At 66.6% G+C, this 57,671-nt stretch carries 50 protein-coding genes and 1 pseudogene; 33 read left to right on the forward strand and 18 right to left on the reverse strand.

Annotated features, from left to right (window positions below; genetic code table 11):
• From CSC78_RS14840 to CSC78_RS14865, 6 genes are all read left to right on the forward strand, one after another.
• On the forward strand, positions 1-678 hold a 678-nt coding region (locus tag CSC78_RS14840; RefSeq protein WP_162338643.1), incomplete at its 5' end, for a TetR/AcrR family transcriptional regulator.
• Positions 675-1,856, forward strand: coding sequence for an efflux RND transporter periplasmic adaptor subunit (locus CSC78_RS14845; RefSeq protein ID WP_162338644.1), 1,182 nt, complete (start codon positions 675-677; stop codon positions 1,854-1,856). The genes CSC78_RS14840 and CSC78_RS14845, both read left to right, overlap by 4 nt.
• Before the next feature lie 15 nt (positions 1,857-1,871).
• Positions 1,872-5,039 carry an efflux RND transporter permease subunit gene (locus CSC78_RS14850; protein WP_162338645.1) on the forward strand — a complete coding sequence of 1,056 codons (3,168 nt, stop codon included), beginning with the start codon at positions 1,872-1,874 and terminating at the stop codon, positions 5,037-5,039.
• 339 nt (positions 5,040-5,378) lie between these two features.
• Positions 5,379-6,524, forward strand: a complete 1,146-nt coding sequence (locus tag CSC78_RS14855; RefSeq protein WP_202924186.1) for an efflux RND transporter periplasmic adaptor subunit — start codon at positions 5,379-5,381, stop codon at positions 6,522-6,524.
• A gap of 12 nt (positions 6,525-6,536) precedes the next feature.
• Positions 6,537-9,719 (forward strand): efflux RND transporter permease subunit, encoded by a 3,183-nt coding sequence (locus CSC78_RS14860; protein WP_162338647.1) that lies wholly within the window; start codon positions 6,537-6,539, stop codon positions 9,717-9,719.
• Positions 9,720-9,849: 130 nt separating this feature from the next.
• A complete protein-coding gene (locus CSC78_RS14865; protein WP_162338648.1) occupies positions 9,850-10,383 on the forward strand; it encodes a hypothetical protein in 534 nt (177 codons plus the stop codon).
• Positions 10,384-10,406: 23 nt separating this feature from the next.
• Here CSC78_RS14865 and CSC78_RS14870 read toward each other — a convergent pair whose 3' ends face one another.
• Positions 10,407-10,790, reverse strand: a complete 384-nt coding sequence (locus CSC78_RS14870) for a winged helix-turn-helix transcriptional regulator (RefSeq protein ID WP_162338649.1) — start codon at positions 10,788-10,790, stop codon at positions 10,407-10,409.
• Between the two features lie 128 nt (positions 10,791-10,918).
• On the opposite strand from CSC78_RS14870, the gene CSC78_RS14875 reads away from it, so the two are divergent.
• Entirely contained in the window at positions 10,919-11,821 is a 903-nt protein-coding gene (locus CSC78_RS14875) for an SDR family oxidoreductase (RefSeq protein WP_162338650.1), read from the forward strand.
• A 58-nt stretch (positions 11,822-11,879) separates the two neighbouring features.
• On the opposite strand, the gene CSC78_RS14880 is transcribed toward CSC78_RS14875, so the two are convergent.
• Positions 11,880-13,754 (reverse strand): DUF885 domain-containing protein, encoded by a 1,875-nt coding sequence (locus tag CSC78_RS14880; protein WP_162338651.1) that lies wholly within the window; start codon positions 13,752-13,754, stop codon positions 11,880-11,882.
• A 167-nt stretch (positions 13,755-13,921) separates the two neighbouring features.
• On the reverse strand, positions 13,922-15,100 hold the full coding sequence (locus CSC78_RS14885; RefSeq protein WP_379609131.1) for an acyl-CoA dehydrogenase family protein: 1,179 nt from the start codon (positions 15,098-15,100) through the stop codon (positions 13,922-13,924).
• Between the two features lie 95 nt (positions 15,101-15,195).
• Between CSC78_RS14885 and CSC78_RS14890 the strand changes: the two genes are divergently transcribed.
• The 4 genes from CSC78_RS14890 to CSC78_RS14905 all read left to right on the forward strand — a co-directional run bounded on the left by CSC78_RS14890 (position 15,196) and on the right by CSC78_RS14905 (position 21,933).
• The gene (locus CSC78_RS14890; protein WP_162338653.1) at positions 15,196-16,125 is read left to right on the forward strand and encodes an ArsR/SmtB family transcription factor; all 930 of its coding nucleotides are present in this window, start codon (positions 15,196-15,198) and stop codon (positions 16,123-16,125) included.
• A complete protein-coding gene (locus CSC78_RS14895) occupies positions 16,122-17,207 on the forward strand; it encodes a homocysteine S-methyltransferase family protein (protein ID WP_162338654.1) in 1,086 nt (361 codons plus the stop codon). Before CSC78_RS14890 ends, CSC78_RS14895 begins: the two co-directional genes overlap by 4 nt.
• Entirely contained in the window at positions 17,204-19,894 is a 2,691-nt protein-coding gene (metH, locus tag CSC78_RS14900; RefSeq protein ID WP_162338655.1) for a methionine synthase, read from the forward strand. Before CSC78_RS14895 ends, metH begins: the two co-directional genes overlap by 4 nt.
• Before the next feature lie 854 nt (positions 19,895-20,748).
• Positions 20,749-21,933, forward strand: a complete 1,185-nt coding sequence (locus CSC78_RS14905; protein WP_162338656.1) for an MFS transporter — start codon at positions 20,749-20,751, stop codon at positions 21,931-21,933.
• On the opposite strand, the gene CSC78_RS14910 is transcribed toward CSC78_RS14905, so the two are convergent.
• From CSC78_RS14910 to CSC78_RS14935, 6 genes are all read right to left on the reverse strand, one after another.
• Positions 21,930-22,565, reverse strand: a complete 636-nt coding sequence (locus CSC78_RS14910) for an alpha/beta fold hydrolase (protein WP_238391300.1) — start codon at positions 22,563-22,565, stop codon at positions 21,930-21,932. The genes CSC78_RS14905 and CSC78_RS14910 overlap by 4 nt on opposite strands.
• 80 nt (positions 22,566-22,645) lie before the next feature.
• Complete coding sequence (locus tag CSC78_RS14915; RefSeq protein ID WP_162338658.1) at positions 22,646-23,269, reverse strand: DUF2058 domain-containing protein; 624 nt, start codon at positions 23,267-23,269, stop codon at positions 22,646-22,648.
• 35 nt (positions 23,270-23,304) lie between these two features.
• Positions 23,305-23,541, reverse strand: a complete 237-nt coding sequence (locus CSC78_RS14920; protein ID WP_274379368.1) for a SlyX family protein — start codon at positions 23,539-23,541, stop codon at positions 23,305-23,307.
• On the reverse strand, positions 23,531-24,883 hold the full coding sequence (locus CSC78_RS14925; protein ID WP_162338659.1) for a UDP-glucose dehydrogenase family protein: 1,353 nt from the start codon (positions 24,881-24,883) through the stop codon (positions 23,531-23,533). Before CSC78_RS14925 ends, CSC78_RS14920 begins: the two co-directional genes overlap by 11 nt.
• Positions 24,884-24,930: 47 nt before the next feature.
• Positions 24,931-25,866, reverse strand: coding sequence for an FKBP-type peptidyl-prolyl cis-trans isomerase (locus CSC78_RS14930; RefSeq protein ID WP_162338660.1), 936 nt, complete (start codon positions 25,864-25,866; stop codon positions 24,931-24,933).
• An 82-nt stretch (positions 25,867-25,948) separates the two neighbouring features.
• Entirely contained in the window at positions 25,949-26,512 is a 564-nt protein-coding gene (locus CSC78_RS14935) for a glutathione peroxidase (RefSeq protein WP_162338661.1), read from the reverse strand.
• A 135-nt stretch (positions 26,513-26,647) separates the two neighbouring features.
• On the opposite strand from CSC78_RS14935, the gene CSC78_RS14940 reads away from it, so the two are divergent.
• From CSC78_RS14940 to CSC78_RS14975, 8 genes are all read left to right on the forward strand, one after another.
• A complete protein-coding gene (locus tag CSC78_RS14940) occupies positions 26,648-26,908 on the forward strand; it encodes a hypothetical protein (RefSeq protein WP_162338662.1) in 261 nt (86 codons plus the stop codon).
• A gap of 3 nt (positions 26,909-26,911) precedes the next feature.
• Positions 26,912-27,274, forward strand: a complete 363-nt coding sequence (locus tag CSC78_RS14945) for a GntR family transcriptional regulator (RefSeq protein WP_062356164.1) — start codon at positions 26,912-26,914, stop codon at positions 27,272-27,274.
• Positions 27,274-28,149 carry an ABC transporter ATP-binding protein gene (locus tag CSC78_RS14950; protein WP_162338663.1) on the forward strand — a complete coding sequence of 292 codons (876 nt, stop codon included), beginning with the start codon at positions 27,274-27,276 and terminating at the stop codon, positions 28,147-28,149. Before CSC78_RS14945 ends, CSC78_RS14950 begins: the two co-directional genes overlap by 1 nt.
• Entirely contained in the window at positions 28,146-29,144 is a 999-nt protein-coding gene (locus CSC78_RS14955) for an ABC transporter permease (RefSeq protein ID WP_162338664.1), read from the forward strand. Before CSC78_RS14950 ends, CSC78_RS14955 begins: the two co-directional genes overlap by 4 nt.
• 74 nt (positions 29,145-29,218) lie before the next feature.
• Positions 29,219-29,860 (forward strand): YggN family protein, encoded by a 642-nt coding sequence (locus CSC78_RS14960; RefSeq protein ID WP_162338665.1) that lies wholly within the window; start codon positions 29,219-29,221, stop codon positions 29,858-29,860.
• A 77-nt stretch (positions 29,861-29,937) separates the two neighbouring features.
• Positions 29,938-30,612, forward strand: coding sequence for a YggN family protein (locus CSC78_RS14965; protein WP_162338666.1), 675 nt, complete (start codon positions 29,938-29,940; stop codon positions 30,610-30,612).
• A 48-nt stretch (positions 30,613-30,660) separates the two neighbouring features.
• Positions 30,661-31,497, forward strand: coding sequence for a hypothetical protein (locus tag CSC78_RS14970; RefSeq protein WP_162338667.1), 837 nt, complete (start codon positions 30,661-30,663; stop codon positions 31,495-31,497).
• A gap of 16 nt (positions 31,498-31,513) precedes the next feature.
• A complete protein-coding gene (locus tag CSC78_RS14975; RefSeq protein ID WP_162338668.1) occupies positions 31,514-32,170 on the forward strand; it encodes a DUF2884 family protein in 657 nt (218 codons plus the stop codon).
• A gap of 36 nt (positions 32,171-32,206) precedes the next feature.
• Here the strand turns inward: CSC78_RS14975 and CSC78_RS14980 are convergent, their stop codons facing one another.
• The gene (locus CSC78_RS14980; RefSeq protein ID WP_162338669.1) at positions 32,207-33,643 is read right to left on the reverse strand and encodes a class II fumarate hydratase; all 1,437 of its coding nucleotides are present in this window, start codon (positions 33,641-33,643) and stop codon (positions 32,207-32,209) included.
• A gap of 138 nt (positions 33,644-33,781) precedes the next feature.
• On the opposite strand from CSC78_RS14980, the gene purB reads away from it, so the two are divergent.
• From purB to pilH, 12 genes and pseudogenes are all read left to right on the forward strand, one after another.
• Positions 33,782-35,149 carry an adenylosuccinate lyase gene (gene purB, locus CSC78_RS14985; RefSeq protein ID WP_162338670.1) on the forward strand — a complete coding sequence of 456 codons (1,368 nt, stop codon included), beginning with the start codon at positions 33,782-33,784 and terminating at the stop codon, positions 35,147-35,149.
• Between the two features lie 24 nt (positions 35,150-35,173).
• On the forward strand, positions 35,174-35,572 hold the full coding sequence (locus CSC78_RS14990) for a VOC family protein (RefSeq protein WP_162338671.1): 399 nt from the start codon (positions 35,174-35,176) through the stop codon (positions 35,570-35,572).
• Positions 35,569-36,474 carry a subclass B3 metallo-beta-lactamase PJM-2 gene (locus tag CSC78_RS14995; protein ID WP_162338672.1) on the forward strand — a complete coding sequence of 302 codons (906 nt, stop codon included), beginning with the start codon at positions 35,569-35,571 and terminating at the stop codon, positions 36,472-36,474. The genes CSC78_RS14990 and CSC78_RS14995 overlap by 4 nt, the downstream gene beginning before the upstream one ends.
• Before the next feature lie 71 nt (positions 36,475-36,545).
• A pseudogene (locus CSC78_RS15000) lies at positions 36,546-37,790 on the forward strand (ribosomal protein uL16 3-hydroxylase); the annotation flags it as partial.
• A gap of 2 nt (positions 37,791-37,792) precedes the next feature.
• Positions 37,793-38,704: a GNAT family N-acetyltransferase gene (locus CSC78_RS15005; RefSeq protein ID WP_162338674.1), complete on the forward strand. Its 912-nt coding sequence runs from the start codon at positions 37,793-37,795 to the stop codon at positions 38,702-38,704.
• A gap of 181 nt (positions 38,705-38,885) precedes the next feature.
• Positions 38,886-41,711, forward strand: coding sequence for a 2-oxoglutarate dehydrogenase E1 component (locus CSC78_RS15010; protein WP_162338675.1), 2,826 nt, complete (start codon positions 38,886-38,888; stop codon positions 41,709-41,711).
• Between the two features lie 45 nt (positions 41,712-41,756).
• Positions 41,757-42,980, forward strand: coding sequence for a dihydrolipoyllysine-residue succinyltransferase (sucB, locus tag CSC78_RS15015; RefSeq protein ID WP_162338676.1), 1,224 nt, complete (start codon positions 41,757-41,759; stop codon positions 42,978-42,980).
• A 241-nt stretch (positions 42,981-43,221) separates the two neighbouring features.
• A complete protein-coding gene (lpdA, locus tag CSC78_RS15020) occupies positions 43,222-44,658 on the forward strand; it encodes a dihydrolipoyl dehydrogenase (protein WP_162338677.1) in 1,437 nt (478 codons plus the stop codon).
• Between the two features lie 97 nt (positions 44,659-44,755).
• Positions 44,756-45,349: an LOG family protein gene (locus tag CSC78_RS15025; RefSeq protein WP_162338678.1), complete on the forward strand. Its 594-nt coding sequence runs from the start codon at positions 44,756-44,758 to the stop codon at positions 45,347-45,349.
• A 680-nt stretch (positions 45,350-46,029) separates the two neighbouring features.
• Positions 46,030-46,326 carry a GIY-YIG nuclease family protein gene (locus CSC78_RS15030; RefSeq protein ID WP_162338679.1) on the forward strand — a complete coding sequence of 99 codons (297 nt, stop codon included), beginning with the start codon at positions 46,030-46,032 and terminating at the stop codon, positions 46,324-46,326.
• A gap of 20 nt (positions 46,327-46,346) precedes the next feature.
• Complete coding sequence (locus CSC78_RS15035) at positions 46,347-47,342, forward strand: YhdH/YhfP family quinone oxidoreductase (RefSeq protein ID WP_162338680.1); 996 nt, start codon at positions 46,347-46,349, stop codon at positions 47,340-47,342.
• 102 nt (positions 47,343-47,444) lie between these two features.
• Complete coding sequence (gene pilH / locus CSC78_RS15040; protein WP_055942820.1) at positions 47,445-47,837, forward strand: twitching motility response regulator PilH; 393 nt, start codon at positions 47,445-47,447, stop codon at positions 47,835-47,837.
• A gap of 63 nt (positions 47,838-47,900) precedes the next feature.
• Here pilH and cfa read toward each other — a convergent pair whose 3' ends face one another.
• The 3 genes from cfa to CSC78_RS15055 form a co-directional block, all read right to left on the reverse strand.
• Complete coding sequence (gene cfa, locus CSC78_RS15045; protein ID WP_162338681.1) at positions 47,901-49,019, reverse strand: cyclopropane fatty acyl phospholipid synthase; 1,119 nt, start codon at positions 49,017-49,019, stop codon at positions 47,901-47,903.
• A gap of 5 nt (positions 49,020-49,024) precedes the next feature.
• Positions 49,025-49,741, reverse strand: coding sequence for a DUF3298 and DUF4163 domain-containing protein (locus tag CSC78_RS15050; protein WP_238391302.1), 717 nt, complete (start codon positions 49,739-49,741; stop codon positions 49,025-49,027).
• Positions 49,742-49,939: 198 nt separating this feature from the next.
• Positions 49,940-50,233 carry a GNAT family N-acetyltransferase gene (locus tag CSC78_RS15055; RefSeq protein WP_162338682.1) on the reverse strand — a complete coding sequence of 98 codons (294 nt, stop codon included), beginning with the start codon at positions 50,231-50,233 and terminating at the stop codon, positions 49,940-49,942.
• Positions 50,234-50,432: 199 nt separating this feature from the next.
• Here CSC78_RS15055 and CSC78_RS15060 point away from each other — a divergent pair, with 199 nt between their 5' ends.
• Positions 50,433-50,636 (forward strand): hypothetical protein, encoded by a 204-nt coding sequence (locus tag CSC78_RS15060; RefSeq protein ID WP_162338683.1) that lies wholly within the window; start codon positions 50,433-50,435, stop codon positions 50,634-50,636.
• Between the two features lie 146 nt (positions 50,637-50,782).
• Here the strand turns inward: CSC78_RS15060 and CSC78_RS18900 are convergent, their stop codons facing one another.
• From CSC78_RS18900 to CSC78_RS15075, 3 genes are all read right to left on the reverse strand, one after another.
• A complete protein-coding gene (locus CSC78_RS18900) occupies positions 50,783-51,487 on the reverse strand; it encodes a hypothetical protein (RefSeq protein ID WP_202924188.1) in 705 nt (234 codons plus the stop codon).
• 80 nt (positions 51,488-51,567) lie between these two features.
• Complete coding sequence (locus CSC78_RS15070; RefSeq protein WP_162338684.1) at positions 51,568-52,185, reverse strand: rhomboid family intramembrane serine protease; 618 nt, start codon at positions 52,183-52,185, stop codon at positions 51,568-51,570.
• Between the two features lie 9 nt (positions 52,186-52,194).
• On the reverse strand, positions 52,195-53,811 hold the full coding sequence (locus CSC78_RS15075; RefSeq protein WP_162338685.1) for a POT-type proton-dependent oligopeptide transporter: 1,617 nt from the start codon (positions 53,809-53,811) through the stop codon (positions 52,195-52,197).
• A 138-nt stretch (positions 53,812-53,949) separates the two neighbouring features.
• On the opposite strand from CSC78_RS15075, the gene CSC78_RS15080 reads away from it, so the two are divergent.
• Entirely contained in the window at positions 53,950-55,704 is a 1,755-nt protein-coding gene (locus CSC78_RS15080; protein WP_162338686.1) for a M14 family metallopeptidase, read from the forward strand.
• A gap of 127 nt (positions 55,705-55,831) precedes the next feature.
• Here the strand turns inward: CSC78_RS15080 and CSC78_RS15085 are convergent, their stop codons facing one another.
• Complete coding sequence (locus tag CSC78_RS15085) at positions 55,832-56,584, reverse strand: glutathione S-transferase family protein (protein WP_162338687.1); 753 nt, start codon at positions 56,582-56,584, stop codon at positions 55,832-55,834.
• A gap of 51 nt (positions 56,585-56,635) precedes the next feature.
• Positions 56,636-57,517 carry a ZIP family metal transporter gene (locus CSC78_RS15090; protein ID WP_162338688.1) on the reverse strand — a complete coding sequence of 294 codons (882 nt, stop codon included), beginning with the start codon at positions 57,515-57,517 and terminating at the stop codon, positions 56,636-56,638.
• Between the last annotated feature and the right edge of the window lie 154 nt (positions 57,518-57,671).

Here is a 57,671-nt window from a genome sequence, read left to right on the forward strand (position 1 = left end):
GATCAGCGTCGCGCCCGCGTCCACCAGGCCGTGCGCGAGCTCATGTCCGAGCAGGGGTTCCGCATGAGCATGGACACGGTCGCCGCGCGCGCCGGTTGCTCCAAGCAGACGCTCTATGCGCATTTCGGCAGCAAGCAGGAGCTGTTGCGCAGCGTGATCGCCGAACACCAGGACCTTGCCACGGTGCCGTTGTCCCCCGTCGTGGAGGACCCCCGCGAAGCGTTGCTGGCCTTTGCGCTGGAGCACCTCCGGCACCTCAACGATCCCACCATCGTCTCGACCAGTCGCCTGCTGGCCGCAGAAGCGCACCAATTTCCCGACGAAGCGCGCGACCTCTACCAGCAGGCCTGCGATACTCTCGTCCAGCGCCTCGCCACCTGGCTGCAGCACGCGATGGACCAGGGCCGGCTGAGGCATGACGATCCGCACTACGCCGCGGAGCTGCTGCTCAGCATGATCGTGGGAATGGACTTCGAACGGCAGCGTTTCGGCGTGGTCCACCGCGCAGGCGACCGTGCGCGCCACCGCTGGGCCGAATTCTCGATCGATACCTTCCTGCGGGCCTTCGCGCCCCCGACCGACGACGGCGCGCCGCCTTCCGCGTCTGCCGGCCGCCGTATCCGCTCACCGCTTTCCTCTCCCACGTCTCCAAGAAAAAGAAACGGAGCTTCCCCATGACGTCCCCCATCCGTTCCCTCGCCCTGGCCAGCGCCCTGCTGGCGGTCCTCGCGGCCTGCAGCAAGCCCGAGCAGCAGCAGATGCCGCCCCCCGAAGTGGTGGTGATGGCCGCCTCGCCGCAGGATGTGCCGCTGCAGCGCGACCTGGTGGGGCGCCTGTCGCCCATCCGCAGTTCCGACGTCCGCGCCCGCGTGCCGGGCGTGGTGCAGAAGCGGGTGTACCAGGAAGGCAGCGACGTCAGGGAGGGACAGGTGTTGTTCCTGATCGATCCCGCCCCGCTGCAGGCCTCGCTGAGCGCGGCGCAGGCCACGCTGGCCTCGGCGCAGGCCACCTACGCGAACGCGAAGGTTGCGGCGGATCGCGCGCGCCAGCTGGCGCCGCAGAAGTTCGTCTCCCGGTCCGACCTGGACAACGCCGAAGCCGCCGAACGCAGCGCCGCCGCCGCCGTGCAGCAGGCCCGCGCGAATGTCGAGAGCGCCCGCATCAACCTGGGCTATGCCTCAGTCACCGCGCCGATTTCCGGCCGGGCCGGCAAGCAGCAGGTCACCGAAGGCGCGCTGGTCGGCCAGGGCGATGCGACGCTGCTCACCACCATCGACCAGATCGATTCGCTCTACGCGAACTTCTCGATGAGCTCGAGCGAGCTGCAGACCCTGCGCCAAGCCCAGGGCGACGGCAAGGTGCAACTCGCTGGTGAGGGCCAGCGCACGGTGCAGGTGATACTGCCCAACGGCCAGACCATCGACCAGACAGGCACGCTGGACTTCTCCGACACCGTCGTCGATCCGGCGACCGGCAGCGTCTCGCTGCGCGCCACCGTGCCGAACGCCGACCGCACGCTGCTGCCGGGCACCTTCGTCACCCTGCGCGCCACGCTGGGCGAGCAGAAGGGCGCGTTCCTGATCCCGCAGGGCGCCATCCAGCGCGACACGGTCAGCGCCTACGCCATGGTGATCGGCAAGGACGGCAACGTCATGCGCAAGAACGTCACCACCCAACAGGCCGTCGGCCCCAACTGGCTGGTCACCGACGGCCTGGCCGCCGGCGACCAGGTGATCGTCGAAGGCCTGCAGAAGGTGAAGGAAGGCGCGCCGGCCAAGGGCGTGACCGCCGAGCAGGCGGCCGCCGCGAAGGCGGCGCAGGCCAAGCCCGCGCAGGCCGCAGGCAAGGCCGAGTAAGAAGGACCCTCCCCCATGCCCAAGTTCTTCATCAACCACCCGATCTTCGCCTGGGTCGTGTCGATCCTGATCTCGCTGGCGGGCGTGATCTCGATCCTCAACCTCGGCGTCGAATCCTATCCTTCCATCGCGCCGCCGCAGGTCACCGTCAGCGCCACCTATCCCGGTGCCAGCGCGGAGACCACCGAGCGATCGGTCACCCAGGTCATCGAGCAGCAACTCACCGGCATCGACAACCTGCTGTACTTCAGTTCCAGCTCCAGTTCGGCCGGCCAGGCATCCATCACCCTGACCTTCCAGACCGGCACCGACGCCGACATCGCCCAGGTGCAGGTGCAGAACAAGGTGTCGCTGGCGACGCCGCGCCTGCCCAGCGAAGTCACCGCGCAGGGCGTGGTGGTGGCCAAGGCCAACGCGGGCTTCCTGATGGTGGTGGGCCTGCAGTCCGACAACGCGAGCATCGACCGCAACCGCCTGAACGACATCGTCGCCTCGCGTGTGCTGGACCAGATCGCGCGCGTGCCCGGCGTGGGCAGCACCCAGCACTTCGGCTCCGAGTACGCCATGAACCTGTGGCTGGACCCGGGCAAGCTGCAGGGGTTCAACCTGTCCGCCACCGACGTGCTGACGGCCGTGCGCGCGCAGAACGTGCAGTTCGCCGCCGGCTCGGTCGGCTCCGATCCTGCGCCTGAAGGCCAGGCATTCACCGCCACCGTGTCCGCGGAAGGCCGCTTCACGTCACCCGAGCAGTTCGAGCAGATCATCCTGCGCGCCAACAACGACGGCTCCACGGTGCGCCTGAAGGACGTGGCACGCGTCGAATTCGGCGCGCAGAACTTCGGCTTCGATACGCAGTTCAACGGCAAGCCGGTCGGCGCCTTCGCCATCCAGCTGCTGCCGGGTGCGAACGCGTTGAACGTGGCGGAGGCCGTGCGCGCGAAGATGGACGAACTGGCCCCCAGCTTCCCGCCTGGCGTCAGCTGGTTCTCGCCGTACGACACCACCACCTTCGTGAAGATCTCGATCGAGGAAGTGGTCAAGACCCTGATCGAGGCGGTGATCCTGGTGTTCCTGGTGATGCTGGTGTTCCTGCAGAACTTCCGCGCCACCATCATCCCCACGCTGGTCATCCCGGTCGCGCTGCTGGGCACGTTCTGGGGCCTGAGCGTAATCGGCTTCACCATCAACCAGTTGACGATGTTCGCGCTGGTGCTGGCTATCGGCATCGTGGTCGACGACGCCATCGTGGTGATCGAGAACGTCGAGCGCATCATGGCGGAAGAGAAACTGCCGCCGCGCGAAGCGACGATCAAGGCGATGGGCCAGATCACCGGCGCCGTCATCGCGATCACCGTGGTGCTGGCGGCGGTGTTCATCCCGTCGGCGTTGCAGGGTGGTGCCTCGGGCGAGATCTACAAGCAGTTCGCGCTGACCATCGCCATCTCGATGGCCTTCTCGGCGTTCCTGGCGCTGGGCTTCACGCCGGCGTTGTGCGCGACGTTCCTCAAGCAGCACGAGCACGACAGCCACGAGAAGAAGAACATCGTCTTCCGTACCTTCGAGAAGTACTACGGCAGGATCGAGAAAACCTACGTGGGCCACATCGGCTCGGCCATCAAGCATGCGCCGCGCTGGATGATCGTGTTCGCCCTGCTCACCGTGCTGGCGGGCTTCCTGTTCACCCGCCTGCCCAGCAGCTTCGTGCCGGAGGAAGACCAGGGCTACGCGCTGGCCATCGTGCAGCTGCCGCCGGGCAACTCGCTGCAGAAGACCAAGCAGGTGTTCAACCAGGTGCGTGGCACGCTGCAGCAGATGGACGGCTTCGACGGCGTGATGGAAGTGGCGGGCTTCAGCTTCCTGGGCCGCGGCGAGAACGTCGGCATGGCCTTCATCCGGCTCAAGCCGTGGGACGAGCGCGACATCACCGTGCCGGAGTTCATCCAGCAGGCCAACCAGCGCTTCTACGGCATCAAGGGCGCGCAGATCTTCGTGGTGAACCTGCCGACCATCCAGGGCCTGGGCCAGTTCGGCGGCTTCGACATGTGGCTGCAGGACCGCGCCGGCCTGGGTGAGGAAGCCCTGATGGCGGCACGCAACCAGTTACTGGGCGCCGCCGCGCAGGACAAGAGCCTGATGGCGGTGCGTCCCAACACGCTGGAGAACGCCCCGCAGCTGCAGCTTCACGTGGACCGCGTGCAGGCGCAGTCGATGGGCATGTCGTTGAGCGACATCTACAACGGCATCCAGCTGATGCTGGCGCCGGTGTACGTCAACGACTTTTTCTACGAGGGCCGCATCAAGCGCGTGAACATGCGTGCCGACGCGCCGTACCGCACGGGCGCCGAGTCGCTGGCGAACATCTACTCGCCCAGCAGCCGGCAGACCGACGCCAACGGCGGCCGCGCGATGATCCCGCTGTCCAACGTGGTGCAATCGTCGTGGGCGTCGGTCCCGCCGTCGCTGTCGCGCTACAACGGCTACTCCGCGGTGAACATCAACGGCTCCGCCGCGCCCGGCAGTTCGTCCGGCCAGGCGATGACGACGATGGAGAACATCGTCACCGGGCAGTTGCCGCAGGGCTTCGGCTACGACTGGAGCGGCATGTCCTACCAGGAGATCCTGGCCGGCAACAGCGCCACGCTGCTGATGGTGCTGTCGATCGTGGTGGTGTTCCTCTGCCTGGCCGCGCTGTACGAGAGCTGGTCGATCCCGGTCGCGGTGCTGCTGGTGGTGCCGCTGGGTGCGCTGGGCGCGGTGCTGTTCACCATGCTGCGTCCGGGACTGTCGAACGACCTGTTCTTCAAGATCGGCCTGATCACCATCATCGGCCTGGCGGCGAAGAACGCCATCCTGATCGTCGAGTTCGCCGTGATGGAGCGCAAGCAGGGCAAGACCCTGCGCGATGCGGTCATCACGGCCTCGCACCTGCGCTTCCGCCCGATCCTGATGACCTCGTTCGCCTTCATCATGGGCGTGCTGCCGATGGCCATCTCGACCGGCGCGGGCGCCAACGCCCGCCACGCGATCGGCACCGGCGTCATCGGCGGCATGTTCTTCGCCACCTTCCTCGGCCTGCTGCTGATCCCGGTGTTCTTCGTGGCCGTGCGCCGCGTGCTGGGCGACCGGATGGACGAGCCATCGAAGGAGTACCTGCTGGAACAGGAGAACCCGGCGTCGCGCTGAGCCGGTCCGCGTTTCCGCATCGTCAACAGCCCCGACCCGTGTCGGGGCTGTTTTGTTTCGGGCTGCACGCGCCATCGCGGCCATTCCGGCGTAATGAGCGTTTCGCTGTAGCGCGCCCCGGGCGCGGCCGGACATCATGTTTGCTCACCGATTCCGTCGCCGCGCAAGGGCCTGATCGCACTACTGGCCCGCGTCTCAAACCGTGATAATCACGCGCGACATGCTGTCGAGCCAGCCCCTGCCCGCTCGTCGCTCTCCCGACTCCCCCGCATTGAAGACCTACCGACCATGACACGGAAAGATCCCCTCGCACGGAAAACGCCCTCCACCACCAAGCGCATGATCCTCATGCTGATTGCGGTCGTCGTGATCTTCGGCGGTGTGTTCGCCGTCAAGGCGATCATGAGCAAGGGCATGAACGACTTCTTCGACACCATGCCGCAGCCCGCCGCCGCCGTGACCGACTGGACGGCCAAGCAGGAGGAATGGATCGACGCGCAGCAGGCCGTCGGTACATTCGTGGCCATCAACGGCACCGATGTCACCACCGAGGCAGGCGGCGTGGTGCGCAGCCTCTCCATCGATGTCGGCAAGCCGGTGAAGGCCGGCACCGTACTGGCCCAGCTCAACAGCGCCAATGAACTGGCGGTACTGAAGTCGCTGGAAGCCTCGGCGAAGCTGGCGGCCGTGCAGCGCGACCGCTGGCAGGCGCTGGCGCGCGACAAGCTGGTGTCGCAGGCCGAGGCCGAGGAACGCGCCACCGTGGCGGCGACCTCGCTGGCGCAGGTCGAGGCGCAGCGCGCCCTGATCGCGCAGAAGACGATCCGCGCGCCGTTCGACGGCGTGCTGGGCATCCGCAAAGTCAACTTGGGCCAGTACCTCAACCCCGGCGACGCCATCGTCAGCCTGCAGGCGCTGGACCCGATCTACCTCGACTTCACACTGCCCGAGCAGCGCGTGGGCCAGGTGCTGCCGGGCGCGAAGATCCGCGCGACCGTCGATGCCCTGCCCGGCCAGGTGTTCGAAGGTGAAGTCACTGCGGTGGAACCGCAGGTCGACCCCGCCACGCGCAACTTCAAGGTGCAGGCGACGCTGGCCAATGGCGAGTACAACCTGCGACCCGGTGCGTTCGCCCACGTCGGCTTCGATACCGGCGACGCGCGCAAGGTCGTGGTGGTGCCGCAGACCGCGATCAGCTTCAACCCGTACGGCAACGCGGTCTACGTGATCCAGGAAGTGCAACGCGCCGCGGGCGAGAAGGACATGCAGGGCAACGATCTGACAGGCAAGAAGCTGGTCGTGCGCCAGCGCTTCGTGAAGACCGGCGCCACCCGCGGCGACCTGATCGCGGTGACCGAGGGACTGAAGCCCGGCGAGCGCGTGGCGACCACCGGCCTGCTGAAGCTGCGCAACGACGCCGAGGTGGTGGTGAACAACAAGGTGCAGCCAGTGACCGAGGCCCAGCCCAAGCCCGAAAACCGTTGACGGAGTGCCGGCATGAAATTCACCGATATCTTCGTCAACAAACCGGTGCTGGCGATCGTCGTCAGCCTCTTCATCCTGCTGTTCGGCTTGCGCTCGTTCACCGAATTGAACGTGCGCCAGTACCCCGAACTGCGCAACGCCGTGGTCAACATCAGCACCACGTACTACGGCGCCGACGCCGACCTGATCCAGGGCTTCATCACCACGCCGCTGGAACGTGAAGTCGCCAGCGCCGAGGGCATCGAGTACCTCAGTTCGACCAGCTCGGCCGGCGTCAGCATCATCCAGGCCTACATCAAGCTGGACCAGGACCCGAACGAGGCGCTCACCCAGATCGCCGCCAAGGTCAACAAGATGCGCGGCCAGCTGCCGCCGGAGTCGGAAGACCCGGTGATCGACCTGCAGCAGGGCCAGCAGATCGCGGCGATGTACGTGTCGTTCGCAAGCGAGACGCTCGACAACAACCAGATCACCGACTACCTGACCCGCGTGGTCCAGCCCAAGCTGGTCACCGTCGCCGGCGTCCAGCGCGCCGACATCCTCGGCGCCGGTACGTTCGCGATGCGCGTGTGGCTGAAGCCGGACCGCATGACCGCCCTGCAGGTCACGGCCAGCGACGTGTCGACGGCGCTGTCGTCCAACAACGTGCTGGCCGCGGTGGGCTCCACCAAGGGCCAGATGGTCGCGATCGACATGACGGCGCGCACCGACCTGCGCAGCGCCGACGAGTTCCGCCAGCTGATCATCCGCGAGCAGAACGGCGCCATCGTGCGGCTCGGCGACGTGGCGGACGTTCAACTGGGGTCGGAGAGTTACGGCACCTCGGTGCGCATCAACGGCGAGGCCGCCACGTTCATGGGCATCTTCGTGTCCCCGGACGCGAACTCGCTGGACGTCATCAAGAACGTGCGGGCGCTGTGGGACGGCGAGATCGTGCCGCAGCTGCCGGAAGGCATCAAGGCGACCATCCCCTACGACAGCACCGAGCAGATCCAGGACGCCATCGACGAAGTGGTCAGCACCATCGTCGAGGCCGTGATCATCGTGATCGTGGTGATCTTCCTGTTCCTCGGGTCGCTGCGCAGCGTGCTGATCCCGGCGGTGACGGTGCCGCTGTCGCTGGTGGGTGCGCTGTTCCTGATGCTGCTGATGGGCTTCACCATCAACCTGTTGACGCTGCTGGCGATGGTGCTGGCGATCGGCATCGTGGTCGATGACGCGATCATCGTGCTGGAGAACATCCACCGGCACATCGAAGAAGGCATGTCGCCCTACGAAGCGGCGATCAAGGGCGCACGCGAACTGGCCTGGCCGGTCGTCGCGATGACCACCACGCTGGTGGCGGTGTACCTGCCCATCGGTTTCCAGGGCGGCATGACCGGCGTGCTGTTCACCGAGTTCGCCTTCACCCTGGCCGGCTCGGTGCTGCTGTCGGGCGTCATCGCGCTGACGCTGACGCCGATGATGTGCGCCAAGATCCTCAAGCCGCACGGTGACGGCGGCAAGGGCAAGCTGGAGAAGTGGCTGGACCAGCGCTTCGACAAGCTCAATGCCGGTTACCAGCGGCGCCTGCACGGCACGATGGAAACCAAAGCGGTCGTCGGCGTGTTCGGCATCCTGGTGCTGGTCGCCTGCGCCTTCCTGTACATGACGGCGCCCAAGGAGCCGGCGCCGCTGGAGGACGAGGGCTTCATCTTCTCGGTCGCCAGCGCCGACCCCTACTCCACGCTGGACTATGTGGAGCGCTACACCGAGGAAGTCACGTCGATCGCCAAGGGCGTGCCGGAAGTGCAGGATTACTTCCTGTTCAACGGCGGTTTCGGCGGCAGCGGCGGTGGCGCCAGCCCAAGCGCGATGGCCGGTTTCGTGCTGAAGCCGTGGAGCGAGCGCGATCGTTCGACCAACGCGGTACTGCAGCAGGAACTGCAGCCGAAGATGAGCCAGGTCAGCGGCCTGAACATCTTCGCGCTGGTCCCGCCCTCGCTGCCCAGCGCGGGTGGCGATGGCGGCGGCGGCGAGTTCATCATCGGCGGCGTGGGCGAACTGAGCCAGTTGAACGAACTGGCCGAACAGATCGTCATGAAGGCCATGGAGAGCAAGCGCTTCATCTTCCTCGACAAGGACCTGAAGATCGACAAGCCGCGCATCGAGGTCAACATCGACCGCGAGAAGGCGGCCACGCTGGGCATCGACATGCGCACGCTGGCGGCCGACATGGCCGCGATGCTGTCGGGCGGCTACACCAACCGCTTCGCGATGCAGAACCGCTCGTACCTAGTGATTCCGCAGGTGCAGCGCAGCGACCGCCTCAACGCCAGCGACCTGGAGAACTACTACACCCGTACCCGCGACGGCGAGCTGATCCCGCTGTCGACGCTGGTGACGCTGAAGGAAACCGCGCAGCCGCAGTCGCTGAAACGGTTCCAGCAGCTCAATGCGGTTTCGATCATGTTTGCGCCGCGCCCCGGCGTGAGCAAGGGCGAAGCGCTCGCGATCCTCGACCAGGCCGCCAAGGAGGTCCTGCCGCAGGGCTATTCGGTGGACTACGCGGGCGAGTCGCGCCAGTTCAAGCAGGAAGGCGCCGCCATGCTGGTGACGCTGGCGCTGGCGCTGATCGTGATCTTCCTGGTGCTGTCGGCGCAGTTCGAGAGCTTCCGCGATGCGCTGATCATGCTGCTGACCGTCCCGATGGCGATCTGCGGGGCGCTGCTGACGGTCAACGTGCTGGCGATCCTCAGCGGCATCCTCGGCATGATGCAGATCGAAGCCTTCCCCGGCATGAGCATCAACATCTACACGCAGGTCGGCCTGGTGACGCTGGTCGGCGTGATCTCCAAGCACGGCATCCTGATCGTGGAGTTCGCCAACAAGCTGCAGTCGGAACAGGGCTTGTCCAAGCGTGAGGCGATCGAACAGGCCGCCGCGATCCGCCTGCGCCCGGTGCTGATGACGACCGCCGCGCTGGTGTTCGCGATGATCCCGCTGTTGATCGCCAGCGGCCCGGGTGCGGCCTCGCGCTTCTCGATGGGCGTGGTGATCGCCTCGGGCATGACCATCGGTACGCTGTTCACGCTGTTCGTGCTGCCGGCGTTCTACCTGTACCTGGCCCGCGATCATGCGCATGATCGCGACCGCGAGCATGCGCCGCAGAATGACGGCGATGGACTGCCCCCGGAGCCGGCGACCGGTCACTGACCCGTACGAGACCCACAAGACTGAAAACCCCGGCATCGCCGGGGTTTTCTTTTTTGGCGCGCGTTGGCGTTTACAGGCGGACCTTCCGCGCGTATACGCTTCACCTATCCTTGATCGGCGAAGGATTGCCATGAAGAGATTGTCGACAGTGATGCTTGGACTGGCCGTCGCCGTACCCGGCACGGCGTCAGCATGCCTGCCCCCGCTGTCGGATGAATTCCCGACTTCACTTCGCGCCGCGGCGGCGAACCGGTTGCCACCTCCCGGCATATCGGCGCGCCTGCAGTTGATTCAGTTCCATGGCGGTAGTTGCGAAGGGGTCGAGTTCGTCGCCCTGGAAATCTCCGGCCTGTCCCGCAGGAACTACAAGCACTTCGGTTACTTCATCAGACCCGTTTCCGGATTCAACGAAGGCGGAATGGTGCCCGGGTCGCGTGCACTGGCGCCACTACAGTTCGAGAATGGGGTCGTGCATGTTACGTGGACAGAGGGCGACGTCGTGCCCGACGCCGACGGCCATGTTCGATGGCGGCTGGAAGTCACGCCGGTCTCACGCTCCGGCGCACGTGGCACGCCATTCGAGGTATGCGCGGCGACCGACGGTTCGTGCCCACCGTTGCTGCCTGTCTGCGACATGGCGTGTCCTGCAGAACGGTCGCCCTGATGCAAGCGTGACCACGCGGTGGATCAGAGTGGTGCGTTGGCTGCCGGCGCGACGTAGGCCTGGCGCGCCGCCCGTACTTCGTCGTGGTGGTCGGATGCCCACTGCGCGAGCATCTCGATGCGCTCGAAGAACGATGAGCCCAAGGCCGTCAACGCGTAGTCCACACGGGGCGGCACCGTCGGGAACACTTCGCGCCGCACCAGCCCATCCTGTTCCAGACGGCGCAGCGTCTGCGCCAGCATGCGTGGCGAGATATCCGCGATGCGCTTGCGCACTTCGGTGAAGCGCAGCGTGCCGCCGGCCAGTTCATGCAGGACCAGCACGGTCCAGCGGTCGCCCAAGCGGTCCAGCACGTCGCGGATCGGGCAGTTCTCGGTGAGGATCAGGGATTGGCGGTGCAGCGTCATGGCCGATGTCCGGTGCATGGTTACCGCGCGGTAACCGGGTTACTTCGCGCTCCCTGCTTGTGGGCGCGGAAGCCATTACTACCATAGCGTAACCAATGACCTTTCCGTTACCGGATACAGGAGTCACCATGAAGTCCCCCACCCCCACCCTGCTGGTCACCGGCGCGTCCGGAAAACTGGGGGGCGCCGTCGTCCGCCACCTGTTGGACACGCTGCAGGTTCCGGCCGAGCGCCTCATCGTCACCACGCGCAACCCGGACTCGCTGGCGGATTTCGCCGCCCGCGGCGTGACAGTCCGCAGCGCGGACTTCGATCAGCCCGACACGCTGGCGGCCGCCTTCACCGGCGCCGATCGACTGCTGCTGGTCAGCACCGATGCACTGATGGAACCCGGCAAGCGCCTGACCCAGCATCGTGCCGCCGTCCAGGCCGCGGCCGATGCCGGCGTGAAGCACGTCGTCTACACCTCGCTGCCGTCCGCCGACACGTCGCATGTGTCCTTCGCACCGGATCACTGGGGAACGGAGCAGGCGCTTTCGGCCTCTCCGCTGGGCTGGACGATCCTGCGCAATGCCTGGTACTTCGAAAACCTCGCCTACTCCCTGCCTGGCGCACTGGGCTCCGGCGAATGGGCTTCGGCTGCCGGAGACGGCCGCATCGCCTACATCGCGCGTGACGATCTGGCGCGCGCCGCGGCGGCGGCACTGGCCTCTGTCAGCACCGAGGACCAGGTCCTCACGCTGACGGGCGAACAGGCATGGTCCGCACGCGATGTCGCCATCCGCGTATCCGCCCTGACCGGCAAGCCACTCGCGGTGGTCGACATCACCTCCGCGCAACTGGTCGAGGGGCTGAAGGCGCACGGCTTCCCGCCGGTGCTGGCCGACGTGTTCGCCTCGTTCGATGCCGCGACCGCGGCAGGCGATCTCGGCGCGATCACCGACGACTACGCGCGCCTCACCGGCCAGTCGCCGACCACACTGGACACCTGGCTGCCGGCGAACATCGCGCTGCTGACCCAGCCGCACTGAGGCCGGAAACAAGAACCCCGGCGCAAGGCCGGGGTTCTCGGTATCACCTCGTCGAGGGTCAGGCCTGCTTGGCCTTTTCCTTCGCGATCCACTGGTCCACGCGACGCTCCAGCAGGTTCAGCGGCAACGCGCCGCCGCCCAGCACGGTGTCGTGGAAGCCCTTGATGTCGAACTTGTCGCCCAGTTCGGTTTCGGCCTTCCTGCGCAGGTCCTGGATCTTGATCATGCCGATCTTGTAGGCCGTGGCCTGGCCCGGCATGATCAGGTAGCGCTTGATCTCGGATTCGATCGCCGCACGCGGCACCGCGCTGTTGGCGTCGAAGTACTCGACCGCCTGCTGCTCGGTCCAGCCCTTGGCATGCAGGCCGGTGTCGACCACCAGGCGGATCGCACGCCACATCTCCGAACTCAGGCGGCCGTACTCCGAGTACGGGTCCTTGTAGGTGCCCGGCATTTCCTTCGCCAGCCATTCCGAATACAGGCCCCAGCCTTCCGCATAGGCGGTGACGCCGTACTGCGTGCGGAACTTCGGCACGCCCGTCAGTTCCTGCGCGATGGAGATCTGCATGTGGTGGCCCGGCAGGCCCTCGTGATACGCGATCACTTCGAGCTCGGTCCTCGGCATGGCATTCATGTCGGACAGATGCGCGTAGTACACGCCCGGACGCGAACCGTCCGGCGTACCCGGGAAGTAGTGCTGGGCCGCGCCGTCCTGCTCGCGGAACGGCTCCACGCGCTTCACCACCAGATCCGCCTTGGGCAACAGGCCGAAGTAGTCCGGCAGCACCTTCTTGATGTTGTCGATGGCGGCGGTGGCGTCGTCGATATAGGCCTGCCGGCCGGCGTCGGTGTTCGGATACTTGAACTGCTTGTCGGTGTCGATGAAGGTGAAGAAGGCATCCAGGTCGCCCTTGAAGCCGACCTTGTCCTTCAGCGCGGTCATTTCGCCCCTGATGCGCTCGACTTCCTTCAGGCCCAGCGCGTGGATCTCCTCGGCGGTCATGCCGGTGGTCGTCATCTGCTTAAGCTGGTACTCGTAGTACGCCTTGCCGTTCGGGTGCGTGGAGCCCACGCCGGTGGCGTTGACGGCCGCCTTGGGCAGTTCCTCCTCGCTCCACGCGATCACGCCATCGTAGGCCGGCTTGAACTGTTCCAGCAGCGCCTTGCGCGCTTCATCCTTCAATGCGGTGCCGCGGGCGGCGTCGATCTTGCCGGCCTTCACCAGCGCATCGGCCTTGGCCTGCGCATCGGCCCAGATGGCCGAATCCTTGCCGGCGGTGAACGGCGCGCCGGTGACGACCTTCTTCGCCTGGTCGATCACGCCCTCGTAGGCGAACTTCGGCGGACGGATGTTCTGCGCCGCCGAGGCGCGCGCGCGCTCCAGCAACTGGCCGAACGCGCGCTGCGTCGCCTTGAGGCGGGCGATGTAGGCGGTGTAGTCGGCTTCGTCATCGACCTTGTGGAAGCTGATCAGGAAGGTCGGCCAGAAGCCCTGGGCACCGTTCATCTGGTCGAAGGCGTAGCCGTCCTGCATGAACGGCAGGCCGTCGCGCGCATTCTCGTACTGCAGCTTCCACAGGTCATAGGAGAACTTGGTCTCGTCGTCGAGCTTGGCGTAGTCGAAGGACTTCTCCATCTCCTCGACGCTCGCCTTCTGCCACGCGACCTGGTCGCGTGTGGCCTGCTCGGACATGTCGTCGACCTGGTCGTACAGCTCCTTGCTGCCCTGGAAGGTCAACTGGATGGGACTGAACTTCAGCTGCTCCTCGTACTTCTTCTCGAACCACTCGTTCAACCGCTTGCTCTCGGCGGCGACATCGGCGGCGGACGCCACCGGCGCCGCGGCATCGGCGGCGGCACCGGCAGGAGCATTGCCCTTGTCGCAGGCGGCCAGGGCCAGCGTGAGGGCACAGACGATCAGGGTTTTGCGCATCGGGATCTCCAGGAGGAAAACGGGGGACGGACCCCCGCATCAGGCCACTCTAGCGGACCATCGCCCCTGCGGTCCCATGACCAAAGACGGGGGTGGCGCCATCCAGGTCCCGAAACGGAGAACGCCGCCTTGCGGCGGCGTCCTTCGTCGACAGGACGGCGGCAGACTCAGCGCAGGCCGGTCTCGTTGCGGGCGATGACCAGGCGCTGGATCTCGCTGGTGCCCTCGTAGATCTCGGTGATCTTGGCGTCGCGGAAGTAACGCTCGATCGGCATTTCCTTCGAGTAACCCATGCCGCCGTGGATCTGCAGCGCCTGGTGGGTGATCCACATGGCGGCCTCCGAGGCCGTGAGCTTGGCGATGGCCGCCTCGTTGCTGAAGCGCTGGTCCTGGCCCTTCACCCACGCCGCGCGCAGGGTCAGCAGCGTGGCCGCATCCAGCTTGCACTTCATGTCGGCGATCTTGGCCTGGGTCATCTGGAACGTGCCGATCGGCGCGCCGAAGGCCTTGCGCTCCTTCACGTAGGCGATGGTCGCTTCATAGGCGGCACGGGCGATGCCGATGGCCTGCGAGGCGATGCCGATGCGGCCGGCGTCCAGCACGCTCATGGCGATCTTGAAGCCCTCGCCCTCGCTGCCCAGCACGTCGTCGGCGGGCGCCACGTAGTCGGTGAACTCGATCTCGCACGTCGCCGAGGCACGGATGCCCAGCTTGGGTTCGGTCTTGCCGCGATGGAAACCGGCCTTCTCCGTGTCGATCATGAAGGCGGTGATGCCGCGCGCGCCCTTGTCCGGCTCGCTCATCGCAAACAGCACGATGTACCTGGCGACCGGGCCGGAGGTGATCCAGCTCTTCTTGCCGTTGATGACGAAGCTGCCGTCGGCCTGCTTCACGGCGCGGCAGCGCATCGCGGTGGCGTCGGAGCCGGACTGCGGCTCGGTCAGCGCGAACGCACCGATCTCGCGACCCTCGGCGATGGCGCGCACGTAGGTCTGCTTCTGCGCTTCGGTGCCGAACTTCAGGATGCCGTTGCAGAACAGCGAGTTGTTCACCGACACGATGGTGGAGTGCGCGGCATCCGCGGCGGCGATCTCGATCATCGCCAGTACGTAGGCGATCGGATCCATTCCCGCCCCGCCGTATTCGGCCGGTACCTCGATGCCCATCAGGCCGTTCTCGCCCAACAGGCGGATGTTGTCCAGCGGGAACTCGCCGGTCCGGTCATGGTGCTCGGCGCTGGGCCCGATCTTCTCCTGGGCGATCCGACGCGCCACGTCCTGGATCATCAACTGCTCTTCGGTGAATGCGAAATCCACGGGTACCCCTCGACAACGGTTAGATACCAATTGTAACCCGCGACCATCCGCGGGCGTATGCCATGGGTTGACCGCGGCCGGGTCCAGTCTTCAAAATATCTCTATATCGCGATAGGAAGATATTTATGGATCTGGAAGCCTGGTCGACCCGGCTGAAAGTGTTCGCCGACGCCACCCGTGTGCGCCTGCTGGCGCTGCTGGCGCGCGAGGAACTGACCGTCGCCGAACTGTCGGCCATCACCCAGCTGGCGCAACCGCGGGTATCCACGCACCTGGCCAAGCTCAAGGAGGCCGGCCTGGCACGCGATCGCCGCGCCGGCGTGTCCGCGTATTACCGTTTCGACGAGGACAACCTCGACAGCGTGCAGCGCGAATTGTGGCGCAGCCTGCGCGACGGCAGCGACGATCCGCTGCTGCGTCAGGACGCCGAACGCGTCGCCAACGTACTGGCCAACCGCGCCGCGGACCAGAACTGGGCCGACAGCGTCGCCGGCGACATGGAGCGCCACTACTCGCCCGGGCGCACCTGGGAAGCACTGGCCCGCACCGCCCTGCCGCTGCTGGAAACCGGCGACGTCCTCGACATCGCGTCCGGCGACGGCGTGCTCGCCGAACTGCTTTCGCCGCATGCCAGGCGCTACGTCTGCATCGATACCAGCACGCGCGTGGTCGCCGCCGCGGGCGAGCGCCTGCGCCGCTTTCCGAACGTGGAAGTCCGCGAGGGCGACATGCACGCGTTGCCGTTCAAGGACGGCAGCTTCGACCTGGTCGTGCTGATGCATGCCCTCACGTATTCCGCCAAGCCTGCCCAGGCCGTCGCGGAAGCGGCACGCGTGCTGCGCCGGGGCGGTCGCCTGCTGCTCAGCAGCCTGGGCAAGCACGAGCACAAGTCGGTCGTGGAGGCCTATGGCCACGTGAACCTCGGCTTCTCGGAGAAGGAACTGCGCAAGTTCGCCGAGAAGGCGGGCCTCGATATCGCCAACGCCGAGACGGTCACCCGTGAACGTCGCCCTCCCCACTTCGAGGTCATTTCGCTGACCGCGGTGAAGCCATGAAGACGCTGCCCTGGCTCAACCCCGCGCGCGCCAGGCGGCTGGAAGACGCGCTGGCCCAGCGCATCCTGATCATCGACGGTGCCATGGGCACGATGATCCAGAAGCACGGGCTGCAGGAGTCGGACTACCGCGGGCAGCGTTTCGCCGACGGCTGCGATGCCGAGCACGCACACGCGCACGGGCCCGGTTGCGACCACGACCTGAAGGGCAACAACGACCTGTTGCTGCTGACCAGGCCGGAGGTGATCGCCGGCGTGCACACGGCCTATCTGGAAGCAGGTGCGGACCTGATCGAGACGAACACGTTCAACGCCACCTCGATCAGCCAGGCCGACTATCACCTCGAACACCTGGTCTACGAGTTGAACAAGGCCGGTGCGCAGGTGGCACGGCAGTGCTGCGACGCCATCGAGGCGATCACGCCCGACAAACCGCGCTTCGTCATCGGCGTGCTCGGGCCCACCAGCCGCACCGCCTCGATCAGTCCCGACGTCAACGATCCGGGCTTCCGCAACACGAATTTCGACGAACTGCGTTCCACCTACCGCGAGGCCATCGAGGGTCTGATCGACGGAGGCGCCGACACCCTGATGGTGGAGACCATCTTCGACACGCTCAACGCCAAGGCCGCGCTGTACGCGATCGAGGAAGTGTTCGACGCGCGTGGCGGGCGCCTGCCCGTGATGATCTCCGGCACCATCACCGATGCCTCCGGGCGCACGCTGTCCGGCCAGACGGCCGAAGCGTTCTACACCTCGGTGGCGCACAGCCGTCCACTGTCGATCGGCCTGAACTGCGCACTGGGTGCGAAGGACCTGCGCGAGCACGTCGAGACGCTGGCGACGGTCGCCGACGCGTACGTCAGTGCGCATCCCAACGCGGGCCTGCCCAACGCCTTCGGCGAGTACGACGAAACGCCGGAAGAAATGGCGACCACGCTGAAGGAATTCGCGCAGTCCGGCCTGTTGAACCTGGTCGGCGGCTGCTGCGGCACCACGCCCCCGCACATCAGGGCGATCGCCGAGGCCGTCGCGGGCATCCCGCCGCGCAGGCTGAATGCACGTCTGGAGCAGGCCGCATGAGCGCGACGACCGTGCGCCACACCCGCCTGTCCGGACTGGAACCGCTGGTCATCACGCCGGACCTGCTGTTCGTCAATGTCGGCGAGCGCACCAACGTCACCGGCAGTGCGCAGTTCCGCAAGCTGATCAAGGAAGAGCGCTACGAGGAAGCGGTCGAGGTGGCTCGCCAGCAGGTCGCCAACGGCGCGCAGATCCTCGACGTCAACATGGACGAGGGGCTGATCGATTCCGAGAAGGCGATGGACCGCTTCCTCAACCTGATCGCGTCGGAGCCCGACATCGCCCGCATCCCGGTGATGGTCGACTCGTCGAAGTGGAGCGTGATCGAGGCCGGCCTGAAATGCCTGCAGGGCAAGGGCGTGGTCAATTCGATCTCCCTGAAGGAGGGCGAAGAAGCGTTCGTCGACCATGCCCGCAAGGTGCTGCGCTATGGCGCGGCCGCGGTGGTCATGGCGTTCGACGAGACCGGCCAGGCCGACACCTGCGCACGCAAGGTCGAGATCTGCACGCGCGCCTACCGCATCCTGACGGAAGAGGTCGGCTTCCCGCCCGAAGACATCATCTTCGACCCCAACATCTTCGCCGTCGCCACCGGCATCGAGGAGCACGACAACTACGCGGTCGACTTCATCGAGGCGACGCGGATCATCAAGCAGACCCTGCCGCACTGCCATGTCTCCGGCGGCGTCTCGAACGTCTCGTTCTCTTTCCGCGGCAACGAGCCCGTGCGCGCCGCGATCCATTCCGTGTTCCTGTACCACGCCATCCAGGCCGGCATGGACATGGGCATCGTCAATGCGGGCGGCCTGCCGGTCTACGACGACCTCGACGCCGACCTGCGCGAACGCGTGGAGGACGTCATCCTCAACCGTCGCAAGGACTCCACCGAACGGCTGCTGGAGATCGCCGACCGCTACAAGGGCAAGAAGGGCGAAGCACCGGTCGAGAACCTGGCGTGGCGCGAGAAGCCGGTACGCGAGCGCCTGGCGCACGCGCTGGTGCACGGCATCGACGCCTTCGTTGACCAGGACACCGAAGAGGCACGCCAGCAGGCGACGCGTCCGCTCGACGTGATCGAAGGCCCGCTGATGGACGGCATGAACGTGGTCGGCGACCTGTTCGGCGCCGGCAAGATGTTCCTGCCGCAGGTGGTGAAGTCGGCCCGCGTGATGAAGAAGGCGGTCGCCTACCTGCTGCCCTTCATCGAAGCCGAGAAGCTGCGCACCGGCGACGTCGGCAAGTCCAACGGCAAGATCGTCATGGCCACGGTCAAGGGCGACGTGCACGACATCGGCAAGAACATCGTCGGTGTGGTACTGGCCTGCAACAACTTCGACGTCGTCGACCTGGGCGTGATGGTGCCCACGCAGAAGATCCTGGACACGGCGCGCGCCGAGAATGCCGACCTGATCGGCCTGTCGGGGCTGATCACGCCGTCACTGGAAGAGATGACGCACGTCGCCCGCGAGATGCAGCGCCAGGGTTTCGAGATGCCGCTGCTGATCGGCGGCGCCACCACCTCGCGCGCGCATACCGCGCTGAAGATCGATCCCCACTACACCGCCCCGACCGTGTGGGTGAAGGATGCTTCGCGTGCCGTAGGCGTCGCCCAGTCGCTGATTTCGCGCGACATGCGCGCAGCCTTCGTCGCGGCCAACGATGCCGACTACGCCGAGGTCCGCGAACGCCACAGGAACCGCGGCGACGCCAAGCGGCTGGTCTCGCTGGAGAAGGCGCGCGGCCAGAAATTCGATGGCGGCTGGGACACCTACACGCCACCGGCCCCGAAGCAGCCCGGCATCCACGTGTTCGACGACTACCCGCTGGGCGAACTGGTGGAGTGCATCGACTGGACGCCGTTCTTCAACGCCTGGGAATTGTTCGGCAAGTACCCGGCGATCCTGACCGATGCCGTGGTCGGCACGCAGGCCAGCGAGTTGTATCGCGACGCGCGCGCGATGCTGGTGAAGATCGTCGAGGAGAAGTGGCTGACCGCGAAGGCGGTGTTCGGCCTGTGGCCGGCGAACAGCGTGGGCGACGACGTGGAACTGCAGGTCGATGGCCGCAGCGAGCGTCTGCATTTCCTTCGCCAGCAGGTCGACAAGCCGGTCGAGCGCCCGGACTTCTGCCTGGCAGACTTCATCGCGCCGAAAGATTCCGGCCGGCAGGACTGGATGGGCATGTTCGCCGTCACCGCCGGCATCGGCATCGACGCGCATGTGGCGCGTTTCGAGGCCGACCACGACGACTACAACGCCATCCTGCTGAAGGCACTGGCCGACCGCCTGGCCGAAGCGCTGGCCGAACGCCTCCACCAGCGTGTGCGAAGAGAGTTCTGGGGCTACGCAGCCGACGAAGCGCTGGACAACGAAGCGTTGATCGCCGAGAAGTACGTCGGCATCCGCCCTGCCCCTGGCTATCCGGCCTGTCCGGAGCACAGCGAGAAGGACACGCTGTTCCGGCTGCTCGACGCGGGATCCCACGCCGGCATGTCGCTGACGGAAAGCTTCGCGATGCTGCCGACCGCGGCGGTCTCCGGCTACTACTTCAGCCATCCGCAGAGCCAGTACTTCGTGGTCGGCCGCGTGTCGAAGGAACAGGCCGCGGACTACGCCAAACGCAAAGGCGTGGAACTGGCCCAGGTGGAGCGCTGGCTGGCATCCAATCTCGACTACGATCCCGAGTAAGCACCGCCCGGAGAATCGCGCCGGCACCAACGCGCACCAACCGCCCTCGCCGTCGTCCCCGCACAGGCCGGGATCCCTCTTGCTCCTGCGACGGATACCGTGGCCTGCATGGGCCATGGATTCCAGCTTTCGCTGGAATGACGAAACTACGACCGGACCATCCACACCGTCGTCCCAGCGCAGGCTGGGACCCATCTTGCTCTTGCGAGAGGCTGCGACTCCCCATGGACAATGGATTCCAGCTTTCGCTGGAACGACGAAACTGCGACCAGACCATCCCCACCGTCGTCCCAGCGCAGGCTGGGACCCATCTTGCTCTTACGAGGGATACGGTGGCTCGCATGGGCCATGGATTCCAGCTTTCGCTGGAATGACGAAACTGCGACCAAACCATCCACACCGTCGTCCCAGCGCAGGCTGGGACCCATCTTGCTCTTGCGAGAGGCTGCGACTCCCCATGGGCCATGGATTCCAGCTTTCGCTGGAATGACGAAACTGCGAACAGACCATCCCCGCCGTCGTCCCAGCGCAGGCTGGGACCCACGTTGCTCTTGCGAGAGGCTGCGGCGCCCACGGGCCATGGATTCCAGCTTTCGCTGGAATGACGAAACTGCGAACAGACCATCCCCGCCGTCGTCCCACCCATGTTGCTCTTGCGAGATGCTGCGGCCCCGACGGGCAATGGATTACCGCTTCCACTGGAATGACGGGACCGCAGCGTGCGCCTTGCGCACGACGAGCGCTATCTGGTGGTCATCCCAGAACCGACTACAGGTCGCGACCGGCTCACGCAAGCTGCAGAACCAACGGACGCGACGGCCGTTCAGCCACATCCCGCCCCGCTACAATGCGCCATGACATCGTCCGGCGCCGCTCACCCGCATCCCTATCCCGCCGCACGCCTGTCCAGCTTCTACTTCTTCTACTACGCCGCGCTGGGCGCTTTCACGCCGTACTGGAGCCTGTATCTCGAATCCCGCGGCCTGGGCGTCGCCGCGATCAGCGTGCTGATGAGCCTGTGGTACGCCACCCGCATCGTCTCGCCCAGCCTGTGGACCACGCTCGCGGCACGTTCCACCCACCCGATCCGGTGGCTGCATGTGGGCTGCGCGCTGGCCACAGGTTGCTTCGCGCTGTTCCTGCTGCCGCTTGAACACGCCGGCCTGTTCGCGGTGATGCTGGGCTTCTGCTTCGCCTACAACGCCGTGATGCCGCAGTTCGAATCGATCACGATGTCGCACCTCGGTGCGCGCAGCGACCGCTACGGCCTGATCCGCGTGTGGGGATCGATCGGCTTCATCGTCGTGGTGGCCTCGTTCGGCTGGCTGATCGATGAGCGGCGGCTCGGCGTGGGTGCGCTGCCCTGGCTCATGCTGCCCGTCCTCGCAGGCGTGCTCGGGTCCGCCCTGGTGAACCGGTACGCGCACGATCCGAGCCTGCCGGCACAGGATGCCGACGGCGGTTTCCGTGTGCGGCTGCGGCAACCGCAGGTGATCGCCTTCTTCGTCGCGGCTTTCCTGGCGCAGATATCGTTCGGCCCGTTCTACACGTTCTTCTCGATCTACCTGTCCGAGCACGGCTATCCGACCGCGACGCAGGGCATGCTCTGGACGGTGGGCGTGCTGGCCGAGATCGGCGTGTTCTTCCTGTCCAGCCGCATCTTCCGGCGCTGGGATGCCAGCCGCGTGCTGATGATCGCGCTGCTCAGTGCCTCGCTACGCTGGCTGGTCACCGCGCTCTTCCCCGACAACACGCCGGTGATGGTGGTCGCGCAGCTGACGCATGCGCTGAACTTCGGGGCCTTCTTCGCCGCCGCGATGCAGCTGCTCGTGCGTTTTTTCCCCGGCCGCATGAATGGCCACGGACAGGGTGTCTTCTATGGTCTGTCGTCGGGCGTGGGCGGTGTGTGCGGCGCCCTGCTCGCGGGCCAGCTGTGGCGCATCGGCGGCGAAGCCGCCTTCCTCTGCTCATCGGCCATCGCGCTGATGGCGGCCTTCATCGTGTGGCGGTGGCTGGTGAGGATGCCGGCGCGCGCCTAGCCGTGCGTGTCTCCACTCAATCCGTCCAGCCACCGGCCGATTTCGGCCGCCGCCCGCAACGGTGCCATCTGGAAAAGAAAGTGGGGCGCATCGATCACCGCGTGACGAGCGTTGCGGGACAGGCGGATGACGTCGCGCCCCGCCTTTGGCCAGATGAGCCGGTCGTGCCTGGCCTGAAGGTACAGCACGGGGATATCCAGGGCCGCCAGTTCCGTCGTCACGTCCACACGCAACGCCGCCAGGGCGCGCTGGCGCAGGATGGCGAGCGGCAGGGTGGCGATGATCGCCTCGAACTCCGCGCGCAATGGCGCCGGCAAACCGCTGCCCGCGAGCAGGCGCTCCAACGCGAACAGCGGCGGCGCGACGGCAGGCATCCCTTGCAAAAGCGTCGCGCCGATCCGGCTGAACGGCAGCGGGGCCCGCACGAAGCTCGCCGCCATCACCAGGCCACGGACGCGCCGTGGATGCCGGTGCGCCAGCAGCACTCCGAGCGGACCGGCAAAGGACTCCGCCACCAGCACGACATCTTCGTGGCGCTCGATCACGGGCCGCAGCGTATCGGCCAAGGCGGCATAGCTTTCGAAATGCGTGCTGTCGTACGCCAGCACGTCGACATCGCCGACATCGGCCAACGCGGCGACCAAAGGAGCGTAGAGACGCCCGGTGCCGTCGAGGCCCGGCAGGAGGCAGAGCCGATGCCGGCCCCGCCTCTTCACCACACCAGGTCGTCGGGCACCTGGTACTGCGGATCGGCGTAGGGATCGTTTCCTGCCGGCGCGTCGGGATCGACCTTCAACGCGATCGCGGGGGCGAACAGGGCTTCCGCCTCGGCGAGTACGGCGGCGGTGACCAGCAGGTAGCGCCCGTTCTGCTGCACCACGCCCAGTTCGCCGCCATTCAATGCCTTGAGCTGTTCCGCATTGACGTAGATGCGCTTGATCTTGCCGCCATAGGGAAAATGGCGCGCGATGTCCGCCTCGGCGTCGTTCAGTGCCTTGTCCTTGAGGAAGGCCTCGAGCTTCGCCTTCGCCTCGCGGCGAACGCGCGCTTCTTCCTGCTTCACCCGCTCGGCCTCGATGCGCTCGTCTTTCTCGCGCTGCGCGCGGATGGCGTAGGCCTTGGCGAGGTCGATGTCTTCCTGGCTGCGCCTGGGTTTGCCGGCACCCTGCGACGGACGCGGCTTGCCGTCCTGCCCCGGTTTCGGATGCGCGCCGCCCTTGCCCGCCGGCTTGTGGGCCTCGCGGCGCGGATCGGGGCGGCGTTCGGGTTTGCGCTCGGGCTTGGGCGCGGGCTTGAAGCCCAGGCCCAGCAACTGGTCACGGAGTGAATCGGTCATCGGTCGTTCGTGGGGACTGCTGTGCCGCAAGCGTATCAATAATGCGGCGGCGGCGGTTCGCTGGCAGGGTCCTCGAACAGGGAGGTCCGCACCTTGCCCAGTTCTTCCACCATGGTCCGCAGCAGCAACGCCGTGCGCTGGTTCTCGGCACGCGCATCGGCGAGCGCCTCGCTCATTTCGTTGAGCGAGTGCTCCTGGAATGCGAGCCGGGTTTCCAGTTCGACCAGCCGGCGTTCCAGCATGTCGCCCGACAGGGGCAGATCAGCCTGCACGCACGGACCTCCCGCGTCCGATGCCGTAATACGCCAGGCCGGCCGCTTCCACTTCGGCCGGCTCGTACAGGTTGCGGCCGTCGAAGATCACGGCATCGCCGAGCGTCTCCTGGAGTCGCGCGAAATCCGGGCTGCGGAACTGCTTCCACTCGGTCACGACCACCAGTGCGTCCGCGCCGTCGACCGCGGCGCGCGCGTCTTCGCACAGCACCAGGTCATCGCGTTCACCGAAGATGCGAGCCGCTTCCTCGCGCGCCTCGGGATCGTAGGCCTGTACGCGGGCGCCCGCTTCCCACAGTTCCGCCAGCAGGCGCCGACTGCTCGCCGCGCGCATGTCGTCGGTGTTGGGCTTGAAGGACAGGCCCCACACCGCGAACGTCTTGCCGCGCACGCCTTCGTCCTCGCCACGGTCGTAGTGGCGCTGGATCAGCTCGAACAGATGTCCCTTCTGCCGCTCGTTGACCGACTCGACCGCCTGCAGCAACTCCGGCACGTAGCCATGCTGCTGAGCGGTGCGCGCCAGCGCCTGCACGTCCTTCGGGAAGCAGGAACCGCCATAGCCGGCGCCCGGATAGATGAAGTGCCAGCCGATGCGCGGATCGGAGCCGATCCCCTGGCGCACCTGCTCCACGTCCGCGCCGACGCGCTCGGCGATGTTCGCGATCTCGTTCATGAAACTTATCTTGGCGGCCAGCATCGCGTTGGCCGCGTACTTGGTCAGCTCGGCCGAGCGCACGTCCATCACCACGATGCGCTCATGGTTGCGGTTGAACGGCGCGTAGAGGCGGCGCAGCTTCTCCACCGCCTGCGGGCTCGATGCGCCGACGACGATGCGGTCCGGCCGCATGCAGTCCTTGACCGCATCGCCTTCCTTGAGGAATTCCGGATTCGAGACCACGTCGAACGCAACGTCGACGCCGCGCGCCGTCAGTTCCGCTTCGATGGCAGCGCGCACCTTGTCGGCGGTGCCGACCGGCACGGTGGACTTGTTGACCACCGTGCAGGGGCGCTGGAGATTGCGGCCGATCGTGCGGGCCACCGCCAGCACGTACTGCAGGGCGGCGCTGCCGTCCTCGTCCGGCGGCGTACCGACGGCGATGAAGACCACTTCGCCATGCGAAATGGCGTCGGCGGCATCCGTGGTGAAGCGCAGCCGGCCGGCTTCGTGGTTCGCCTTCACCATCGGCGACAGGCCGGGCTCGTAGATCGGCACGATGCCGTTGTTCAAGCCGTCGACCTTGGCCGGATCGATGTCCACGCAGACCACGTCGTGGCCGACTTCCGCCAGGCAGGTGCCTGTCACCAGCCCGACGTAACCCGTACCGAAGATCGCTACACGCATCAGCCCATCCTGTCAGTGAGTTCCAGTGCCGAATACGGTGATTCGGCTTACTGCAGGACACCCATCAGTTCGACGTCGAACGTCAGCGTCGCGTCCGGACCGATCTTGCCGCCCGGAGCACCGTTCGGGCCGTAGGCGAGGTTGGACGGGATCCAGAAGCGGTACTTCGCGCCCACCGGCATCAAGGCCACGCCTTCGGTCCAGCCGGCGATGACCTGGTTCAGGCCGAACTCGGCGGGCTCGCCGCGCGCGTAGGAGCTGTCGAACACGTCCCCGTTGAGCAGCTTGCCTTCGTAATTGACGCGCACGCGGCTGCTGGACATCGGGCGCTGGCCGTTGCCCTGGCGCAGCACCATGTACTGCAGGCCGGACGGCGTGGTGACCACGCCCGGCTTGACCTTGTTCTCGGCGAGGAACTTCGCGCCTTCATCGCGGTTGCGCTGGCCGGCGGTGGCCTGGCGCTTGGCGAGATAGGCCTGCATCTCGGCCTGCGCCTGCTCCACCGACAGCAGCGGCGTGCCGGTCTTGCCGGTGATCGTGCGCACGGCCTGCACCAGCGTCGCGGGGTCGATCTCGTCCTTGAACGGCAGCAGCGACGGGCCCACCACGTACGTGCCCAGGAACAGACCCACCTTGGCCTTGTCGACCGGCGGCGGCGCGCTGCCCGGCGGCATGCCCGGGATGGGCTGGCCATCGGCGACGGCCAGGTTGACGCGCAGCAACTGGTCGGTCGCCTGCGCTTCCTGCTCGGAGATGAGGTTCGGCTTGCCTTCGAAGGTGTTGACGAGCGCACGCTGGAACGCGGCCGTATCGAGGAACGGCCCGACCGGCTGCAGCGAGTTGCCCACGTCCACGCCGATGGCGTAGCTGACCTTGTCGCGCTCGGTGGTCAGCGCGGTTTTTTCCTGTGCAGACACGCTGCCTCCCAACATCGAAAACGAGATTGCCAACAACACGGCTGCGCCGCGAACCGACCGCTTCATCCTTCCTGCTCCTGGAACCTGCGCCACGATGGCGGCGCCAAACCGATATTGTGGCACGCCGGCCACCTGCCGAGGCACCGCGTCAACGCGCAGCGCGCGGTGCCTTCAGTTCGCGCTCGATGGCAGCGACCAGCGCAGGATCGTCCGGCGCCGTCTTGCTGGGGAAATTCGCGACCACGCGGCCATCCCTGCCGATCAGATACTTGTGGAAGTTCCACGCGGGCGCCGTGCCCGTCGCCTGCGCGAGCGACTTGTACAGGGGCGTGGCGTTGTCGTCGGTCACGACGACCTTTTCGAACATGGGGAACTTGACGCCATAGGTCAGCGTGCAGAACTCCTGGATCTCCTTCTCGCTGCCCGGCTCCTGGCCCTTGAAGTCGTTGGACGGGAACCCGAGCACCGAGAAGCCCTGGCCGGCGTATCGCTGGTGCAGGGACTCCAGTCCTTCGTACTGCGGCGTGTACCCGCATTTACTTGCCGTGTTCACGATCAGCAGCACCTGCCCCGCGTACGCCTTCTTCAGGTTCACCGGCGCCTTGCCCGCCAGCGGACGGTAGCTGACGTCCAGCAAACCCGCTGCCAGGGCCGCTGCGGACACGCCCGCCAGGACCATCAACATCAGTATTTTCAACGACTTGAGCTTCATTTCACTACCCCGCTAGTGCGAACATCACAAGTATGCCTTCAGTTGGGTGACAAAACGTTCCCGGACAGTTGACGACCCGTGTTTTGGTGTTATAGTTAAATACAACACCACTCACCCAACTCACGGGGAGATGCCATGAACCAGAAACTGACCCACACGCTGCCCAGCCTGGCCGTCGGCGGCCTGCTGCTGGCGGCGGGCGCATTGGCGGCCATGTCCGGCGGCCGCACGTCCGAGGTGGATCCCGCGACGCTGGTGGGCGCGCTGGAAACGGACGTCGGCGAGATCACCGGCGAAGGCACCGCGGCGGACCCGGCCCAGCACAAGCGTCGTGCGCGGGCCTCGCTGGCCATGCCGTACTTCTCCTTCGGCCAATCCCTGCGTCCGAGGAGCTGACCCATGGCGCCCATCCAATGGAGCGACGGTGCTCCCATCTACCGTCAGCTGAAGGACCGCGTGATCGCCATGATGCTGGACGGCATCCTGAAGCCGGGCGACGCGCTGCCCTCCGTCCGCCAGGTGGCGGCCGAGTACCAGCTCAATCCGATTACCGTTTCGCGCGCTTACCAGGAACTGGCGGATGAAGCCCTGGTCGAGAAGCGCCGCGGCCTGGGCATGTTCGTCACCGACGAAGCCGCCCGGAAGCTGCGCGGCAGCGAGCGCGAGCGGTTCCTGACCGAGGAGTGGCCGGCCGTCGCCGAGCGTATCGAGCGCCTGGGTCTGTCCATCGAAGAGTTGCTGCAATCCAAGGGGATCAAGTGATGAATGCTGCAATCGCCAATACCGTGGTGTCGGCCCACGGCCTGCGCAAGGCCTACAAGAACAAACTTGCGCTGGACAACACCAGTTTCGAGATCGAAGCCGGCAAGATCATCGGCCTGATCGGCCCGAACGGAGCCGGCAAGACGACCGCGTTGAAGGCCATCCTGGGCCTGACGCCGTTCGAAGGCCAGTTGAAGGTGCTGGGCCTGGATCCGCGCAAGGACCGCGACGAGCTGATGAAGGATGTCTGCTTCATCGCCGACGTCGCCGTGCTGCCGCGCTGGATGAAGGTCAAGGAAGCCATCGACTTCGTCGCCGGCGTGCACCCGCGCTTCGACCGCGCCAAGTGCGAGCGCTTCATCGCCAATACCCAGCTCAAGCCCAACCTGCGCGTGCGGGAGATGTCCAAGGGTATGATCGTGCAGCTGCACCTGGCGCTGGTGATGGCCATCGACGCCAAGCTGCTGGTACTCGACGAGCCCACGCTCGGCCTGGACATCCTGTACCGCAAGCAGTTCTACCAGCGCCTGCTGGAGGACTACTTCGACGAGCAGAAGACCATCATCGTCACCACGCACCAGGTGGAGGAGATCGAGCACATCCTCACCGACGTGATGTTCATCCGCGACGGCAGGATCGTGCTGACCTCGCAGATGGAAGAAGTCGCCGAACGCTACACCGAAGTGCTGGTCAGCGGCGACGCCGTCGACCAGGCCCGCGCCCTCAAGCCCATCGACGAGCGCGCCCTGCCCTTCGGCAAGACCGTGCTGCTGTTCGACGGCGTACCGAAGGGGCATCTCGCCGCCCTCGGCGAAACCCGCACCCCAGGCCTGGCCGACCTGTTCGTCGCCATCATGAAAGGAACCTACGCATGAACGCCGTGACTTCGACGTTGGGCAAATCCTCCAAGCCGGGCGCGTTCACGTGGCTGCTGAAGCGCGAGTTCTGGGAGAACCGCGGCGGCTTCTTCTGGGCACCGGTCATCACCGGCGGCATCTTCCTGGTGCTGAACCTGATCCTCGCCGTCATCGGCAGCATTTCCGCACGCGGCCAGTTGAACGGCGACGGTTTCAGCATCGAAGAGGCGCCGGAAAAGGCCCACCAGATCGTCGGCGGCATCGGCGACGGCATGCTGCTGGGCGGCGTGATCCTGGCCTGCGTGGTGCTGGCCTTCGTGGTCTTCTTCTATGCGCTGGGCACCCTGTACGACGACCGCCGCGACCGCAGCGTGCTGTTCTGGAAGTCCCTGCCGGTGTCCGATACCCACATGGTGCTGTCCAAGCTGGCTTGGGCGCTGGTGCTGGCACCGCTGCTGGCGGTAGGCGTCGGTATCGTGATCGGCGTGGCGATGTGGCTGATCTTCGCCCTGACCGTCTCGGTCAATGGACTGCCCGTGGGCAGCGCGGTCTTCACCCACTCGCATCCGCTGCGCATCATCGGCGGCGTCATCGCCTCGCTGCCCGTGTACATGCTGTGGGCGCTGCCGACGATCGGCTGGCTGATGTTCTGCTCGGCCTGGGCACGCAGCAAGCCGTTCCTGTGGGCGGTGCTGGTGCCGGTGCTGGCCTGCGTGATCATCAGCATGACCGATATCCTGCCGAGCCTGGCGGTCCGCCACGACCTGATCTGGTACACGGTGGTCTACCGCGGCCTGTTGAGCATCCTGCCCGGCGCCTGGTTCCCCACCCTGCCGGGCGGCGCGACCAACCCGCACGCCGACTTCAATACGCCGGACGACCTGGCCAACGCCATCGACCTGACCCGCAGCTGGGAGGCGTTCGCGACGGCCGACCTGTGGATCGGCGCCGTCATCGGTGTTGCCCTGATCGCCGGTGCGATCTACCTGCGCCGCTGGCGCGAGAGCGAATAAGCACGCCCCCTCAGGCGGGCCACGACCGGCCCGCCGCTGACAAGGACATGGATATGCACACCTCTCTTTCCCTCATGCGCCCTCTCCTCGTCGTCGGCATGCTTGCCCTCGCCGCTTGCCAGCCGGCAGACAGCAGCAAGACACCCGCGGGTGTCGCCGCCAAGGCGATGGACGAAGCCGCCAACAGCCTGGGCGACGCCAGCCAGGAGATGGAAAAGGCACGCCAGGAGATCGCCACCGCGCGCGACAAGCTGGCCCTCGCCAACCTGTCGCTGAATCGCGACACGACGCAGCATCTGGCGAAGGCGGAGATCACACCCGCTGGCGATCTGCTGATCGAAGGCAAGCGCATCGCCACCACGCCGGAACAGAAGGCGCTGGTGCTGGCGTACCGGCACGAGTTGCTGGGCGTGGTGGGCGACGGCATGGCGATCGGCCTGGAGGGCGCGCGCGTCGGCATCGATGCCGCCGCCACCGCGCTGAAAGGCATGCTGTCCGGCCAGAGCGGCGACGATATCGGCAAGCAGGCAGGCGAACAGGCCAAGGCCAAGCTCAAGCCGATGGTCGCGCAACTGTGCACGCGCCTGCCCGGCCTGCTGACGGCGCAGCAGGCACTGTCGGCCGCCCTGCCCGAATTCGCACCCTACGCCACGATGGACCAGTCCGACGTGGACGACTGCGGGGATGCGAACGGCGACGGCAACTGGACCTTCTGAACGCGCAGCCGCGCACGCGTGGCCAGGCTTCCACGACCTCGACATCCATCGAATTCCATTCTGGGGAGAAACCGGATATGCGTACCCTGTCCATCCATCGTGTCCTGATGCCGTTGCTGTTCGTCGGCCTGTTGCCGCTCGCCGCGCCTGTCGCCAATGCCAAGGACACGGATATCCGAAGCGAGATCAGCAGGGACCTGGCCGATGCGCGCAATGAAGTGCGCGCGGAACTGGCCGACGCCCGCCGCAAGCTGGAAACCGACAACCTGGAACTGGGCGACAACCTGCACTTCAGCAAGTCCGGCAAGCGCCGCGCCGATGACGACAAGGTGCTGCCGAAGGCGGAAATCACGCCACAGGGCGACTTCCTGATCGAGGGCAAGCCAGTCGCCATCGACGGCCGCCAGCGGCAGGACCTGTTGCGCTATCGCCACCAGGTGATCGACATCGCCAAGGCCGGCATCGACATCGGCGAACGCAGCGCGCAGGTGGCGCTGGAGGCGGTCGACCGCGGCTTGTTCAGCCTGATGGTCAGTGCCATGACCGGCAACCTGGAGCGGCGCATCGAGAAGACCGTCAAGGAAACCGTCGAACCGGGCGTGCGCCAGATCTGCCGCACCCTGCCCGACCTGCACGCGACCCAGCAGCGCCTGTCGGCGAGCCTGCCGCAATTCCGCCCCTATGCCACGCTGGACGCGGACGATGCCGAGAATTGCGAGAAGGACCTGCGCCGCGAATTCGCGATGCGATAGATCCGCCATCGCCGTTCCCCGCCCTGCCCCGCTCCCGGAGACCCGACGATGCGTACCGCCCTGTTCGCCACCCCGCTGCTCGCACTGCTGACCGTGTCGAGCCCCGTCCTGGCGGCAGACCGCTACTGCAAGCACGAAGCGCCGCGCCAGCTCACGCTCGACATCGGCGACGCGAAGACCGTGGTGTTCGACGTCGGCCCGCACGACCTGACGGTGGCGTCGCGCGACGGTGCGCCGGCGACGATGAAGGGCCGGGCCTGCAGCAGCCATGCGGATCGCCTGGACAACCTGAAGATCGAACAGCGGCGTGCCGGCGACAAGCTGATCGTGCGGATGTACTTCGACGGCAAGTCCAGCGGCGTGTTCTTCGGCAGCCACTACGCCTACATGAACCTGACGGCCACCCTGCCAGACCACCTGCCCGTGCAGGTGAAGGTCGGCTCGGGTGAAGCCGAGGTCACCGGCGCGCCGGTATTCAGTGCCGATGTCGGCTCCGGACACGCCGTGGGCCGCAGCATCCGCGGACTGGCCGCCGCGTCGGTCGGCTCGGGCGACATCGACATCCACGGTGCCGGCAGCCTGAAGGTCGTCTCGATCGGTTCGGGCGACGTGGACGCCGACAACGTGCAGGGCGCCACCCATGTCGGCAGCATCGGCTCGGGTGGTTTCCGCCTGTCGCGCAGTGGCAGCGTCGACATCGGTTCGATCGGTTCGGGTGGCGCCGAACTGCGCGACATCGCCGGCGATGTGGTCGTCGGTTCGGTGGGCTCCGGCGGCGTGGACGTGCGCAACGTCGGTGGCGCGCTGACCGTGCGCTCGGTCGGCAGCGGCGATGTCGACCACGAGGGCGTGAAGGGCCGGATCGATATCCCCAAGCGCCGTTGATCCCGGAGGAACGACCATGATTATCCGTACGCTCGCACTCGCCCTGTCCGCTGTCCTGCTGCTCGCCGCCTGTTCGAAGGGCAGCGATGACGACAGCGACGCCGCCCGGTCCAACGCGCTGTGGGGCCAGAACCTGAAGCTCAGCGCCAGCGGCCATCCGCGTGCCGAGATATCGGCCAAGGGCGATTTCATCGTCGACGGCAAGCAGGTGCCGGTCACCGACCAGCAACGCGCATTGCTGGTCGCCTACCACCAGGAACTCGGCGGCATCGCCGATGCCGGCATAGCGACCGGCAAGGAAGGCGCCAAGCTCGCGGGCAAGGCCGTCGGCGCCGTCGTGAGGGGCATCTTCAGCGGCAATCCCGACCAGATCGACCGCGAGATGGAAGCGGAAGGGAAAAAGATCGAAGCGCACGCCATGAAGATCTGCGACCACCTGCCCGGCCTGTACAAGGCGCAGCAGGACCTGGCCGCGGCATTGCCCGCCTTCCAGCCCTATGCCGGGATGGAACTGGACGACATCGCCGAATGCCGCGCCTCGCAGGACGAACACCGCGAGGCGGGCCAGGAGATCGGCCGCGCCATTGGTCAGGCCGTCAAGGCGACACAGGGCGACGCGGCCCAGGAAGCCGATGCCGCGGCAGCGGAACCGACGCCTGCTCCCACGCCCTGATCGCCTCCGGCCACCAGCGCCCTGCCGGCGTCTTCTTCAGCCACCGCCACCGCCCGGCTTGCCGTGGATGCCGCCCTTCGCCAGCACGGCGGGGTCCAGCAGCGGCTTGAGCGTCTTCTCGGGGAGTCCGGTGACCTCGCGCGCGACGTCGAGCACCGGCCGGTTCTGTTGGTACGCCTGCTTGGCGATCGCAGCACCCTTCTCGTAACCGATCACCGGGTTGAGCGCGGTCACCAGGATCGGATTGCGGTCCAGCGCTTCCTGCACACGGTCGTTGCGCACCTTCAGCCCGGCAATGCAGTCGTCGGCCAGCAGGCGCGACACGTTCGACAGCAACTGGATGCCGTCCAGCAGGTTGTTCGCGATCAGCGGCAGTGTGACGTTGAGCTGGAAGTTGCCGGTCTGCCCGGCGACGGTCACGGCCGTGTGGTAGCCCATCACCTGCGCGCAGACCATCACCGTGGCTTCCGGGATCACCGGATTGACCTTGCCCGGCATGATCGAACTGCCGGGCTGCAGCGCCGGCAGTTCCACTTCGCCCAGGCCGGCAAGCGGACCCGAGTTCATCCAGCGCAGGTCGTTGGCGATCTTGGTCAGCGCGACAGCAAGTGCACTGAGCTGGCCGGAGAGCTCGACCGCGTCATCCTGCGCGGCGAGGCCTTCGAACTTGTTGGCGGAGCTTTCGAAGCGCGTCTTCGTCATCGTCGACAGCACCTTCGCAACGCGCGCGCCGAAGCGCGGATCGGCGTTGATGCCGGTGCCGATGGCGGTGCCGCCCAACGGCAGGCGGCGCACGCGCTTCAGCGTGTCCTCGATGCGGGCCTGCGCGGAAGACAGCTGTGCCGACCAGGCCGAAAACTCCTGCCCGAACGTCAGCGGCATGGCGTCCATCAGGTGCGTGCGACCGGTCTTGACCACCTTGCCCAGCGCCTTGCCGCGCACATCGATGGTCTTGCGCAGGTGCGCGATGGCCGGCAGCAGGTCTTCCACCACCGCCAGCTGCGCCGCCACGCGCAGGGCCGTGGGGATCACGTCATTCGAGCTCTGGCCGAGATTGACGTGGTCGTTCGGATGCACGGCCGCCTTGCCGGCGCGCGATGCCAGCGTGGCGATCACCTCGTTGGCATTCATGTTGGACGAGGTGCCGGAGCCGGTCTGGTACACGTCGATGGGGAAATGCGCGTCGTATTCGCCTGCGGCCACCGCCTCCGCCGCGCCCTGCACGGCGTTGGCGATGCCCTTCGGCAGCAGACCCAGGCCGGCGTTGACCTCGGCAGCGGCCCCCTTCACCACGCCCAGTGCCCGGATGAAGCCGCGCGGCATCGGCCGACCAGAAATGGGGAAGTTCTGCACCGCGCGCTGGGTCTGAGCGCCCCACAGCGCCTCGGCGGGCACCTGCAACTCGCCCATGCTGTCGTGTTCGATGCGGGTTCGTGCAACACGGGCCTTGCCCGCGGTCTTCTTGCTGGTCATCAACCGTCTCCTGGAGGGATTCACGGCTTGCGCGCCGGCACGGGGCCGGTGGCTGGCGGGGCCACAGGATACGCCAGGCCGTAAGCAGGCCTTCCCGGGGTAAAATGGAACGCTCCCTTTCAGCCGCCCTCGTCCCCCATGTCGGATTCGTCCCTGCTCGCCCTGTCCCCGCTCGATGGCCGCTACGCCGGCAAGGTCGACGCGCTGCGCCCGATCTTCTCCGAGTACGGCCTGATCCGCGCCCGCGTGAAGGTCGAGGTGGAGTGGCTGCTGGCGCTGGCCGCCGAGCCGGGCATCACGGAGCTGCCGGCGTTCTCCGCGGCCCAGCAGGCGAAGCTGCGCACCCTGTCCGACGGCTTCAGCGTGGCCAATGCGGCCCGCGTCAAGGAGATCGAACGCACCACCAACCATGACGTCAAGGCGGTGGAGTACTTCATCAAGGAGCAGCTGAAGGACGACGCCGAGCTCGCGCCCGCGCTGGAGTTCGTCCACTTCGCCTGCACCAGCGAGGACATCAACAACCTGTCCTACGGCCTGATGCTGGAACAGGCACGCCGCGAAGTGCTGCTGCCCACGCTCGACGGCATCACCGCCACGCTGCGCACCCTGGCACACGCGCAGGCCGCGCAGCCGATGCTGTCGCGCACGCATGGCCAGACGGCCTCGCCGACCACGCTGGGCAAGGAGATCGCGAACGTCGTCGCCCGTCTCGAGCGCCAGCGCGCCCAGATCGCCGCGGTGGAACTGACCGGCAAGATCAACGGCGCGGTCGGCAACTACAACGCGCACGTGGCCAGCTATCCGGACGTCGACTGGCCGGCGTTCGCGCAACGCTTCGTCGAAGGCCTTGGCCTGGTCTTCAACCCGTACACCACGCAGATCGAACCGCACGACAACGTCGCCGAGATCGGCGACGCCGCGCGCCGCGCCAACACGATCCTGATCGACCTGGCCCGCGACATCTGGGGCTACATCTCGCTGGGCTACTTCAAGCAGCGCCTCAAGGAGGGCGAAGTCGGCTCTTCGACGATGCCGCACAAGGTCAATCCGATCGATTTCGAGAATGCGGAAGGCAACTTCGGCATCGCCAACGCGCTGTTCGAGCATTTCAGCGCCAAGCTGCCGATCAGCCGCTGGCAGCGCGACCTCACCGACTCTACGGTGCTGCGCGCGCTCGGCACGGCGTTCGGCCACACCCAGGTTGCGCTGGACTCGCTGGCCAAGGGCCTGGGCAAGCTGGAAGTGAACCCGCAGCGCCTCGACGCCGATCTCGACGCCGCCTGGGAAGTGCTGGCCGAAGCCGTGCAGACCGTGATGCGCCGCCACGGCTTGCCGAACCCGTACGAGCAACTGAAAGCGTTGACGCGCGGCCAGGGCATCACGGCCGACTCGATGCGCGCCTTCATCGAATCGCTCGACCTGCCGGCCGACGACAAGCAGCGTCTGCGCGACATGACGCCGGGCCGCTACACGGGTCTCGCTGAGCGGCTCGCACGCACCATCTGACGCGCGGGATACAAAGGAACGGCGATGCACCTGCTGATCAACATCGACGTTCCCGACCTGCCCGCCGCGGAAGCGCTGTATACGCAGGCCTTCGGGCTGAGTGCCGGGCGTCGCTTCGGCGACGGTGGTGTGGAATTGCTCGGTGCGCAGGCGCCGATCTACCTCCTGCAGAACGCCGCCGGCTCCATCGCAGCCGCCGATATGCCCCGCGACTACACCCGCCACTGGACGCCCGTGCACCTGGACGTGGTGGTGGATTCCCTTGAGCCTGCCCTCGACCGCGCCCTGCGGGCCGGGCTGATGCAGGAAACCGACATCCGCGACGCGAACTGGGGCCGCATCGTGCGGCTGGCCGATCCCTGGGGCCACGGCTGGTGCCTGCTGCAGTTCGTCAATCGCGGCTACGACGAGATCGCCACATGACGCTCCGCTCCACCCTGCTTTCCGCTCTGGTCGCGCTCGTGCTTCCCTCCGCCGCGCTCGCTTCCGACGCGACCACGGCCAAAGCCTGCGCCGACGATGCCGGCTGGAACGATCCCGCCATGCCGCTGAAGGTCTACGGCAACACCTGGTACGTCGGCACGTGCGGCATCAGCGCCTTGCTGGTGACCTCCGATGAAGGCCACATCCTGGTCGACGCCGCCACGCCGCAGGCCGGCCCGCAGATCCTCGCCAATATCCGCGCCCTCGGCTTCAAGCCGGAGGACGTGCGTGCCATCGTGTTCTCGCACGAGCACTTCGACCATGCCGGCAGCCTGGCCGAGTTGCAGCAGGCCACGGGCGCGCCGGTGTATGCGCGTTCCCCTGCCGTTGCCACGCTCAAGCGCGGCGCCAGCGATCGCAGCGATCCGCAGCATGAGGTACTCGATCCGTTCGCGCCGGTCCAGCAGGTGGTCGTACTCGACGACGACGGCGTGGTGCGTGTCGGTCCGCTCGCCCTGCAGGTCGTTCCCACGCCGGGACACACGCCCGGCGGCACCAGCTGGACTTGGCGCTCGTGCGAGGGCGACGACTGCCGGCAGATGGTCTATGCCGACAGCCTGACCGCGATCTCCGACGATGTGTACCGCTACAGTGACGATGCGGCGCATCCCGGTTACGTGGCGGCATTCCGCGAGACGCTGGCCCGGGTCGCGGCACTCGAGTGCGACATCCTGGTGACGCCACATCCGTCGGCCAGCCAACTCTGGTCCCGCATCGGTCCCCGCGCCGACCGCCCGCTGGTCGACACCAGCGCCTGCCGCACCTATGCACGGACCGCGACGCAGCGGCTGGACAAGCGGCTCGCGGACGAAGCGTCGAAGCCCCCCGTGCCTGCGCCTTGATCGGACGCAATGACGACCGTCGCCCTGCGGTGAATGCTGCCGCCCTTCCTTTCTGCTGAAAGCCTCCCCCGATGAACACCACATCCTCCCGTCGCCCCAAGCACCTGCCCTTCGAGGTGGACGCCACGCAGCAACAGCCACTCGGCATGCCGGCCGACCGGTTCCTGCGCGATTACTGGCACAAGCGCCCGTTGCTGATCCGCAACGCGTTCCCGGACTTCGAGACGCCGGTGCAACCGGAAGACCTCGCCGGCCTGGCCTGCGAAGAGGGCGTGCTGGCGCGCATGATCAGCCTGGACAAGGCGAGCGGCGTCTGGGACGTGCGCACGGGTCCGTTCCAGGAGGAGGACTTCCCCGGCCTGCCCGACCACGACTGGACCCTGCTGGTGCAGGACGTGGACAAGTGGGATGCCGATGTCCGCCAGTTGCTCGAACAGTTCCGCTTCCTGCCGCGCTGGCGCGTCGATGACATCATGATCAGCTTCGCCGCCACGGGCGGTTCGGTGGGTGCGCACGTCGACCACTACGACGTGTTCCTGTTGCAGGCGCAGGGCGAGCGGCGCTGGATGATCGATGCCAGCGTCGCGATGGGGAAGCCGGCACCTGACCTGGCCTTCCAGGACGACGTGGCGATCAAGCTGCTGCGCCGCTTCGACCCGACCCACGAATGGGTGCTGTCGCCGGGCGACATGCTGTACCTGCCGCCGCTGGTCCCGCACCACGGTGTCGCCGAGAATCCGTGCCTGACGTTCTCGGTCGGCATGCGTGCGCCGTCGTCGGCCGAACTGATCGGCGACTACCTGGATACGCTGATCGCCGATGCGGACGACGCGATCCGTTACCACGACGAAGACCTCACCGCGCCGCAGGACCCCAACGAGATCGACGCCCGCGCGATGGAGCGCGTGGTCGAAGCCTTGAACGCGCTGCGCATGAACGATCCGGACCTGGTCGGCGACTGGTTCGGCCGCTTCATCACCACCTACCGTGCCTCCGGCGATGTCATGCCGGCACCGGATGCGCCGTCGCGCATCGAGATGGAATGGGACCTGCAGCGAGGCGCGCATCTGCTGCGCCATCCGTTCTCGCGCGTCGCCTGGCGTCGGCGGCGCAAGGGCGCAACCCTGTTCTGCAATGGCGTGGACTACGCCTTGCCGGTCAAGGAAGCCCAGCAGCTCGCCGCCCTGGAAGGGCTGGACGGCGCCACCTACGCCGCGCTCAGCGAGGCCGGCCGCGATGCGGTGATGGCACTGGCGGCGCAGGGCCACTACCAGCTGGCCCTGCCCGGCGACGACCAGGAAGGCGAGGACGAGGACGCATGAGCGCCACGCGCGACTACCACGTCGATGCCATCGACTACGCCACCGATGCGGGCGCGGTCCACCAGGTACGCGACGTGGTGTTCGTGCAGGAACAGCAGGTGCCGCGCGAGCTGGAGCGCGACGCGCTGGACCCGCTCAGCCACCACGTGGTGGCCCGCGATGCCTCGGGTACCTCGATTGGGACGGCGCGGCTGACCCCCGAACACCGGATCGGCCGCATGGCGGTGCTGTCGGCGTGGCGCGGTCGCGGCGTCGGCGACGCGCTGCTGGCCGCCCTGCTGGATGAAGCGCGCCGGCGCCAGTGGCCCGACGTATCGTTGCATGCCCAGGTCGCCGCCGAGGCGTTCTATGCGCGGCACGGCTTTCTGCCGGAGGGCGAGCGCTTCTTCGAGGCCGGTATCGAACACCAGACCATGCGGCGCGTGCTGGCCGGACCGGGCAGCATCGCCCACCGCGCCGAGGCCGTGGCCATCACCACGGCCATCATCGCGCAGGCCCGTCGTGCATTGGTGGTCTACAGCCGGGCGCTCGACCCCGGCCTGTGGGACGCGCCCGCCGTCGTCGACGCCCTGCGCCGCTTCGCCACGCGTCAGACGGGCGCGCAGGTCCAGCTGTTGCTGCAGGACGCCGCCACCCCGCAGCGGGCGCTGGCACCCCTGATCGGTCTGGGCCAGCGCTTGCCCAGCGTGTTCGCCTTCCGCGAAGTGCAGGACCCCGTGGACCTGCCCTACACCGCCGCCTTCGTCGCCAACGACGACCACGGCTACTACTTCCGGCCGCTTGGCCACCGCTTCGACGGCGAAGCGGGACTGTCGCACGCGGGCCGCGCGCGCCAGCTGCGCGAGGAGTTCTCGCAGATGTGGGAACGTGCGCGGCCGGTCAGCGAGTACCGCGCACTCGGTATCTGAACACCCCTGCCTCCTCGCGTGGCGCATCGCCCCCGCGGGCCGGCATCCTGCGTCTTTAGTCCAATCCGGTTACGCCCGCTTCCCGGCATGGGGGTATAATTTCCGGGTTTTCGTCCATGTCCGTGGGACATCGCACGACATGGACCGCAAGCGCCCCTCGACTACCCCACCGAATCCCATCGTGGACAATCTCCTGAAGCAGTTCGCGCAATCCTCGCAGCTCAACGGAGGCAACGCCTCCTACGTCGAAGACCTGTACGAGCAGTACCTCGTCGCCCCGGACAGCGTGGGCCCCAAGTGGAAGGCCTACTTCGACGGATTCAAGGGCCGCGAGGCCGGTGATGTCCCGCACTCGGTGGTCATCCAGCAGGTCGCCGATGCCGCCCGCCAGGCCGGCAAGGGCGTGGTCGCGACCGGTGGCGGCGACGAACGCGAGCGCAATGTGGGCCGGCTCATCACCGCCTACCGTTCGCGGGGCCACCTCGGTGCGCAGATCGACCCGCTGGGCCTGACCCCGCCGGTCAATCCGCCGGACCTGGACCTGTCCTTCCACGACCTGTCCGATCGCGACCTCGACAGCGAGTTCAGCACCGGCAACGTCGGCGGCAACTCGCGCATGAAGCTGCGCGACCTGCTGGCCCGCCTGAAGGCGACCTATACCGGTCCCATCGGCGTCGAATTCATGCACATCTCCGAGGTCGAGCAGCGCCAGTGGCTCTACCAGCGCCTGGAGACCGCCGGCGGCCAGTTCGGCCTGTCCGACGACGCCAAGCGCCGCACGCTCGAGCGCCTCACCGCCGCCGAAGGCCTGGAGCGCTACCTGCACACCAAGTACGTCGGCCAGAAGCGCTTCTCGCTGGAAGGCGGCGATGCGCTGATCCCGCTGATGGACACCATGATCCGCAGCGCCGGCGAAGGCGGGGTCAAGGACATCGTGATCGGCATGGCCCACCGCGGCCGACTGAACGTGCTGGTCAACACGCTGGGCAAGAGCCCGCGCAAGCTGTTCGACGAGTTCGAGGGCAAGTTCGAGCACGACAACGACCTGGCGCACGCCGGCGACGTGAAGTACCACATGGGCTTCTCCGCCGACATCGCGACGCCGGGCGGCCCGGTGCACCTGGCGCTGGCCTTCAACCCGTCGCACCTGGAGATCGTCGACCCGGTCGTGGCCGGCAGCGTGCGCTCGCGCCAGGAGCGCCGCAACGACGCCGCCCGCCAGAACGTGCTGCCGATCATCATGCATGGCGACGCCGCGTTCGCCGGCCAGGGCGTGGTGATGGAGCTGTTCCAGATGTCGCAGGCGCGCGGGTTCGCCGTCGGCGGTACGCTGCATGTCGTCATCAACAACCAGATCGGCTTCACCACCAGCAACAAGGAAGACGCGCGCTCCACGCTGTACTGCACTGACGTCGCCAAGATGGTCGGCGCCCCGGTGTTCCATGTGAACGGCGACGATCCGGAAGCGGTGGTGTTCGTGGCGAAGCTGGCGTACGACTTCCGACAGCAGTTCAAGAAGGACGTGGTGATCGACCTGGTCTGCTACCGCCGCCACGGCCACAACGAGGCCGACGAGCCCGCGGCCACGCAGCCGGTGATGTACCAGACCATCCGCAAGCACGCGACCACGCGCGAGATGTACGCCACCAAGCTGGAAGGCGCCGGCGTCATCCCGGCCGAAGGCGGCAAGGCGCTGGCCGATGCATACCGCAACAAGCTGGATTCGGGCGAATACACCACCGAACTCGCCAAGCAGAAGGGCGACGAGCTGGCCATCGACTGGTCCAAATACCTGTCCGGCAAGCTCAGCGACCCGGTCGACACCCGGGTCAAGCGCAAGGCGCTGGACGCGCTGGCCAAGATCATCACCACCATCCCGGCCGGCGTCGTGCTGCATCCGCGCGTGGCGAAGATCTACGAGGACCGTGTGAAGATGGCGGCGGGCGAACAGCCGGCCGACTGGGGCTTCGCCGAGAACCTCGCCTACGCGACGCTGCTGTCGGAAGGAAACGGCCTGCGCCTGGTCGGCCAGGACGCCGGTCGCGGCACGTTCTTCCACCGCCACGCGATCCTGCACGACCAGAAGACCGACAGCTATTACCTGCCGCTGCGCCAGCTGGTCGAACAGCCGGAGCAGGCGACCATCATCGACTCGCTGCTCAGCGAGGAAGCGGTGATGGCGTTCGAATACGGCTTCTCGACCACCGATCCCAACACGCTGTGCATCTGGGAAGCGCAGTTCGGCGACTTCGCCAACGGCGCGCAGGTGGTGATCGACCAGTTCATCGCCGCCGGCGAAGCCAAGTGGGGCCGCATCAGTGGGCTGACGCTGCTGCTGCCGCACGGCTACGAAGGCCAGGGTCCGGAGCACAGCTCCGCGCGCCTGGAACGCTTCCTGCAGCTGTGCGCGCTGGAGAACATGCTGGTCTGCGTGCCGACCACCCCCGCGCAGGCCTACCACATGCTGCGCCGGCAGATGCGCATGACCACCCGCAAGCCGCTGGTGGTGATGACGCCGAAGTCGCTGCTGCGCCACAAGCTGGCGGTGTCCACGCTGGACGAGCTGGCCAACGGCGAGTTCCAGCACCTGATTCCCGACGCCACCGCCGACGCCAAGAAGGTCAAGCGCGTCGTTGTCTGCTCCGGCAAGGTCTACTACGACCTGCTGGAAGACGCGCAGAAGCGCGCCCAGGACGACGTCGCCATCCTGCGCGTGGAGCAGCTGTACCCGTTCCCGCGCGAACAGCTGGCCGCCGAGCTCAAGCGCTACAACAAGGCCACCGAGGTGGTCTGGTGCCAGGAAGAGCCGCAGAACCAGGGCGCGTGGTACCAGATCAAGCACCACCTGCAGGCCTGCCTGTCCGACAAGCAGACACTCGACTATGCGGGCCGCCCGCGTTCGCCCTCGCCCGCCGCCGGCCATTTCGCCGAGCACGTCGAGGAACAGCTGAAGCTGGTCGCCGACGCACTGGTCAACAAGCTCGGCAGCGGCAACGTCGCCGAATAAGCCCCTCCCATTTCATCGCACAACACCACCAGGACGTCCCATCCCATGGCCACTGAAGTCAAAGTTCCGGTTCTTCCCGAGTCCGTTTCCGACGCCACCATCGCCGCCTGGCACAAGAAGGTGGGCGACGCGGTCAAGCGCGACGAGAACCTGATGGACCTGGAAACCGACAAGGTCGTGCTGGAAGTGCCCTCGCCCGTCGACGGTGTGCTGAAGGAAATCAAGTTCAAGGAAGGCGACACGGTAACCAGCCAGCAGTTGCTGGCGATCATCGAGGAAGGCGCCGCAGCCGCTGCGCCGGCGCCCGCCGCCGAAGAGAAGAAGCCCGCCGCCGGTGCGCAGGAAGTGCAGCCGAAGGCCGAGGCCGCCAAGGCCGACGCCGCGGCACCGTCCAGCACCAAGCCCGCTCCGGGCGGCGCCGACGCGCTGCCGCCGGGTGCCCGCTTCACCGCCGTCACCCAAGGCATCGACCCGGCGAACGTGGAAGGCACCGGCCGTCGCGGTGCGGTGACCAAGGAAGACCTGGTCAACTACGCCAGCGGCAAGACCGCCGGCGTGTCCGGCGGCGCCCGTCCGGAAGAGCGCGTGCCGATGACCCGCATCCGCACGCGCATCGCCGAGCGCCTGATGCAGTCCAAGAACTCCATCGCCATGCTGACCTCGTTCAACGAAGTCAACCTGGCCAAGGTCATGGAGATGCGCAAGGAGCTGCAGGACGACTTCGTGAAGGCCAACGGCATCAAGCTCGGCTTCATGAGCTTCTTCGCCAAGGCCGCCGCCAACGCGCTGCAGCGCCACCCGATCGTCAACGCCTCGGTCGACGGCAACGACATCATCTACCACGGCTATTCCGACATCTCGATCGCCGTCTCCACCGAGAAGGGCCTGGTCACGCCGGTGCTGCGCAATGTCGAGCGCATGGGCTTCGGCGACATCGAGAAGGGCATCGCCGACTACGCCAAGAAGGCGCGCGACGGCAAGCTGGGCCTGGAAGACCTGCAGGGCGGCACCTTCACCATCACCAACGGCGGCACCTTCGGCTCGCTGATGTCCACCCCGATCGTCAACCCGCCGCAGAGCGCCATCCTGGGCATGCACGCCATCAAGGACCGCGCCATCGTCGAGAACGGCCAGGTCGTCGCCGCGCCGATGATGTACATCGCGCTGTCCTACGACCACCGCATCATCGACGGCAAGGACGCGGTGCTGTTCCTGGTCGACATCAAGAACCAGCTGGAAAACCCGCACCGCATGCTGCTGGGCATGTGATGCGCTTGAGCCCCTCTCCCTGCGGGAGAGGGGTTGGGGGCGCCCCATCAGCAGCTTGGCGCCCGTGAAGATGAACGAGCCGCAGCGAGTTGTAGAGACGAACTAGCGGCTGTTCATTTCCTCCACTCGCTGTGGCTCGTTCATCACTGCGGCTTACGGATAAGCGACTGCGGCACACCCTCATCCGGCGCTTCGCGCCACCTTCTCCCGGCGGGAGAAGGAAAAAGCAAAGGACTTCCAAATGGCTGAACAATTCGACGTCGTCGTCATCGGTGCCGGCCCGGCCGGCTACCACGCCGCCATCCGCGCCGCGCAGCTGGGCATGAAGGTCGCCTGCATCGACGCCGCGCTGGGCAAGGACGGCAAGCCCGCGCTCGGCGGCACCTGCCTGCGCGTCGGCTGCATCCCCTCCAAGGCGCTGCTGGATTCCTCGCACCAGTACCACAACCTGACCCACCAGTTCGAACAGCACGGCATCAGCGTCAAGGACGCGAAGATCGACGTCGGCACCATGGTCGGCCGCAAGGACGCCATCGTGAAGCAGTTCACCGGCGGCATCGCGCAGCTGTTCAAGGCCAACAAGGTGACCGCCTACTACGGCTTCGGCCAGTTGCAGCCGGGCAACGTCGTCAAGGTGAAGCAGCACGACGGCAGCGACATCGAACTGAAGGGCACCAACATCATCATCGCCGCCGGTTCGGATTCCATCGAACTGCCGTTCGCGAAGTTCGATGGCGACACCATCGTCGACAACGTCGGCGCGCTGGACTTCACCGAAGTTCCCAAGCGCCTGGCGGTGATCGGTGCGGGCGTGATCGGTCTTGAGCTGGGCAGCGTGTGGAACCGCCTCGGCGCCGAGGTCACCATCCTCGAAGCCCTGCCCGATTTCCTCACCGTCGCCGACAGCGAAGTGTCGAAGGTCGCCGCGCGCGAGTTCAAGAAGCAGGGCCTCGACATCCGCCTGGGCGCCAAGGTGTCGAAGACCGAGGTCACCGGCAAGGGCAAGAAGAAGGAAGTCGTGGTCACCTACAGCGACGCCGACGGCGAGAAGACGCTGACCGTGGACAAGCTGCTGGTCGCCGTGGGCCGCCGCGCCGCGAGCAAGGGCCTGCTGGCCGACGGCACCGGGGTGAAGCTCAACGAACGCGGCCAGGTGGAAGTGGACGCGCACTGCCACACCGGCGTCGATGGCGTCTGGGCGATCGGCGATTGCGTGCGCGGGCCGATGCTGGCGCACAAGGGCTTCGAGGAAGGCATCGCGGTCGCGGAGCTGATTGCCGGTCTGCCGGGACATGTCAACTTCGACACCATTCCGTGGGTCATCTACACCTCGCCCGAGATCGCCTGGGTCGGCAAGACCGAGCAGCAGCTCAAGGCCGAAGGCGTGGCCTACAAGGCCGGCTCCTTCCCGTTCGCCGCGGTGGGCCGCGCCGTGGCCATGGCGGAGCCGACCGGCTTCGTGAAGGTCATCGCCGATGCCGAAACCGACCGCGTGCTGGGCATGCATCTGGTCGGCGCCAACGTGTCCGAGCTGGTGCACGAAGGCGTGCTCACCATGGAGTTCAAGGGCTCCGCGGACGATTTGGCCCGCATCTGCCACGCGCACCCGTCGCTGTCCGAAGCGGTGCACGATGCGGCGATGGCCGTGCACAAGCGCGCGATCCACAAGCCCAACTGAGGCCCGCACGGCGGCGATGTCGCCGTCGTGATCCGCATGCGCCAGGCGATGCCTGGCGTTTTGCGTTTCAGACAACACGCACGACAGGACATCAAGCATGAAGAGCATCTGCGTCTACTGCGGCTCCAACGCAGGCAACAAACCCGCCTACACCGAGCGCGCCATCGCGCTGGGCGACCGCATCGCGAAGGAAGGCATGCAGCTGGTGTATGGCGGCGGTAACGTCGGCCTGATGGGCGTCGTCGCCGACGCGGTGCTCTCCGCCGGCGGTGAAGTGGTCGGCGTGATTCCCGAGCAACTGGTCAACTGGGAAGTCGCGCACAAGGGCGTGACCAAACTCGAAGTCGTCGCCAACATGCACGAGCGCAAGAAGCGCATGTTCGACCTGTCCGATGGCTTCGTCGCCCTGCCCGGCGGCTTCGGCACGCTGGACGAGATGTTCGAGATGCTGACCTGGCGCCAGCTCGGCATCGGCGACAAGCCCTGCGCGTTTCTCGACGTGGAAGGGTTCTACACGCCGCTGATGGGCATGATCGACCGCATGGTGGAGGAACGCTTCCTGCATCCGGAACAGCGCGATGACTTGTGGCACGGCGACGATATCGACGCGATGTTTGCGTGGATGCGCGCCTACAGTCCGGCGCAGGCGGACAAGTGGATGGACGAGAAGCGGCGGAAGTCGTTGCGGTGAGCGCCGTGTCCCGGCGAACGCTGGGGCGGACCCATCTGCATTTTCTTCAACGTTTCGGCACGCACAGACAATGGATTCCAGCTTGCGCTGGAATGACGGCGATTGGCGACTGCGTAATCCAGTCGACACCGCCCCCGCCCGTCGTCCCAGCGAACGCTGGGACCCATCTGCGCTGCTCCAAACGTTTCGGCACGTACAGACAATGGATTCCCGCTTACGCTGGAATGACGGGGGTCAGCGGCCGCACAGTTCAGCCCTTGCCACCTCCACCCGTCGTCCCAGCGAACGCTGGGACCCATCTGCACTGCTCCAAACGTTTCGGCACGCACAGACAATGGATTCCAGCTTGCGCTGGAATGACGGCGATTGGCGACCGCGCACTCTGGTCGATGCCACCTCCACCCGTCGTCCCAGCGAACGCTGGGACCCATCCGCACTTGCTCCAAACGTTTCGGCGCGCACAGACAATGGATTCCAGCTTGCGCTGGAATGACGGGAATCAAAGACCACATGGTTCAGTCCTTGCCGCCTCCGCCCGTCGTCCCAGCGAACGCTGGGACCCATCTGCACTTGCTCCAAACGTTTCGGCACGTACAGACAATGGATTCCTGCTTTCGCTGGAACGACGGGGATCGGTTTATAGTCGTGCCATGCGCACGAGATAGTCCAAGGACATCTTCATGCCGCGGGAACGGATTCCCTGTGTCTACATCCTGGCAAGTCAACCCAGAGGCACGCTTTACATCGGCGTGACCTCCAACCTGCCGGCGCGTATCTGGCAGCATCGGAACGACCAGGCCGACGGATTCACGCGCCGATACGGTGTCCATACTTTGGTCTGGTATGAAGTCCATGAGCAGATGGAATCTGCGATCCTGCGCGAAAAGACGCTCAAGGCATGGAAGCGGCTCTGGAAGATCCAACTCGTCGAAGATGCGAACCCAGCCTGGCGGGACCTGTATCCCGACATTACTTGAATGAAAGAGGTACGCCGACCATGACCCTCCCCACCACGTTCAACGCCTTCCGCATCCACAACGACGACGCCGGTTACCGCAGCGGCATCGAAACCATCGCGCTCGACGCGCTGAATCCCGGCGAAGTCATCATCAAGACGGCCTATTCCTCCGTCAACTACAAGGACGCGCTCGCCGGCACCGGCGAAGGCAAGATCCTGCGTCGCTTCCCGCTGGTCGGCGGCATCGACGTGGCGGGCCATGTGGTGGCTTCCACCGACGCTGCTTTCAAGGAAGGCGATGCGGTGCTGGTCACCGGCTCCGGCCTGAGCGAAACGCGCGATGGTGGTTATGCCGAGTACGCGCGGCTCGATGCGAAGTGGGTCATTCCCCTGCCCGCCGGGCTGAGCCTGCGCGAAAGCATGATCATCGGCACGGCCGGCTTCACCGCCGCGCTCGCGCTGTACCGCATGCGCGACAACCGGCAGACGCCGGACCTCGGCCCGCTCGCCGTCACCGGCGCCACCGGTGGCGTTGGTTCGCTGGCGGTCGACATCTTCAGCAAGGCGGGTTTCGAGGTGCATGCGATCAGCGGCAAGCCAGGGAACACGGACTACCTGAAATCCATCGGTGCAAGCGACGTGCTCGGCCGCGATGCACTGGCCACCACGCGGGCGATGGAGTCCTCCCGCTTCGGCGGCGGTCTCGACAACGTCGGCGGTCCGATGCTGGCCAGCCTGCTGGCGCAGACCACGCCCTACGGCAATGTGGCCAGCGCCGGGCTCGCCGCCACGGCCGACCTGCCCATAACTGTGATGCCCTTCATAATTCGGGGCGTGTCCCTGCTCGGCGTCGCTTCCGCAGGTACCGCACGCGATATCCGCGAACAGGTCTGGCAGCATCTGTCCAGCGACTGGAAGCCGCGGCACCTGGACTCGATCTGCACGCGCGAAACCACGCTGGACGGGCTTCCCGAGGTGTTCCGCACCATGCTGGACGGACGCTCGTTCGGCCGCACGCTGGTGCGAATGGGATGAACGGCGGCGGCGGTACGACGGACGTCGTCCGTTGGCCGCCCAGCCCATTGTGTTGTCACCGACAACGTCTAAAATCGATGCCGGGGAACACTGGGGATATCCATGGCAAAGATTCTGATCGTCGACGATTCGCCGTCGCAACTGCTGGGCATCCAGCGCATCGTCGAGAAACTGGGGCACGAATCCATCACTGCCGAGGACGGCGCCGCGGGCGTGGAAGTCGCCAAGCGCGAGCTGCCGGACATGGTGCTGATGGACGTGGTGATGCCGAACCTCAACGGGTTCCAGGCTACCCGCACGCTGAGCCGCGAGGCCACCACCAAGCACATCCCGGTGATCCTGGTGACCACCAAGGACCAGGACACGGACCGCATGTGGGGCCTGCGCCAGGGCGCCAAGGCCTACCTGACCAAGCCGTTCTCCGAAGACGAACTGGCCGAGGTCATCGAGCGCATCTTCAACGCGCGCGAACTGCCCTCCGCGCCGTCGGCCTGACATCGGCCAACTCGTGTCGATGAAGAGCAGGCTCCGGCCTGCTCTTTTCGTTTGTGGGTCCGCTCAGCGCGGCACCACGTAGCCACCCGGCACGCCGTTCGGCGACAGTACCAGCTGCCACAGCTGCGACCGGCGACTGCGGAACGTGGCCATCGAGGCCGCCAGGTAGAACCGCCACATCCGCCGGAAGCGCTCGTCGTAGCGCGACCCCAACGCACCCCATGCCGACTCGACGTTGCCGCGCCAGGCCTGCAGCGTACGGTCGTAGTCGGCGCCGAAGTTGTGCCAGTCCTCCAGCACGAACCGCCCCTCGATCGCCTGCGCGATCTGCGCCGCCGAGGGCAACATCGAGTTGGGAAAGATGTAGCGCGCGATCCAGGGACCGGTCCGCTGCACCGAACGACTGCTGCCGATGGTATGCAGCAGGAAGAGGCCGTCCGCGGGCAGGCAACGGCGTACGACGTCGAAGTAGCCGACGTAGTTCTTGACGCCCACGTGCTCGAACATGCCCAGCGAGAACACCGCGTCGAACGGTTCGGCCAGTGCGCGATAGTCCTGCAGGCGGATCTCGACCGGCAGGCCAGCACACAGTTGGCGCGCGTAGTCGGCCTGTTCGCGGGAAATGGTGATGCCGACACCGCTGACGCCATAGCGCTCGGCAGCGAACTTCAGCGCTTCACCCCAGCCACAGCCGATGTCGAGCACCCGCATTCCAGGCCGCAGCTGGAGCTTGCGGCAGACCAGGTCGAGCTTGGCTTCCTGTGCCGTGTCGAGGTCGGCGGCGCCGCGCCAGTAGCCACAGCTGTAGACCAGCCGGCGGCCGAGCATGGCGGCGTAGAGGTCGTTGCCAAGGTCGTAGTGGCGTCGCCCGACGTCGCCGCTGCGCCGTGGCGACTGCAGGTTGGTCAGCCGGGCACGCAACGCATCGAAGATCTCGCCAGCGCCATGCACGCGCTCGTCCACGCGCGCCGCGAGCAGGTGGAACAGCAGGCCGTCGAGCGAGGCCGCATCCCACCAGCCGTCCATGTAGCTCTCGCCCAGGCCCAGCGAGCCCTGCCCCAGCACGCGGGCATGGAAGCGCGGATCGTGGACCTGGATGTCCCAGGGACGGTTTCCGCCGATCCGCACATCCGCTTCGGCCAACAGGTCTGCGATCCTGCGCTCGAAGCGGGCGTGCGGCATGGCGGTCAGCGGGCGAACAGCTCCGCGTACGCCGGGGCGACGTGCGGCAGCAGCAGGGCCGCGGGCACGTCGACCGTCTGCGTGCCGTCGGCATACGGGCCCACCTGGTACGGCGGGAACACGAAACGCAATGCGGTGACGTGGCCTGACGCATCCAGCACCGGCACGAACTCGCTGAAGTTGCCGGCCTCCGGCTCGGTGCCTTCGTCGATCATGCGGAACGTGCTCTTGATCAGCGCGGCGCGATCGGTCGGTTCCAGTTCGTCCTCGTCGGCCCGGTTCACCACGGCGGTGTGCAGCTGCTCGCGTACGTAGTCGCTGATGGCCTGCCATCCCTTCGGGTCGGGGATCAGCGCGTCGGCGGTCAGGCGTGCGTCCTGGTGCGGCAACCAGACGAAGCGTGCGATCAGCGGCTGGCCGTGCGCGCCGCCCGTGTAGCGGCTGCCATCGGCGGCGACCGCCACGATCTTCGGCGTGTCCACCACCTGCTCGAACGCCAGCGACAGTTCATAGGGGGCGGTCGGCTTGTCGTTGCCGAACGCCTCGACCGCCTCCATCAGTTCGGCCCGCTGGGCTTCGGTGTACGCGGACAGCGCCTTGGCCAGGCCGGGGTACCGGTTGATCGTCGCCGGATAGCTGATGCCCACGACGTAGCGGTCGTTGGTCTCGATGATGTCCTTCAGCTCGACCGGGGCATCGACCGTCCCCGCAGGTGCGGTCACGGGGGGCTGCGGCTCGCCCGCGGCCGTGGGTGGGCTGGTGGATTCGCGTTTGCAGGCGCCGAGCGCGAGCACCGTCATGAGGACGAGGCCAGCCTGGCGGGTGGAATGGCGGCGTATGTGGGGGGATGACACGTTCGGGCTCCTTCCGCGTGTGATGGCCGTCATTCTAGGCCGCGTCACCGCGGTCCTCCATCACGATCACGCAACGATCAGATCGGCGTACTCGGGATGCCGCTGGACGTAGGCCGCGGAATAGGAACAGGCCGGTACCACCCGCCAGCCCTGCGCGCGCGCGTGATCCAGCGCGGCCCTCACCAGCGCGGCGGCAACGCCCCGCCCGCCGATCGCCTCCGGCACGCCGGTGTGGTCGATGACCATGCGGCCGTCCCGCAGCGAATACAGGAGCTCGGCGTCATGCCCGTCGAGACGGGTGGAAAAGCGGCGGGCCGCCGCATCGTGATGGAGGTCGAAGGAAGCGAGGTCGTCCGTCATGGCGGCACCGTGGTAGGGGACACCCCGACAGTGTGACGCAATGCCCGGCTGGCGACGTGGCAGAACTGGACGCAGCGCGTCACATTCACGCTTGTGAAAGGGAGACTGAGCACGACAGAGCGTGACCGGGATCGCAAATCGAAAGTTGGCACGATTGCTGCGTGATACGGGCCATAGACCTGCATACCGGAGTTCCGCCATGAGCCTGATCGACGCACTGCCCGATGTCTCCAGCGCCAGCGACTTCACCCTGTTGGAAGGCCTGTACCAGCTCACCGTCACCGGCCACACCGACGCGTGGGAATTCGAGAAGCTCAACAACGCGGTGTACGAGCGCCTGATGTCGACCTATTCCGGCAGCGAGACCGCCGGCGTGCACGCCGTGCACTCGTTGATGGACTGATCCACCCGCAAGACGCCTACCGGGCGCTCCGGCGCGGCGCAGGGGTCCGCCTTCGGGTGCGACTGCCGCGCCGGAGTCCCGTCCCACCTGCACGCACGGTGCAGGCAGAACGAAACCCCTCGCTTCATCGACACGAACGGCGCGCTTCACTCGCCGCGATGATCGCGCTTGCCCTGGTTGCGCCGGTCCTGCGTGCCAGAACTGCCCTGGATCGCCTTCATGCGGGTTTCGGCCGCATGCAATTCATTCGCCTTGGCCGCCGCTTCCGACGACACGAAGCCGGTGCCGGGGGCGACGCCGTGACCTTCATGATCAAGCTGCTGCCAGGGTGCCGGCTGGCGATCGTGTTCGTGCTTCTGTTCCAGCAACGTGCGCGCGTTCGCCAATGCCTGCGCCGGTGTGATTTTTCGCGGAGCGCGTTTGCGCGGTGCGGCCTTCTTCGCTGGCGCCTTGCGCGCCGTCGTGCGCTTTGAGACGGCCTTCTTCGCCACCGGTCGCTTGGTGGCTGCCTTCTTTGCCACCTTCTTGGTCGCCGTCTTGGCAGTGGCTTTCTTCACAACCGCCTTGCGCGTCGTTTTCCTGGCGACCTTGTGGGCCGTCGTCTTCTTCGCGGTCTTCTTGACGGTCTTGCCTGATGCGGCCTTCTTGACTGCCTTCTTCGCCACGCGCTTGCTGGCCGCCGCCTTCTTCGCGGGTTTCTTCACCGCTTTGCGGGCCGTGCTCTTTCCGGCCGCCGTCTTCTTTAAGGCTTTCTTGACCACCTTCTTTGTAGCCTTCTTTGCCGCCTTCTTTGCCGCCTTCTTGACTGCCTTCTTGACTGCCTTCTTGGCTGCTGCCTTGCGGGTCGCCATGCGCTCCTCCACGGGTGGGACACGCCACCGGGATAGCACGGCCCACCTTCAATGCAGGTGAGCAAAGGCGCAATGGCGGCTTAACCGAAGCTGGGGTTCGACAGCGACTCCAGGAAGTGGCCCAGTACGCGTGGCTCCATCGCCGCCAGGAACAGGATGCCGTACGCCGCCCCCGCGAGGTGCGCGCCGTGGTTGATGTTGTCGCCGCCGCGCCGATCCATCCAGATGCTGTAGGCGATGTACAACACGGCGAACACGATCGCCGGCATCGGAATGAAGAACACGCCGATGCGGGCCCACGGATCGATCAGGATGTAGGCGAACAGCACCGCCGACACGGCGCCGGACGCGCCCAGGCTGCGATAGTTCGGATCCTTCTGGTGCTTCAGGTAGGTCGGCAGGATCGACACCACCAGCGCCGAGAAGTAGAACGCCACGAACGTCAACCGGCTTCCGCTGAGCTGGGTCATCACCTGCTCCATCACGCGCCCGAAGAAGAACAGCGTGACCATGTTGAACAGGAGGTGCCAGAAGTCGGCATGGATGAACCCGTAGGTCACCAGCCGATCGTACTGGCGGTGACGGTCGATCGCCGGTGGCCACAGGATCAGCCGCATGAGCAGCGACGGCGTGCGGAAGGCGATCAGGCTGACGGCACAGGTCACGCCGATGAGCAGCAGGGTGACGGGAGCGTCCATCGATCCTCCTCAGGCCGCGGTACGGTAGTTGTCCTGCATCGGATAGGTCCGCGCATACAGGGCGAACGCCAGGGCTGCCACGAACGCAAAGCCGGCGAAGAAGAACATCAGGAAGGCGTTCTCCGTCCAGCCCTGCGACTGGATCCAGCCGATCACGGCCGGATCGCGGACACTGGCGTTGGTGAGCAGTACCCACAGGCCACCGAACGTGCTGGTCAGGTACCAGAACGCCATGATCACGCCCTTCATCGCCATCGGCGCCTGGCTGTAGGCGAACTCCAGCGCGGTCGCCGATACCAGCACTTCGCCGAAGGTCAGCAGCAGGTACGGCAGCGTCTGCCACGCCAGCGAGACCTGCTCGCCATTGTCCATCTGCAGCTGCAGCATGCCGGCGACGATCCACGACAGCGCGGAGATCGCGATGCCCCAGCCCATACGGCGCAGCGCGGTGACGTTGAAGCCCATCTTCCGCAGCGCCGGGTACAGGACCAGGTTGTTGAACGGAATCAGCAGCATGACCATCAGCGGGTTCAGCGCCTGCATCTGGGTGGCATCCTTCACAAGCCAGCTCGGCCACCACCACAGGTCGTGCGGGATCACCATCGCCTTGCCCTGGATGACCCACGTCGACGCCTTCTGGTCGAACAGCGACCAGAAAGGCGTGACCAGCGCAAACACGATCAGGATGCGCAGCACCGAACGCACGCCCTCGATGGCAGCATCGGGGTGCGAGCCGCGCGCGTTTTCCAACTGCAGCGACGCGCCGAAGCCGACACCGGCGATGATCGCGCCCAAGGCAAGACAGGCGGTGATGACGAAGCCCCACGCATCGGGCCAGATGCCGACGCCTGCAAACTTCAGCGCCCACAGCGCCAGCATCACCACGGCGCCGATCATGCCCGTGGCAGCGACCAGCGTGCCGAAACCGAAGCCTTTGCCCAGCAACGCGCTGCGCACGATGGTGAGGAACGAGTCCGGATCGTTGCCGCGCGACGGCGGCACGTTGACGTACTTGTGGCGCCCCAGCCAGAAGATGAAGGTCGCGATGAACATCAGGATGCCCGGGATGCCGAACGCCCAGGCCGGGCCCCAGCTGCGCAGCACCAGCGGCATCAGCAGCGAGGCGAAGAACGAACCGAAGTTGATGATCCAGTAGAACGTGTCGAAGACCACCTTCGCCTTGCTCTTGTTCGTCTGGTCGAACTGGTCGCCACAGAACGTCACCACCAGCGGTTTGATGCCGCCGGAGCCCAACGCGATCAGGAACAGGCCCGTATAGAACCCGGTCGCGTTGCTTTCGAACAACGCCAGGCACGCATGGCCCGCGCAGTAGATCAGCGAGAACCAGAGAACGGTGTTGTACTTGCCGAAATAGCGGTCCGACAGCCAGCCGCCCAGCAGCGGGAAGAAGTACACGCCGATGACGAAGCTGTGGAACAGATCCTTGGCGGCGCCTTCGCGCGCGGCCTGGTCCGGCAGGTAGGCCAGCAGCACCGAGCTGATCAGGAACGGCACCAGGATGTTGCGCATCCCGTAGAAGCTGAACCGCTCGCACGCCTCGTTGCCGATGATGTAGGGAATCTGGCGGGGCATGCGGCCCGGGTTGGCTTCTGCGGTCGTGCTCATCCGATCTTCCGGTGAAAAAGTCCCGGAAGGGTACCGTATCCGCCCTCGGAGGGTCGAACCGCGCGGGTGCCCGATGGGGACTGGGACTGTCCGCGATTGCGCGGCATCATGCGCCCCTGCCCTGTTCAGGAATTTCCTATGCTGCGACCGCTCTGCGCCTCCCTGCTGCTGGCCCTGATGCCGCTGGCGAACGCCCAACCTGCGTTGACCACGGTGTCCGAGCGCTCCGGCTTCCTCGAGACGGGTCGCTATGACGAAGTCACCGCGCTGTGCGATGCGTTCGCGCGCCAGTATCCGAAGGCGGTGCGCTGCACCACGTTCGGCACCACGCCCGAAGGACGTCCGATGAAGGCGCTGGTGGCCTCCACCAGTGGTGCGTTGACGCCGGAGCAGGCGCAGCGGCGAGGACTGCCGGTCGTGCTGATCCAGGGCGGCATCCATGCCGGCGAGATCGACGGCAAGGACGCGGGCTTCCTCGCGCTGCGCGAGGTACTGGAAGGCAAGGCTGCGCCCGGCACGCTCGACAACCTGGTGTGGGTGTTCGTGCCGGTCTTCAACGTCGACGGCCACGAACGCTTCGGCGCCTGGAACCGACCCAACCAGCGCGGCCCGAAGGAAATGGGCTGGCGCACCACGGCGCAGAACTACAACCTCAACCGCGACTACCTAAAGGCCGACACGCCCGAGATGCAGGCGATGCTGCACCTGGTGCAGCGCTGGGATCCGCTGGTGACCGTCGACCTGCACGCGACCAACGGCGCGCAGTTCGAACACGACATCTCGATCCAGGTCGAGCCCGTGCACGCCGGCGACGCGGGCCTGCGCAAGGCGGGACTGGCGCTGCGCACGGGCGTCATCGACGACCTGTCGAAGCAGGGCTCGCTGCCCCTGCCCTACTACCCCTCGTTCGTGGTGCAGGATGATCCGACATCCGGCTTCGAGGACAGCGTGCCGCCGCCGCGCTTCTCGCATGGCTATTACCTGCTGCGCAACCGCATCGCCATGCTGGTCGAAACGCATTCGTGGAAGGAATACCCGGTCCGCGTGCGCATCACCCGCAACACCGTGGTGTCGGTGCTGGACCATGTCGCCCGTGATGGCGCCGCCTGGCTGGCCGCGGCAAAGCAGGCCGATGTCGCCGCAGCGGCGCTGGGCGGCCAGCAGGAACCGCTGACCTATGTCGCGGCGCCGACCGCGCGCACCGTGGATTTCCGTGGCTACGCCTACACGCGTACGACGTCCGACGTTTCGGGCGCGTTGATGACGCGGTATGACGAGACCACGCCGCAGATCTGGAAGGTGCCGCTGAAGGACGACATCCGACCGGGTGTCGTTGTCGACGCGCCGAAGGCCGGTTATCTGGTACCCGCCGCCGATGCGGCGTGGGTGGCGGCCGTGCTGAAAACGCATGGTGTCGACTACCGCCTGCTAGGCAAAGCGTGGAACGGCGATGCGGAGGCGTTCCGCGCTAGCAAGAGCAGCTTCGGCGCCGGCTCGGTGGAAACCCACCAGCGGCTGACAGTGGAAGGCAACTGGCAGCACGAGATGCGCGGCGTGCCCACCGGCTCGCTGTTCGTGCCTATCGCACAGGCGAAGTCGCGCCTGGTCATGGCACTGCTGGAACCGCTGGCGCCCGACTCGCTGCTTGCGTGGGGGCGGTTCAACAACGCCTTCGAGCGCAAGGAGTACATGGAAGACTATGTCGCCGAAAGCGTGGCGCGCGAGATGCTGCGCGACCCGGCGTTGAAGGCCGAATTCGAGAAGAAGCTGCGCGAGGACAAGGCGTTCGCGGGCGATCCCACTGCGCGGCTGGAGTTCTTCTACCGCCGCCATCCTTCGTGGGATGAGCGCTATCAGCTGTATCCGGTCCTGCGCGTCGATACGGTGCCTTAAGGCCGTACGGCTGTCGTAGGAGCGACGTCAGTCGCGACCGCGAACCACCAGCGTTGGCAAATTTCGCCGACGCGTCAGGCGTGCGGTCGCGACTCACGTCGCTCCTACAGAAGAGCAGAAATCCCGCTCAAGCAAGCCGCCGCAGCCCATACCGCGGCGACGCATTGCCATAGGTGGTGTCGGTAAGCGGCGCCCCCATCGCCGCCAGCACCGCGCGCTGCTCCGGCAGCGGTGTCCGCAGCATCGCGTCCTCGTACGTCGCCAGCGTGCGGAACGCGGGCAGCGCCCATGCGCGCTCGAGAAGCGCGGCGACCCGCGGCCAGCGCCCCGCGTCCACCTGGTAGCGCACGAACACGGCATTGCGGAAGAACGCCGCGAGACTGATGTCGGCAATGGACAGCTCGCCGAAGACCCATCCCTGTTCCGGCAGCTGCGCCTCCAGATAATCCAGCGCGACCGGGAGTTCCTCTTCGCGCGCCTTGCGCACGACGTCCTCGTCGGTACCTTCGTTGAACAGGAAGCGGCGCACGCCCTTCTGGAAGAACATGCGCCACACGATGACGTCGCCGAGTTGGGAATCGGCGTACTCCTCCAGCCAGCGCGCCTTCGCCCGCCGCACTGCATCGGCGGGATACAGCGGGACCTCCGGGAAGCGGTCCTGCAGGTACTCGCAGATGACGGTGGAATCATTGAGCACCAAGTCGCCATCGAGCAGCACCGGGATGCGTCGAAGTGGGCTGAGGCGGCTGAACTCCTCGTTGCCGACGAAAGGCGCGATCGGATCGATGCGGTACGGGATGCCCTTCAGCTCCAGGCAGACCAGCACCTTGCGCACGTAAGGCGACAGGGGGCTGCCGATGATGGTCAGGGGCTCACTCATGTGTCTGCTCCTCCGTGGACGGAGGCAGCGTGCGCATGCGGCGAGTCGCGGTCAACCCAGCGCGGTATCCAGCGCCATCATCAGGCAGAAGCCGATCGCCAGGCCCAGTGACGCCGTCGTGCCGTGGCCATGGCGGTTCGACTCCGGAATCACGCTGTGCCCGACCGCGATGAGCATGGCCCCCGCCGCAAACGCCAGACCCCACGGCAGCAACATCGCGGAGAACGCTACCGCCCATGCGCTCAGGACCGCCGCGACCGGTTCCGCCACGCCCGACAGAGCACCGATGAAGACCGCCTTGCTGCGCGCCATGCCGGCACCGGCGAGGATCAGCGCGACCACCAGCCCTTCCGGCACGTCCTGCAGCGAGATGCCCATCGCCAGGCCTTCCGCCCCGCTCAAGCCACCGCCGGCCGCGACGCCGACCGCCATGCCCTCCGGCACGTTGTGCAGCACGATGGCCAGCACGAACAGCATGACCCGCGACGGCACCAGATGCCGGTTCGCGTCGCGTGGATCCTCCACGCTACTCCGGTCCAGCGCCAGCAGCGCGAGTGCGCCCGTCATCACGCCGGCGCTGATCAGGCCGGCCGCGCCCCAGGCCGAATAGCCCGCGCGCGTCGCCGCATCGAGTCCCGGCAACACCAGCGAAAATGCAGTCGCCGCCAGCATCACGCCCGCGCCGAACCCGAGCAGGCCGTCCGCCAGTTGCTGCGGCAGCCGCTTCACCGCCCAGACCGGCATCGCACCCACTGCCGTGGCCAGCGCGCACAGCGCACCACCGCGCAGCGCGCGGCGCATGCCATCGGCATCGTCCACGGGAATCGTCGCGACCAGCCACGACGAGACCACCACGATCGACAGCACGGCGACCACGAATGGCCACGCTGTCGGTGCACGGATATAAGCGAACGGCTGCAGGACGCGATTCATGCGCTTGCTCCATGCTCCGGTGAGGCCTCGATGCCGATACTAGTTCCGCGCAGGGGCCGACGCTCGTCGCAAAACTGAATCGCCGTGACCGCCGCTCCTGATCGCTTGTTTCGCCGGGGCGTACTGCCAGTTCGCATCGGACGACGATGGGTTC

Source organism: Pseudoxanthomonas japonensis (assembly GCF_010093445.1).
Classification (GTDB): Bacteria; Pseudomonadota; Gammaproteobacteria; order Xanthomonadales; family Xanthomonadaceae; genus Pseudoxanthomonas_A; species Pseudoxanthomonas_A japonensis.

Bases quoted from the DNA above. Each gene is read 5' to 3' on its own strand.
- CSC78_RS14845 (WP_162338644.1), top strand. From the start codon at position 675: ATGACGTCCCCCATCCGTTCCCTCGCCCTGGCCAGCGCCCTGCTGGCG.
- CSC78_RS14850 (WP_162338645.1), top strand. From the start codon at position 1,872: ATGCCCAAGTTCTTCATCAACCACCCGATCTTCGCCTGGGTCGTGTCG.
- CSC78_RS14855 (WP_202924186.1), top strand. From the start codon at position 5,379: ATGATCCTCATGCTGATTGCGGTCGTCGTGATCTTCGGCGGTGTGTTC.
- CSC78_RS14860 (WP_162338647.1), top strand. From the start codon at position 6,537: ATGAAATTCACCGATATCTTCGTCAACAAACCGGTGCTGGCGATCGTC.
- CSC78_RS14865 (WP_162338648.1), top strand. From the start codon at position 9,850: ATGAAGAGATTGTCGACAGTGATGCTTGGACTGGCCGTCGCCGTACCC.
- CSC78_RS14870 (WP_162338649.1), bottom strand. From the start codon at position 10,790: ATGACGCTGCACCGCCAATCCCTGATCCTCACCGAGAACTGCCCGATC.
- CSC78_RS14875 (WP_162338650.1), top strand. From the start codon at position 10,919: ATGAAGTCCCCCACCCCCACCCTGCTGGTCACCGGCGCGTCCGGAAAA.
- CSC78_RS14880 (WP_162338651.1), bottom strand. From the start codon at position 13,754: ATGCGCAAAACCCTGATCGTCTGTGCCCTCACGCTGGCCCTGGCCGCC.
- CSC78_RS14890 (WP_162338653.1), top strand. From the start codon at position 15,196: ATGGATCTGGAAGCCTGGTCGACCCGGCTGAAAGTGTTCGCCGACGCC.
- CSC78_RS14895 (WP_162338654.1), top strand. From the start codon at position 16,122: ATGAAGACGCTGCCCTGGCTCAACCCCGCGCGCGCCAGGCGGCTGGAA.
- metH (WP_162338655.1), top strand. From the start codon at position 17,204: ATGAGCGCGACGACCGTGCGCCACACCCGCCTGTCCGGACTGGAACCG.
- CSC78_RS14905 (WP_162338656.1), top strand. From the start codon at position 20,749: ATGACATCGTCCGGCGCCGCTCACCCGCATCCCTATCCCGCCGCACGC.
- CSC78_RS14915 (WP_162338658.1), bottom strand. From the start codon at position 23,269: ATGACCGATTCACTCCGTGACCAGTTGCTGGGCCTGGGCTTCAAGCCC.
- CSC78_RS14925 (WP_162338659.1), bottom strand. From the start codon at position 24,883: ATGCGTGTAGCGATCTTCGGTACGGGTTACGTCGGGCTGGTGACAGGC.
- CSC78_RS14930 (WP_162338660.1), bottom strand. From the start codon at position 25,866: ATGAAGCGGTCGGTTCGCGGCGCAGCCGTGTTGTTGGCAATCTCGTTT.
- CSC78_RS14935 (WP_162338661.1), bottom strand. From the start codon at position 26,512: ATGAAGCTCAAGTCGTTGAAAATACTGATGTTGATGGTCCTGGCGGGC.
- CSC78_RS14940 (WP_162338662.1), top strand. From the start codon at position 26,648: ATGAACCAGAAACTGACCCACACGCTGCCCAGCCTGGCCGTCGGCGGC.
- CSC78_RS14945 (WP_062356164.1), top strand. From the start codon at position 26,912: ATGGCGCCCATCCAATGGAGCGACGGTGCTCCCATCTACCGTCAGCTG.
- CSC78_RS14950 (WP_162338663.1), top strand. From the start codon at position 27,274: ATGAATGCTGCAATCGCCAATACCGTGGTGTCGGCCCACGGCCTGCGC.
- CSC78_RS14955 (WP_162338664.1), top strand. From the start codon at position 28,146: ATGAACGCCGTGACTTCGACGTTGGGCAAATCCTCCAAGCCGGGCGCG.
- CSC78_RS14960 (WP_162338665.1), top strand. From the start codon at position 29,219: ATGCGCCCTCTCCTCGTCGTCGGCATGCTTGCCCTCGCCGCTTGCCAG.
- CSC78_RS14965 (WP_162338666.1), top strand. From the start codon at position 29,938: ATGCGTACCCTGTCCATCCATCGTGTCCTGATGCCGTTGCTGTTCGTC.
- CSC78_RS14970 (WP_162338667.1), top strand. From the start codon at position 30,661: ATGCGTACCGCCCTGTTCGCCACCCCGCTGCTCGCACTGCTGACCGTG.
- CSC78_RS14975 (WP_162338668.1), top strand. From the start codon at position 31,514: ATGATTATCCGTACGCTCGCACTCGCCCTGTCCGCTGTCCTGCTGCTC.
- CSC78_RS14980 (WP_162338669.1), bottom strand. From the start codon at position 33,643: ATGACCAGCAAGAAGACCGCGGGCAAGGCCCGTGTTGCACGAACCCGC.
- purB (WP_162338670.1), top strand. From the start codon at position 33,782: ATGTCGGATTCGTCCCTGCTCGCCCTGTCCCCGCTCGATGGCCGCTAC.
- CSC78_RS14990 (WP_162338671.1), top strand. From the start codon at position 35,174: ATGCACCTGCTGATCAACATCGACGTTCCCGACCTGCCCGCCGCGGAA.
- CSC78_RS14995 (WP_162338672.1), top strand. From the start codon at position 35,569: ATGACGCTCCGCTCCACCCTGCTTTCCGCTCTGGTCGCGCTCGTGCTT.
- CSC78_RS15005 (WP_162338674.1), top strand. From the start codon at position 37,793: ATGAGCGCCACGCGCGACTACCACGTCGATGCCATCGACTACGCCACC.
- sucB (WP_162338676.1), top strand. From the start codon at position 41,757: ATGGCCACTGAAGTCAAAGTTCCGGTTCTTCCCGAGTCCGTTTCCGAC.
- lpdA (WP_162338677.1), top strand. From the start codon at position 43,222: ATGGCTGAACAATTCGACGTCGTCGTCATCGGTGCCGGCCCGGCCGGC.
- CSC78_RS15025 (WP_162338678.1), top strand. From the start codon at position 44,756: ATGAAGAGCATCTGCGTCTACTGCGGCTCCAACGCAGGCAACAAACCC.
- CSC78_RS15030 (WP_162338679.1), top strand. From the start codon at position 46,030: ATGCCGCGGGAACGGATTCCCTGTGTCTACATCCTGGCAAGTCAACCC.
- CSC78_RS15035 (WP_162338680.1), top strand. From the start codon at position 46,347: ATGACCCTCCCCACCACGTTCAACGCCTTCCGCATCCACAACGACGAC.
- pilH (WP_055942820.1), top strand. From the start codon at position 47,445: ATGGCAAAGATTCTGATCGTCGACGATTCGCCGTCGCAACTGCTGGGC.
- cfa (WP_162338681.1), bottom strand. From the start codon at position 49,019: ATGCCGCACGCCCGCTTCGAGCGCAGGATCGCAGACCTGTTGGCCGAA.
- CSC78_RS15055 (WP_162338682.1), bottom strand. From the start codon at position 50,233: ATGACGGACGACCTCGCTTCCTTCGACCTCCATCACGATGCGGCGGCC.
- CSC78_RS15060 (WP_162338683.1), top strand. From the start codon at position 50,433: ATGAGCCTGATCGACGCACTGCCCGATGTCTCCAGCGCCAGCGACTTC.
- CSC78_RS18900 (WP_202924188.1), bottom strand. From the start codon at position 51,487: ATGGCGACCCGCAAGGCAGCAGCCAAGAAGGCAGTCAAGAAGGCAGTC.
- CSC78_RS15070 (WP_162338684.1), bottom strand. From the start codon at position 52,185: ATGGACGCTCCCGTCACCCTGCTGCTCATCGGCGTGACCTGTGCCGTC.
- CSC78_RS15075 (WP_162338685.1), bottom strand. From the start codon at position 53,811: ATGAGCACGACCGCAGAAGCCAACCCGGGCCGCATGCCCCGCCAGATT.
- CSC78_RS15080 (WP_162338686.1), top strand. From the start codon at position 53,950: ATGCTGCGACCGCTCTGCGCCTCCCTGCTGCTGGCCCTGATGCCGCTG.
- CSC78_RS15085 (WP_162338687.1), bottom strand. From the start codon at position 56,584: ATGAGTGAGCCCCTGACCATCATCGGCAGCCCCCTGTCGCCTTACGTG.
- CSC78_RS15090 (WP_162338688.1), bottom strand. From the start codon at position 57,517: ATGAATCGCGTCCTGCAGCCGTTCGCTTATATCCGTGCACCGACAGCG.